The 57,671-nt window shown below is 32.1% G+C and carries 46 protein-coding genes and 3 tRNA genes (1 of these 49 only partly in view); 29 read left to right on the top strand and 20 right to left on the bottom strand.

Annotation, left to right across the window (positions count from 1 at the left end):
• A protein-coding gene (locus tag OA85_RS09990) for an FUSC family membrane protein (protein ID WP_039109617.1) crosses the window boundary here: on the top strand, positions 1-1,048 show its 3' end. It extends 1,163 nt beyond the left edge of the window; 1,048 of the gene's 2,211 nt are visible here — the last part of the coding sequence; its start codon lies beyond the left edge, outside the window; the stop codon is at positions 1,046-1,048.
• A 267-nt stretch (positions 1,049-1,315) separates the two neighbouring features.
• Here the strand turns inward: OA85_RS09990 and OA85_RS09985 are convergent, their stop codons facing one another.
• The 3 genes from OA85_RS09985 to OA85_RS09975 all read right to left on the bottom strand — a co-directional run bounded on the left by OA85_RS09985 (position 1,316) and on the right by OA85_RS09975 (position 4,107).
• Positions 1,316-2,812: a malate:quinone oxidoreductase gene (locus tag OA85_RS09985; RefSeq protein WP_039109616.1), complete on the bottom strand. Its 1,497-nt coding sequence runs from the start codon at positions 2,810-2,812 to the stop codon at positions 1,316-1,318.
• A gap of 120 nt (positions 2,813-2,932) precedes the next feature.
• The gene (ruvX, locus tag OA85_RS09980) at positions 2,933-3,349 is read right to left on the bottom strand and encodes a Holliday junction resolvase RuvX (protein WP_039109615.1); all 417 of its coding nucleotides are present in this window, start codon (positions 3,347-3,349) and stop codon (positions 2,933-2,935) included.
• A gap of 23 nt (positions 3,350-3,372) precedes the next feature.
• Positions 3,373-4,107: a class I SAM-dependent methyltransferase gene (locus OA85_RS09975; RefSeq protein ID WP_039109918.1), complete on the bottom strand. Its 735-nt coding sequence runs from the start codon at positions 4,105-4,107 to the stop codon at positions 3,373-3,375.
• Between the two features lie 146 nt (positions 4,108-4,253).
• Here OA85_RS09975 and OA85_RS09970 point away from each other — a divergent pair, with 146 nt between their 5' ends.
• From OA85_RS09970 to OA85_RS09955, 4 genes are read left to right on the top strand one after another with little or no spacing between them, the layout of a single operon-like run.
• On the top strand, positions 4,254-5,069 hold the full coding sequence (locus tag OA85_RS09970; RefSeq protein ID WP_039109614.1) for a 2,3,4,5-tetrahydropyridine-2,6-dicarboxylate N-succinyltransferase: 816 nt from the start codon (positions 4,254-4,256) through the stop codon (positions 5,067-5,069).
• 35 nt (positions 5,070-5,104) lie between these two features.
• On the top strand, positions 5,105-6,085 hold the full coding sequence (locus OA85_RS09965) for a glycosyltransferase family 2 protein (RefSeq protein ID WP_039109613.1): 981 nt from the start codon (positions 5,105-5,107) through the stop codon (positions 6,083-6,085).
• A 20-nt stretch (positions 6,086-6,105) separates the two neighbouring features.
• Positions 6,106-7,170, top strand: coding sequence for a glycosyltransferase family 9 protein (locus OA85_RS09960; protein WP_039109612.1), 1,065 nt, complete (start codon positions 6,106-6,108; stop codon positions 7,168-7,170).
• A gap of 31 nt (positions 7,171-7,201) precedes the next feature.
• Positions 7,202-7,990: a glycosyltransferase family 2 protein gene (locus tag OA85_RS09955; protein ID WP_039109611.1), complete on the top strand. Its 789-nt coding sequence runs from the start codon at positions 7,202-7,204 to the stop codon at positions 7,988-7,990.
• Here the strand turns inward: OA85_RS09955 and OA85_RS09950 are convergent.
• Positions 7,976-8,683: a lipopolysaccharide kinase InaA family protein gene (locus OA85_RS09950; RefSeq protein ID WP_231557096.1), complete on the bottom strand. Its 708-nt coding sequence runs from the start codon at positions 8,681-8,683 to the stop codon at positions 7,976-7,978. The two genes, OA85_RS09955 and OA85_RS09950, sit on opposite strands and share 15 nt — an antisense overlap.
• A gap of 141 nt (positions 8,684-8,824) precedes the next feature.
• Here OA85_RS09950 and OA85_RS09945 point away from each other — a divergent pair, with 141 nt between their 5' ends.
• From OA85_RS09945 to OA85_RS09920, 6 genes are all read left to right on the top strand, one after another.
• Positions 8,825-9,895 (top strand): glycosyltransferase family 1 protein, encoded by a 1,071-nt coding sequence (locus tag OA85_RS09945; protein ID WP_039109609.1) that lies wholly within the window; start codon positions 8,825-8,827, stop codon positions 9,893-9,895.
• Between the two features lie 160 nt (positions 9,896-10,055).
• A complete protein-coding gene (locus OA85_RS09940; protein ID WP_039109608.1) occupies positions 10,056-10,625 on the top strand; it encodes an L-threonylcarbamoyladenylate synthase in 570 nt (189 codons plus the stop codon).
• 67 nt (positions 10,626-10,692) lie between these two features.
• Entirely contained in the window at positions 10,693-12,126 is a 1,434-nt protein-coding gene (locus OA85_RS09935; RefSeq protein WP_039109606.1) for a CCA tRNA nucleotidyltransferase, read from the top strand.
• A 50-nt stretch (positions 12,127-12,176) separates the two neighbouring features.
• Entirely contained in the window at positions 12,177-13,199 is a 1,023-nt protein-coding gene (locus tag OA85_RS09930; RefSeq protein ID WP_039109605.1) for a COX15/CtaA family protein, read from the top strand.
• Positions 13,200-13,255: 56 nt separating this feature from the next.
• On the top strand, positions 13,256-14,029 hold the full coding sequence (locus OA85_RS09925; RefSeq protein ID WP_039109604.1) for a CDP-alcohol phosphatidyltransferase family protein: 774 nt from the start codon (positions 13,256-13,258) through the stop codon (positions 14,027-14,029).
• Between the two features lie 238 nt (positions 14,030-14,267).
• Positions 14,268-14,450: a CsbD family protein gene (locus tag OA85_RS09920; RefSeq protein ID WP_039109603.1), complete on the top strand. Its 183-nt coding sequence runs from the start codon at positions 14,268-14,270 to the stop codon at positions 14,448-14,450.
• Positions 14,451-14,555: 105 nt separating this feature from the next.
• On the opposite strand, the gene OA85_RS09915 is transcribed toward OA85_RS09920, so the two are convergent.
• The 7 genes from OA85_RS09915 to OA85_RS09885 all read right to left on the bottom strand — a co-directional run bounded on the left by OA85_RS09915 (position 14,556) and on the right by OA85_RS09885 (position 21,939).
• Positions 14,556-15,311 (bottom strand): LytTR family DNA-binding domain-containing protein, encoded by a 756-nt coding sequence (locus OA85_RS09915; RefSeq protein WP_039109602.1) that lies wholly within the window; start codon positions 15,309-15,311, stop codon positions 14,556-14,558.
• 50 nt (positions 15,312-15,361) lie between these two features.
• On the bottom strand, positions 15,362-16,852 hold the full coding sequence (locus OA85_RS09910) for a glycosyltransferase family 39 protein (RefSeq protein WP_039109601.1): 1,491 nt from the start codon (positions 16,850-16,852) through the stop codon (positions 15,362-15,364).
• Between the two features lie 77 nt (positions 16,853-16,929).
• Positions 16,930-17,283, bottom strand: coding sequence for a 2TM domain-containing protein (locus OA85_RS09905; RefSeq protein ID WP_039109600.1), 354 nt, complete (start codon positions 17,281-17,283; stop codon positions 16,930-16,932).
• A gap of 16 nt (positions 17,284-17,299) precedes the next feature.
• On the bottom strand, positions 17,300-17,599 hold the full coding sequence (locus OA85_RS09900; RefSeq protein WP_039109598.1) for a 2TM domain-containing protein: 300 nt from the start codon (positions 17,597-17,599) through the stop codon (positions 17,300-17,302).
• Between the two features lie 47 nt (positions 17,600-17,646).
• Positions 17,647-19,002 (bottom strand): histidine kinase, encoded by a 1,356-nt coding sequence (locus OA85_RS09895; RefSeq protein WP_039109597.1) that lies wholly within the window; start codon positions 19,000-19,002, stop codon positions 17,647-17,649.
• A 28-nt stretch (positions 19,003-19,030) separates the two neighbouring features.
• A complete protein-coding gene (locus OA85_RS09890) occupies positions 19,031-19,651 on the bottom strand; it encodes a hypothetical protein (RefSeq protein ID WP_039109596.1) in 621 nt (206 codons plus the stop codon).
• A gap of 128 nt (positions 19,652-19,779) precedes the next feature.
• Positions 19,780-21,939 (bottom strand): TonB-dependent receptor domain-containing protein, encoded by a 2,160-nt coding sequence (locus tag OA85_RS09885; RefSeq protein WP_039109595.1) that lies wholly within the window; start codon positions 21,937-21,939, stop codon positions 19,780-19,782.
• Positions 21,940-22,077: 138 nt separating this feature from the next.
• Here OA85_RS09885 and OA85_RS09880 point away from each other — a divergent pair, with 138 nt between their 5' ends.
• The 9 genes from OA85_RS09880 to OA85_RS09840 all read left to right on the top strand — a co-directional run bounded on the left by OA85_RS09880 (position 22,078) and on the right by OA85_RS09840 (position 30,425).
• Positions 22,078-22,635: a sugar O-acetyltransferase gene (locus OA85_RS09880; protein ID WP_039109594.1), complete on the top strand. Its 558-nt coding sequence runs from the start codon at positions 22,078-22,080 to the stop codon at positions 22,633-22,635.
• A 9-nt stretch (positions 22,636-22,644) separates the two neighbouring features.
• Positions 22,645-22,905 (top strand): hypothetical protein, encoded by a 261-nt coding sequence (locus OA85_RS09875; protein ID WP_039109593.1) that lies wholly within the window; start codon positions 22,645-22,647, stop codon positions 22,903-22,905.
• A 12-nt stretch (positions 22,906-22,917) separates the two neighbouring features.
• Positions 22,918-23,307, top strand: coding sequence for a VOC family protein (locus OA85_RS09870; RefSeq protein WP_039109592.1), 390 nt, complete (start codon positions 22,918-22,920; stop codon positions 23,305-23,307).
• 184 nt (positions 23,308-23,491) lie between these two features.
• Positions 23,492-24,772, top strand: a complete 1,281-nt coding sequence (locus OA85_RS09865) for a chloride channel protein (RefSeq protein WP_052257204.1) — start codon at positions 23,492-23,494, stop codon at positions 24,770-24,772.
• A 6-nt stretch (positions 24,773-24,778) separates the two neighbouring features.
• Entirely contained in the window at positions 24,779-25,384 is a 606-nt protein-coding gene (locus OA85_RS09860) for an HPP family protein (protein ID WP_039109591.1), read from the top strand.
• Positions 25,385-25,538: 154 nt separating this feature from the next.
• Complete coding sequence (locus OA85_RS09855) at positions 25,539-26,078, top strand: hypothetical protein (protein ID WP_039109589.1); 540 nt, start codon at positions 25,539-25,541, stop codon at positions 26,076-26,078.
• Between the two features lie 93 nt (positions 26,079-26,171).
• Positions 26,172-27,230, top strand: coding sequence for a nucleoid-associated protein (locus tag OA85_RS09850; protein ID WP_039109588.1), 1,059 nt, complete (start codon positions 26,172-26,174; stop codon positions 27,228-27,230).
• A gap of 210 nt (positions 27,231-27,440) precedes the next feature.
• Entirely contained in the window at positions 27,441-27,680 is a 240-nt protein-coding gene (locus tag OA85_RS09845) for a hypothetical protein (protein ID WP_052257203.1), read from the top strand.
• Between the two features lie 375 nt (positions 27,681-28,055).
• Positions 28,056-30,425, top strand: a complete 2,370-nt coding sequence (locus OA85_RS09840) for a GAF domain-containing protein (protein ID WP_039109587.1) — start codon at positions 28,056-28,058, stop codon at positions 30,423-30,425.
• On the opposite strand, the gene OA85_RS09835 is transcribed toward OA85_RS09840, so the two are convergent.
• The gene (locus OA85_RS09835) at positions 30,422-31,606 is read right to left on the bottom strand and encodes a Pycsar system effector family protein (protein WP_039109585.1); all 1,185 of its coding nucleotides are present in this window, start codon (positions 31,604-31,606) and stop codon (positions 30,422-30,424) included. The genes OA85_RS09840 and OA85_RS09835 overlap by 4 nt on opposite strands.
• Positions 31,607-31,630: 24 nt before the next feature.
• Here OA85_RS09835 and OA85_RS09830 point away from each other — a divergent pair, with 24 nt between their 5' ends.
• Complete coding sequence (locus OA85_RS09830; RefSeq protein ID WP_039109584.1) at positions 31,631-35,362, top strand: metallophosphoesterase; 3,732 nt, start codon at positions 31,631-31,633, stop codon at positions 35,360-35,362.
• Here the strand turns inward: OA85_RS09830 and OA85_RS09825 are convergent.
• Both OA85_RS09825 and OA85_RS09820 read right to left on the bottom strand, forming a co-directional pair.
• Positions 35,345-36,226: an SdiA-regulated domain-containing protein gene (locus OA85_RS09825; protein ID WP_039109583.1), complete on the bottom strand. Its 882-nt coding sequence runs from the start codon at positions 36,224-36,226 to the stop codon at positions 35,345-35,347. The two genes, OA85_RS09830 and OA85_RS09825, sit on opposite strands and share 18 nt — an antisense overlap.
• Positions 36,227-36,248: 22 nt before the next feature.
• Positions 36,249-37,313, bottom strand: coding sequence for a hypothetical protein (locus OA85_RS09820; protein ID WP_039109582.1), 1,065 nt, complete (start codon positions 37,311-37,313; stop codon positions 36,249-36,251).
• Between the two features lie 345 nt (positions 37,314-37,658).
• Between OA85_RS09820 and OA85_RS17015 the strand changes: the two genes are divergently transcribed.
• The 6 genes from OA85_RS17015 to OA85_RS09790 all read left to right on the top strand — a co-directional run bounded on the left by OA85_RS17015 (position 37,659) and on the right by OA85_RS09790 (position 51,162).
• A complete protein-coding gene (locus OA85_RS17015) occupies positions 37,659-39,488 on the top strand; it encodes a PAS domain S-box protein (RefSeq protein ID WP_052257202.1) in 1,830 nt (609 codons plus the stop codon).
• A gap of 225 nt (positions 39,489-39,713) precedes the next feature.
• Positions 39,714-40,628, top strand: coding sequence for an ABC transporter ATP-binding protein (locus OA85_RS09810; RefSeq protein ID WP_039109581.1), 915 nt, complete (start codon positions 39,714-39,716; stop codon positions 40,626-40,628).
• A gap of 4 nt (positions 40,629-40,632) precedes the next feature.
• The gene (locus tag OA85_RS09805) at positions 40,633-41,469 is read left to right on the top strand and encodes an ABC transporter permease (RefSeq protein ID WP_039109580.1); all 837 of its coding nucleotides are present in this window, start codon (positions 40,633-40,635) and stop codon (positions 41,467-41,469) included.
• A gap of 15 nt (positions 41,470-41,484) precedes the next feature.
• The gene (locus OA85_RS09800; protein ID WP_039109579.1) at positions 41,485-43,800 is read left to right on the top strand and encodes a T9SS type B sorting domain-containing protein; all 2,316 of its coding nucleotides are present in this window, start codon (positions 41,485-41,487) and stop codon (positions 43,798-43,800) included.
• A 24-nt stretch (positions 43,801-43,824) separates the two neighbouring features.
• The gene (locus tag OA85_RS09795; RefSeq protein WP_039109578.1) at positions 43,825-48,294 is read left to right on the top strand and encodes a T9SS type B sorting domain-containing protein; all 4,470 of its coding nucleotides are present in this window, start codon (positions 43,825-43,827) and stop codon (positions 48,292-48,294) included.
• Between the two features lie 81 nt (positions 48,295-48,375).
• Positions 48,376-51,162, top strand: a complete 2,787-nt coding sequence (locus OA85_RS09790; protein ID WP_039109577.1) for a T9SS C-terminal target domain-containing protein — start codon at positions 48,376-48,378, stop codon at positions 51,160-51,162.
• A 153-nt stretch (positions 51,163-51,315) separates the two neighbouring features.
• On the opposite strand, the gene typA is transcribed toward OA85_RS09790, so the two are convergent.
• A complete protein-coding gene (gene typA / locus OA85_RS09785) occupies positions 51,316-53,112 on the bottom strand; it encodes a translational GTPase TypA (RefSeq protein ID WP_039109576.1) in 1,797 nt (598 codons plus the stop codon).
• Between the two features lie 223 nt (positions 53,113-53,335).
• Here typA and OA85_RS09780 point away from each other — a divergent pair, with 223 nt between their 5' ends.
• A complete protein-coding gene (locus tag OA85_RS09780; RefSeq protein ID WP_231557095.1) occupies positions 53,336-54,997 on the top strand; it encodes a PAS domain-containing sensor histidine kinase in 1,662 nt (553 codons plus the stop codon).
• The gene (locus OA85_RS09775; protein WP_039109574.1) at positions 54,997-55,404 is read left to right on the top strand and encodes a response regulator; all 408 of its coding nucleotides are present in this window, start codon (positions 54,997-54,999) and stop codon (positions 55,402-55,404) included. The genes OA85_RS09780 and OA85_RS09775 overlap by 1 nt, the downstream gene beginning before the upstream one ends.
• Positions 55,405-55,476: 72 nt before the next feature.
• Here the strand turns inward: OA85_RS09775 and rpsT are convergent, their stop codons facing one another.
• The 5 genes from rpsT to proS form a co-directional block, all read right to left on the bottom strand.
• Positions 55,477-55,728 (bottom strand): 30S ribosomal protein S20, encoded by a 252-nt coding sequence (gene rpsT, locus OA85_RS09770; protein WP_039109573.1) that lies wholly within the window; start codon positions 55,726-55,728, stop codon positions 55,477-55,479.
• Between the two features lie 33 nt (positions 55,729-55,761).
• Positions 55,762-55,833 (bottom strand) — tRNA-Glu (locus tag OA85_RS09765).
• A gap of 38 nt (positions 55,834-55,871) precedes the next feature.
• Positions 55,872-55,943, bottom strand: a tRNA-Glu gene (locus OA85_RS09760).
• 47 nt (positions 55,944-55,990) lie between these two features.
• Positions 55,991-56,062 (bottom strand) — tRNA-Glu (locus OA85_RS09755).
• A gap of 78 nt (positions 56,063-56,140) precedes the next feature.
• Positions 56,141-57,619, bottom strand: coding sequence for a proline--tRNA ligase (gene proS / locus OA85_RS09750; protein WP_039109572.1), 1,479 nt, complete (start codon positions 57,617-57,619; stop codon positions 56,141-56,143).
• Positions 57,620-57,671: the final 52 nt, after the last annotated feature.

Raw genomic sequence — 57,671 nt, 5'->3', positions numbered from 1 at the left:
TTTCTCCTCAACGATTTTTAGGCATTCACTGCGATTAACCATAACTATTTTGATTGGTTTTATCATTGGTAATGTACTGCCTTTTCACAACGTATATTGGATTTTGTTGACTATCATCGTAATCATGCGACCTGGATATGGTTTAACCAAACAGCGTTCTTTCCATCGAATTTTCGGTACCATTTTAGGCGGATTAATTGCATTTGGAGTTCTTACATTCATCCATAACAGTATTGTAATCAGTATATTTTCTATTCTTTGCATGCTTTTGGGATTTTCCTTTACACAAACAAATTATAAAGTCAGTGCAACGTTTGTGACGATGTATATTGTTTTTATTTATGGAATACTAACTCCAAATATTAGTGATGTGATTCAATATAGAATTCTGGATACTATTGTTGGGGCAGCATTAGCTTTTTTTGCCAATCACTTTTTATGGCCTTCATGGGAGTTTTTAAATATTCCCATTTATTTGGAAAAATCCATAAAAGCAAATGAAAATTACCTGAAGGAAATCTCTATTTTATATAACAAGAAGGGGACTATTTCCACTTCATACCGATTAGCCAGAAAGAATGCTTTTATCGAAATAGGTAATTTAATGGCTTCTTTTCAAAGAATGATTCAAGAACCAAAATCTAAACAAAAACAACTGCCACAAGTATATAAACTGGCCATACTCAACCATTCCCTACTTTCCTCTTCAGCTTCCTTGGGAACTTATATTCAATCGCACAAAACGACATCAGCTTCTGAGGCATTTAATGTTGTGGTTGATACCGTAATTAAAAACCTGGATAACGCTATTTCTCTTTTGAAAAATGATTCAGATATAAAAGAAAGCCTTCCAAAAGAAGATTTAGCCATGCGTTTTACGGAGTTAAAAAACATTAGAGAAAAAGAATTAAAAGCAGGAATTCCCATTGATGAAGAAGCATTTCAATTGAAAATGCAGGAAGCACAATTGGTTATAGAACAATTAATCTGGTTGACTAATTTATCCGAAAACATAGTAAAGACTACAAAAGAATTAATGCAATCTTAAAACTAAACCACTATGAACTGAAAGTCCATAGATTTGGTAAGCAAACTGAAAGTCTACACAGTTGCAAACCAAATATTAGCCACGAATTTCACCAATTAGCACAAATTAATTAGTGGAAATTCGTGAAATTCGTGGCGAAAAATTTTTAGAAGCTAAAGCGAAATGCACTAAAGTGCATAGTTTTAAACTATAATTTGAGACCAATAAAAAGCGCTGGAATTAGATTAAATATCTAAAAACCAGCGCTTTTATTTTATTGTAAAATATCTAATTATTCAATTTTAGAATTTCAGCAGTATCTTTTCTAATTTCGGTTAATAAAGTTGGATTATCGTTCAAAGCCTGACCATAAGACGGAATCATTTTTTTTAATTTTTCCTGCCATTCCGGTGTTTCAATTTCTTCTTTAAAACATCTTCCTATCAAATCTATCATAATCGAAACTGCAGTCGAAGCTCCAGGAGAAGCCCCCAGTAAAACGGATAATGAACCATCAGCTGTTGTGATTACTTCAGTACCAAATTCTAATATTCCACCTTCTTTTTCGTCTTTTTTAATAACTTGTACGCGTTGTCCTGCTCGTTCTAATTTCCAGTCTTTAGATCTTGCACCCGGAACATATTCTCTTAACGCATTAATTCTATCTTTTGGTGATTGACGCACTTGCTCAATCAAATATTTCGTAAGTGGAATATTTTTAATCCCAGCAGCAATCATAGGAATGATATTATCTGGTTTTATAGATAATGGTAAATCAGAATACGATCCATTTTTTAAAAATCGAGTAGAAAAACCTGCGAAAGGTCCAAAAAGCAATGCTTTTTCTCCATTTATCATTCGGGAATCAATATGTGGCACAGACATAGGTGGCGCACCAACACTGGCTTTACCATATACTTTAGCCTGATGTTTAGCAATCACTTCTGGATTGGTACATTTCAGCCATTGCCCACTTACCGGGAAACCTCCAAAACCTTTTCCTTCAGGAATATCTGCTTTTTCTAACAATGGTAATGAACCACCACCAGCTCCTATAAAAACAAATTTAGTATATGCTTTTCGCTTTTGACCTGTAGCCAAATCTGTAATTTTTATTCTCCACGATTTATCCTCGCGCTGTTTCAATTTTTTAACTTCGTGATGAAAATGCATGGTAACACCATCTAATTGTGTTAAATAGTTGAACATATTTCTGGTTAATTCTCCAAAATTTACATCCGTCCCAATTGCCATTGAAGTTGCAGCAACTTGATCTGTATCCTTTCTTCCTTCCATAACCAAAGGCATCCATTCCTTTAACTGAGAAAAATCAGTACTAAAAAGCATTTCTTTAAAAAGTGGATTGGCATGTAATGCTTCATATCTTTTTTTAAGATACGCTACATTTTTCTCACCCCAAACAAAACTCATGTGTGGAATACTTTTTATAAAATTTTCAGGGGATGAAACTTTTTTCTGTTGGACTAAATAAGCCCAAAATTGACGGGATACTTCGAAAGATTCCGCAATACTGATTGCTTTTTTAGGACTGATACTGCCATCTTCACTTTCAGGAGTATAATTAAGCTCACAAAAAGCAGAATGTCCCGTACCGGCATTATTCCATGCATCGGAACTTTCGGAAGCTGCAATATCTAATCTTTCGTAAATTTCAATTTTTATATCCGGTTGTAATTCTTTTAGGATTAAGCCAAGTGTGGCGCTCATTATTCCAGCTCCTATAAGAACTACATCACTATTTGAACGAATGGTTGTATCAGGCATAACAAAATTTTAAAGCGCAAAGATACTTCATAAAACCATAAAAATTATAACAAATAATTGTTAAAAAGTAGGAAATTACGAAAACATTATAGTCATTTTATTGCCTTAAAAACAACGCTTTTAAAATATTTTTCGGGTCAAATAATCCTGAAGCATTATCGTTGCCGAAATCTCATCAATAAGCGCTTTATTTTGACGTTGTTTTTTATTGAGTCCACTATCAATCATCGTTTGAAATGCCATTTTCGATGTAAACCGTTCATCTACACGGATGACTTTCATATCCGGAAAATGATTTGTAAAATGCGTTACAAAACCTTTAATGATAGAAGCGCTTTCTGAAGGTTCGCCATTCATTTGTTTGGGGTCACCAATAAGTACTGCTTCCACTTTTTCTTTGGCAAAATAATCCTTCAAAAAAGCAATGGCTGTTGCAGATGGAATTGTAGTTAAACCCGAAGCTATGATTTGCATCTCATCAGTAACAGCGATTCCTGTACGTTTTTGACCGTAGTCTATGGATAGTATTCTTGGCATTTGCTTATTTTTTTCAAAGGTAACTATTTTAATTTTCCGATTCTTAGCAACAATGGAAAAGTCACTTTCTTATCACTTTTTTGCCAAGAAATTTTCAACTCATCATAAATCAAGTCCAAAGGATTTTTATTCTTTTTCGAAATATAATGTTGTGTCGCCGACCATGTTTCCAGATACCCGATGAGTTCTTCAAAAGTCCATATAAAATGATTTTCGAAAGGTTTTGCTACAATTTCATCAAATGGAAATGGAATCGTTTTATAATTTTCATCCAAGTATTTTCGCTCCGCATCCCAATACGGACCTACTATATTATAATAAAAATTTTGTATTATTTTATCTGAATCCGCATTGGTAGCAAATAACCCATAACCTAATACGGCAAAGATTCCTTCTGGTTTTAATATTCTGTAGATTTCTTTATAAAACAAATCAAAATCAAACCAATGAATCGCTTGTGCCACGGTTATTAAGTCAAATTCACTATTTTTAAAAAAGGTATTTTCAGCGGCAGCTATTTTATAAATGATATTCTGCGCTGAAATAGCATTATCCAATTGGTTCTGGCTAATGTCAATTCCATAAACCGTTTTAAAAAAGCGAGAAAGTTTGTGAGCCACTTGCCCATTTCCTGTTGCTATATCAAGTGCAATCGATTTATTTTTGACAAATGAAACCAAATAATCAATCATTTCATCCGGATATTGCGGTCTAAATTTTGAATATTCCAAAGCTTGTTTAGAGAAATTATCTTTCATATTCCCATGATTTTCATTTATCATCCAAATTTACAACATTTAAAAAACATTAAACACAGAGCAAGTTAAATCTGTAACATTTTCAAATCAATTTACCTTTTTGCTTTTTCGGTAAAAAACATATCTTTGTCAAAAATCTAATTAAAATGAATCCATTACAAACTATTATAGAACAAGCTTGGGAAAACCGTGCTTTGTTACAAGAAACAACAACAACTGATGCTATCAGAGCTGTTATTGAATTATTAGACACCGGAAAATTACGTGTTGCCGAACCAGTTGGTGAAGGATGGCAAGTAAACGAATGGGTTAAGAAAGCGGTAGTGATGTACTTCCCTATTCAAAAAATGGAAACATGGGAATCTGGAATTTTCGAATACCATGACAAAATGTTATTGAAAAGAGGCTATGCAGAAAAAGGGATTCGTGTAGTTCCTAATGCTGTGGCCCGTTACGGTGCATACATTTCTAGCGGTGTTATCTTGATGCCAAGTTATGTAAACATTGGTGCTTATGTAGACGAAGGAACTATGGTGGACACGTGGGCAACCGTAGGAAGCTGTGCACAAATTGGTAAAAACGTACATTTAAGTGGTGGTGTAGGAATTGGTGGTGTTCTTGAACCATTACAAGCAGCACCGGTAATTATTGAAGACGGTGCTTTTGTTGGCTCTCGTTGTATAGTTGTTGAAGGCGTTCATGTTGGTAAAGAAGCAGTTCTCGGTGCCAATGTTTGTTTGACAGCCTCTACAAAAATTATTGATGTTACAGGAGATACTCCAGTTGAAATGAAAGGATACGTTCCTGCTCGTTCTGTTGTAATTCCTGGAAGTTATACTAAAAAATTCGCTGCTGGTGAGTTCCAAGTGCCTTGCGCTTTAATTATTGGAACCCGTAAACCTTCAACTGATTTAAAAACATCATTGAACAATGCTTTACGCGAATATGACGTAGCGGTATAATCCGTTTTCGTTTAAAAATCTTTATAAAAGACCTATTGGATATTTCAATAATTATTGTCAATTACCGTGGTTGGAAAGCCTTAGACGAATGTTTAGAATCTATTGCTGCAATTAGTTCAAAAACATTCTCATTCGAAGTTATCATTGTTGATAATTTTTCTAATGACGGACAATTTCCCGTTTTTAAACAAAAATATTCCAAGTTTACATTTATAGAAAATTCTGGTAATAATGGTTTCTCAAATGGTTGCAACTTTGGTGCGAGCATTGCTACGGGAAACCATTTCCTTTTTTTAAATCCAGATACAAAACTTACTCTTGAAGCCCTGGAAACCCTATTACAAACAACTGTTTCACATCCTGAAATTGGAATTTTGTCTTGTTTGCAAATAAATGAAAATGATGTTTTTTACAAACAAAATAATTTATTTCCGGCTTTTGGGCGCTTTTTCGGAATCTCAAGATCTCTTTTTAGAAAACGGAACAAAACAAAACTGGAAAAACGTTTCAACAACGCTGCTGATTTGTTTTACCCAGATTGGGTTACTGGAGCAGTCATTTTTATAAGCCGGGAATGGTTTAGCAAAATTAAAGGTTGGAACGAAGATTACTGGTTGTATTTTGAGGATGTTGATCTTTGCAAAAAGATTTTTGATACTGGAGGAAAAATTGCCGTTACGCGAAAAGCTACTATTTTTCATCAACACGGTGGTGCATCCCGATTAAATATCAAGACAAAAGCACTTACAAAAACCGAAGTGATTATTTCTAAGCACATTTATATCAGCAATCAATTTTCAACAGGAATACAACTCTATTTGCATAGTTTATTGATTTTAGGAGTACTTAGTGAGAAAATAATTTTGTCGCTTTTAAGTCTTTTTTTATTTTTTATTCCAAAATTAAAAGTAAATCGATTGATGCTTAAAAATCTATTCGTTTATTATTTTAATGCAATACAAAAACAAACCTGGATTAGTCCTCGTGCGATGAATTACTTGAAAACAAAAGCATAATTTTTTCAAATTTATTCCGAATGAAAATACTTGTAATTCAACAAAAAATGATTGGAGACGTTTTAGTAAGCTCCATATTATGCGACAATTTGCGTAAAGCCTATCCAAAAACGCAAATTGATTATATGGTTTACGAATCTACAATCGCTGTTTTACAAGGAAATACAAGTTTCGATAATCTCATTCTTTTTACCGAAAAACATCAAAAAAGCAAATGGGAATATTTTAAATTATTGAAATCCATTCGAACTGAAAAATATGATATTGTTATAGATGCGTATTCCAAATTAGAAAGCTGGCTTGTCGTATTATTTTCGGGTGCAAAACAAAAAATTTCGTATTGGAAAAAAGGAAGAGACTTTCTTTATACAGATACTGTAAAAAGACAAAAAAAATCTAATACCAATTTAGGTTTAATAATCGAACAACGATTAGCATTACTAAATCCTTTACACCTGGATATTGAATTAGAAACATTTCCCAGAATTTATGTCACAAAAGAAGAGAATGATTTTGCTACATCTCTTTTTGAATCTCACGGAATAGACCAATCCAAAAAAACGATTATGCTCAGCATAATTGGAAGCAGTGATGACAAAACCTATCCGCTGGAATACATGTCGCAATTAGTAGATTTCATCGCAGATAAAGGTGATGTGAATATTCTTTTTAATTATTTTCCAAAGCAAATTGAAGATGCCAAAAAAATCTACAATGGTTGTAAAGAAAGCACCAAACAGAAGATTTATTTCTCCATTTTAGGAAAAAACATCCGAGAGTTTATTGCCATAATGAATCATTGTGATATGATAATTGGCAACGATGGCGGAGCAATAAATATGGCAAAAGCATTAGAAAAACCATCATTCATTATTTTTTCACCTTGGATTGATAAAAAAGGATGGGCTACTTTTGAAGATGGAATTAATCATGTTTCGCTACATTTAAGAGAGTTCAAACCAAATTTATTTGAAGGTAAAACGGCTAAAATAATAAAAAAAGAAACCGTTTTATTCTACAAGGAATTTACTCCTGAGTTGATTTTCCCTGTATTAAATGCTTTTTTAGAAACACATTTGAAATAATGCTATATTTTTGTAAAAGAGCTAAAAATTAATGAAATACAATCACAACACTAAAATTTCAGTTTTAATAATCACATTAAACGAAGAAAATCAAATGAAAGCCCTTTTGGCTGATTTGGATTTTGCTGACGAAATTATTGTTGTAGATTCATTCAGTACCGATAATACTGAGGTTATTTGTAAGTCATTCAGGAACGTAAAATTCATTCAGAATAGATTTGAAAATTATTCTGCTCAAAGAAACTTTGCGATTTCACAGGCCAAAAATGATTGGGTTTTATTTTTAGATGCTGATGAACGATTGACTCCAGCATTAAAAAATGAAATTTTAGTTACCGTAAAAAATAACATAACATACGCTGCTTTTTTATTTCCGAGAACTTTTATGTTTGAGAATAAAGTATTGTATTTTAGTGGAAATCAAAATGATAAAATATTTAGGCTTTTCCATAAAAATCATGCAGAATATACATCTGAAAGACTGATTCATGAAAAATTAAAAGTAGACGGAAAAATTGGCATCCTAAAAAACAAACTCATTCATTATTCCTATGCTAATTATGATTCCTATAAATTAAAAATAATTCGTTACGGAAAGTTTAAGGCTCAAGAGAAGTTTATCAAAAAACAAAAATCGCACTATTTACTTCACCTTCTTCATCCAATCTATAATTTCTTATACAATTATTTTGTCCGTTTGGGTTTTTTGGATGGAAAAAAAGGAGTGATTATTTGTTACCTGAACGCGTATTGCATTCATATTAGGTATGACGAACTAAATCAACTTTGGAACAAAAAACAACAGCTATCTCCAAAATAACAATTTCTTTTTCCGGGCGATTTTTCTATGAAATTTCATCTGAAAATCATTGGTATAAAAACACATTTTACTAAAAACTTCTTCATAATCCTTATTGTAAAGTTTTGCGTACTCTTTACTCATTACTGCTAACATTTCTATTTTTGGAGTAAGCCTATGAAAATTTTTCATGCGAGCATCAAAATCCATGACCTCATGAAAATTCATCCTGTTTAAATCAACCAAGAAAAATTCATACTGATCTTGAGATTTTTTTTTAATCAAAGTATTGCCTGGGGAATGATCCAGAAATTCAATTCCTTTTTCATGCAAATCGAAAGTAAACTGAGTAAACTGTCTCAATATATTCTCATGATCTGGATAATCTTGGTCTAACACCAATTCTCTAAAAGTCAATTCAGCGTCAAGGTGCTCACTGATATAATAACTCTTTTCTAATCCCGATAATTTGAAATTTTCAGCATAAGCAATAGGTTGCGGCGTTCCAATTCCATTTTCAAGTAATCTATTGGCAAATTCATATGAACGTCTGGCTTTAGATTTTCTAAAATATTTATACGCGATTTTATTAATGACATGAGGAATTTTGAACGATTTGATGTTAATCGTTTTTTCTTCTAAATCAAATAGTTTTATTTTATTTCGGTTTCCATCGCCAAAAAGAACTCCATTTGAATTAAAATTTTCAATCATTGCCAATAAATTTGACTTGCTTTTTAGAAAATGAGAGTGAATATTTATTTGCATCAATACATTATAAGTGTAAACAAAAGTAGTTATTGCATTTTATTTATCCAATTTAAGGTTTACATTTACTTCATTACAATGCTATTTATGTCAAAAACTGTATTTTTAGAAACGCATAACCTTAAGAATAAGGCAACTGGATTAGGAACTTTTAATTATGAGCTAATTAAAGGTTTATACCAATTAGATTTTAATGACTTAGAGTTAACTCTAAATGCTAAAAACCCAGAAATTCTTGAGAAAGAATTTGGTAATAAATTTAGCTATCATAAATACACCAATTTGTCACGTCACAGACTTTTTAGAACACGGAAAAAGTATGACTTATGGCATTCTGTCAATCAAAACACAAAAGTGGAGCCATTTCACATCAATAAATATTTACTTACCGTACATGATGTAAATTTTGTGGAGGAAATCTCATCTGACATGAATCATAAAGCAAACAAACTCTTTCTCGCAAAATTAGAAAAAGCTACAGCGATTACTTACATATCCGAATTTGCAAAAAAACAAACACATCAATATTTTAATGTTCCCAATGTTCCTGAATATGTAATTTACAATGGAAATCCTATTACGACCATTTTAGACACTTCTGAGTTTATTTCTGAAATCCCTTTGGACAAGCCTTTTTTATACTCTATTGGTGATTTTTTAGAACGAAAAAATTTCTTGTCTATAGTAAAAATGATGATTCATATTCCTGATTTCAATTTGATTATATCCGGAAACAACCATAAATCATATGGAATCGAAATAGCAAAATTTATCACGGAAAACAACCTACAAAATCGCGTTTTTCTTACTGGAAAAGTGGACGATATTGCAAAACAATATTATTTATCAAAATGTCATGCTTTTCTTTTTCCTTCAATTCGCGAAGGTTTTGGGCTTCCACCAATAGAAGCGATGCATTTTGGCAAACCTATTTTCTTATCCAATAAAACTTCCTTACCGGAAATAGGCGGAGAACATTCTTATTATTGGGATAATTTTGACCCTGAATACATGAAAACCATACTATTTGAAGGTTTAAATCATTTCTACAACAATCAAAATATGATGGAATCATTTATGAAAGAAAGAGCCGCAATTTTTAATTGGAAAGTTGCAGCAGCTGATTATTTAAAAGTCTATGAGAAGTGTCTTTTCTAAAAACTTTATTTCACAAAAAAGCAAAATCTACTTCATTTACATTCAAAAAGTAACGTTGAAAAATATTTGGATTGCAAACCACAAATGAAGTATTTTTGCACCTTGGAAGCGAGAAGAGTATTTTTATATAAATACTTAGTAAGCTCTCAAACATAAAAATATGGAAAACATCAACGAAGAAGTACACAAAGCCTACGAAGTAATAAAAGAAGGTGGAATAATCCTCTATCCTACTGACACGGTTTGGGGAATTGGTTGTGATGCCACAAATCCTGAAGCTGTCGCCAAAATATATATGCTGAAACAAAGAGCCGAAACCCAAAGCATGATTGTTTTGATGAATGGCGAAAAAATGATGTACAATGTTTTTAAAGACATTCCCGAAGTGGCGTGGCAAATCATTGATTTATCTGAAAACCCAACTACATTAATTCTGGACAAACCAAGAAATGTGGCCCCTAATATAATTGCTTCAGATAACACTTTAGGAATTCGAATCGTAAAAGAACCGTTCTGTTTTAAATTATTGGAAAAGATGAAAAAACCATTGGTTTCTACATCCGCAAATATCTCCGGAAAACCCACTCCAATAGCCTTTAAAGATATTAGTCCGGAAATTATAAAAGGTGTTGACTATGTTGTAAATTTGAGCCGTGAAAAAATTGGCGGAAAACCGTCAACAATAATTAAACTTACGAATGATTCACAGGTAAAAGTGATACGTAAATAGTTTGTAGTATTCAGTTTTCAGTATTCAGTTTAGCAACTTTGGACTATAGACTTTAAACATTTTTAAAATGAGCATCAAAACTTCCTATAAAGAAGCCTTAAATAATAAAATTTTCGAAGTCATTTCTCAAGCTTCCCAAGAACTTAACATAGATAGTTATGTAATTGGTGGTTTTGTGAGAGATTTGCTTTTGAATAGAGATTTCAAAAAAGACATTGATATTGTTGCAGTTGGTAGCGGGATAGAATTGGCTTTGAAAGTATCTCAATTACTCCCTAAAAAACCAAAAGTTCAGGTTTTTAAAACATATGGAACAGCGATGTTGCGTTTTGAAGATACCGAAATCGAATTTGTTGGCGCCCGAAAAGAATCCTATAATCTAGACAGTCGCAATCCTGTTGTAGAGAACGGGACGCTTGAAGACGATCAAAACCGTCGTGATTTTACGATAAACGCTTTGGCCTTATCATTAAACACTTCAAACTTTGGCGAATTATCCGACCCATTTAATGGACTTGAAGATTTAAAAAACAAAATAATCAAAACGCCTTTGGATCCAGATATTACTTTTTCTGATGATCCTTTGAGGATGTTGAGAGGAATTCGTTTTGCAAACCAATTGGGTTTTGAAATAGAAGAACATTCTTTGAACTCTATTACAAAAAATGCGGAGCGTATTAAAATTATATCCGGAGAGCGCATTGTTGACGAATTGAATAAAATACTTTCGACAGACAAACCTTCCATTGGATTTTTGCTATTGTTCAAAACAGGACTTTTGGATATTATTCTTCCGGAATTGACTGCCTTGAATCAAGTAGAAGAAATTGAAGGTCATACACACAAAAATAATTTCTATCACACCTTAGAGGTAGTTGACAACATTTGTCCACATACAGATGATGTATGGTTGCGTTGGGCTGCATTATTGCATGATATTGGCAAGGCACCAACTAAACGTTTCAATAAAAAACAAGGGTGGACGTTTCATGGTCATGAGTTTTTAGGCGGAAAAATGGCAAAGAAAATCTTTGAACGTTTGCATATGCCTTTGAACCAAAAAATGAAGTTCGTACAAAAAATGGTAATGATGAGTTCGCGGCCGATTGTTTTATCACAAGATACCGTTACAGATTCTGCTGTACGTCGTTTGGTTTTTGATGCGGGTGAAGATGTAGAGAATCTAATGACATTGTGTGAAGCGGATATCACTACCAAAAACCCTGGCAAATTCAAGAAATACCACAATAATTTTGAAATTGTTCGAAAGAAAATTGTGGAAGTAGAAGAACGCGATCATGTACGTAATTTTCAACCTCCGATATCAGGAGAAGAGATCATGGAAATCTTCAATTTAAAACCATCCAAAGAAATTGGAATGCTCAAAGAAGCTATCAAAGAAGCCATATTAGAAGGAGAAATCCCAAACGAATATCAAGCTGCTTATGGATTTATGTTAAAAAGGGCCGAAAAAATTGGATTAAAGATTAACGCTTGTTGAATTAAGGATTAATTGTTTTTAAAATATCTTTGCAAAAATTAGTTTCAAAAATGAAAAAGGAAAATAAATCAGTTATAATTTGGTTGCTTTCAGGATGCTTTTTAATATTTTTAATGGTTGTTGTAGGCGGAATTACACGTTTGACTAATTCAGGACTTTCCATGACTGACTGGCATTTAGTTACCGATACTTTACCTCCGCTTTCGGAAGTAAAATGGCAGGAAGCTTTTGAAAAATACAAACAATTTCCAGAATATCAAAAAATCAATATCCATAACGATTTTACTCTTTCGGATTATAAGTTTATCTATTTCTGGGAATGGTTTCACCGTTTTATTGGACGAATTCTTGGTTTTGTTTTCATCATCCCTTTTGTTTATTTTTTAATTAAGAAAAAAATTGATCGCGATACCTTAAAAAAATGTTACATTCTTTTAGGAATGGGAGGTTTTCAAGGATTTTTGGGTTGGTTTATGGTAAAAAGCGGTCTGGTAAACAATCCGGACGTAAGTCATTTTAGACTTTCATTGCATTTAACTTTTGCTTTTATCACATTTGCTTATACGCTTTGGGTTGCTTTGGATTTACTATATCCTGAAAAGAAAGAAATTGAAAAATCATTACGAACTATTGCCCGTGTAGCTCTGGCTTTTTTATTATTGCAAATTATATATGGTGGCTTTGTTGCGGGTTTAAATGCCGGTTTAATTCACAATCACTGGCCTTTAATGAGTGATGGACAGTTTATCCATGACAGTGTTTTTCTGGAACAAAAAAACCTATTTTTGAGTTTCACAGAAGGTAAAAGCGGGGTTCAATTTGTACATAGAACATTAGCTTATTTTGTAGTAGGCATGATTGTTTTATTGTACTTCAAAAGTATTAATTTTACTTTAGACAAAGCACAAACCAAAGGAATTAAATTGCTTTTATTATTGGTTTTTGTTCAGTTTGGTTTAGGTGTTCTAACGCTATTATATGGTGTTCCTTTGTGGTTAGGACTCTTACACCAAGTTAGTGCATTTTTCTTATTGACGGCAATGACTTTTACGTTACATCGATTATCAAAATAATTTCTCCACTATTTATACCTGACTATATTGTCGCATTTCTTTGTTCATAAACTTAAATGTCTAAACTTGCTGCTCAAGATAAATTTTTAGATTTATCCGATTACGGAAGACCATTCGGAAAATTTTTAGCCCATCAATTAAAGAATACCCGATTTACGCCCATTCATGTTACGCTGCTTTTTGGACTTTCAGGTCTTATAGCAATTTACTGCATTTTACAAAATCATTACTTTTTAGCCAGTTTTTTCATCATTCTAAAATCAGGAATTGATGCTGCCGATGGAGAACTGGCAAGGATAAAAAACACGCCTTCTTACACTGGAAGATACCTTGATAGTGTTTTTGATATCATCTTAAACTTCTTGCTTTTTATGACCATTTGTTATGTTTCAAAAACTACAATTTGGTTTACTATTTTAGCATTTATCGGCATACAATTACAAGGAACTTTATACAATTATTACTATGTAATTTTAAGAAATAAATCTGTTGGAGGAGACTCAACCAGTAAAATTTTCGAATACAAATCACCCAGAGCTTTACCTGGAGAAAGCCAAAAATCAGTTGATATCCTGTTCCAAATTTACACGATTGTTTACGGCACTTTTGACAAAATAATTCACACACTTGACAAAGAGGCGTACAAGGTAAAAACATTTCCACATTGGTTTATGACGTTACTTTCAATTTACGGATTAGGGTTTCAATTGTTGATTATTGCAGTTATGTTACCCTTAAATTTAATCGAATACATCATTCCCTTTTTTATTGTTTACTCATTGTTTATTTTCGCATTAATCGGAATTAGAAAAACAGTTTTCAAGGCATAAAACCACCATAGATATAATCTATATGTAAATTTTATTTCATTCAACACCATTAACTTAAAGACAATTACTTTACTCTTTAATTTAAATAATTTTATTATTCAAATACTTAAAACAGTATTCAAGCTCCTGAACAATTTACCAAAAATTAAACAACAAACCGTCTTAATTCTGTAATAGTTTTCCCTCTTTCAATCACCAGATTTGTAAAAGAAATAATAGCAATTTAAAACTATACATTATGCCGAATTCAAAAGAGATTAAAGGAAACTGGAATGAACTAAAAGGAAATCTTAAGCAAAAATTTGCAGAATTGACAGACGACGATTTGTTGTTTGAAGAAGGAAAAGAAGATGAGACTTGGGGAAAATTGCAACAAAAATTAGGCAAAACTGAGAAAGAAATCAGATCCTTATTTGAATAATCTTAAGATTTAAAAATCACTAAAACTGTTTCAAAAGCCTCGTTAAATATTTTTCATTTATGGATTTTGTTTGCCGTTTTTGAAACAGTTTTTTTTATGCTTTAATTACCCAATCCAAGTTTTAAATTCGGAAACTTTTTCTCTGCTTACAATTACCTCATCGGCATTATAAGAAGGCAAAATAACCTTCAAACGAGAGTTACTGTACAACACGATTTCTTTAATTGCTTTAAGCGGAATAATGAATTTTCTATTGATTCGAAAGAAATCCAGAGGATCTAATTCTTGTTCTAAAAACTCCAATGTATTTTCAATTAAGTAATTTCTATTGTCGAATGTATGGATGTACGTTCCTTTATTTTCACTAAAAAAACATTCGACTTCATCAATAACGAATACTTTCAAATGTTGTCCAATTTTTACCGTAAAACGTTTTTTGTAATTTTTTTCAAATGGATTGGTTAGCATTTTTTTGATTTGCTCAAAATCCAATTGTACCATTTCTTGTTTTGGTAAGCGAGTTTTAAATTTAGAAACTGCCACTTCCAAATCATCTTCATCGATGGGTTTTAAAAGATAATCAATACTATTTAACTTGAAGGCGCGCAATGCATATTCATCATAAGCCGTTGTGAAAATTATCGCACTTTTGATGGCTACTTTTTCAAAGATTTCAAAAGACAATCCATCCGACAATTGGATGTCCAAAAAGATCAAATCCGGGTGCTCATTTTTAGAAAACCAATCAATAGATTCCTCTACTGAATGCAACATCACTCCTACTTGAATATTTAGTTTTTCGAGTTTTCTTTGCAGTAATCTGGCAGCTGGTTTTTCGTCTTCTATTATTATTGTAGTCATTATTTAAGTTTAAGGTTTCAAAAAAAGGAATCGTTTTATTTTGCTGTTTACTAATCAAACACCTGTTTTTCTAATGATTTCCATTTTTGTTGAATATTTATTTTTGGATTTCGACAAAGATATATTGGGATATTATTTTCTTCTTCGATAGCATATTTATGTTTTATAATTTTCAGCAATTTACAATCTTTAAAAACTCGCTCGACAACATCCTTTTCATTACCAATACTGATACAAACTTGCCCATTTGTAGTTCCGGTTCCCCAAAGCCAAAAACTGCCATTACTACAAATTGGATTAGGCAATCGATACTTTTTCCCAAGGATTTCTATTGCTCCGGCTTCTCCATAATTTTTAGCTAAAATAACACAGTTATGTTTGTCTTTAGCCGGTAATGATTGGTATACGCTATCTACTAATTTCACTTGTTCTTCCCAACCAAACATATCGGCATAATCATCTGTGAGTTTAATGCGTCCGTTTTTTTGTAACTCTAAATCAGAGTAATTAACATAGGTTTCAATTGGAAGAATGGCAATTGCCTGAGGCAAAAAAGGAATTATTGGAAGAAATAGAACAGAAGCAACTACGTAATTCCATTTTGGTTTCTTTTCCAGCAATTTTTCAATTTTAACAGCTCCAGCCGCAAATAATATAGGGTAAATCGCAAAGAAATAATAGGCTTTAGATTGCATGATCCACATGGTGCCAAAGATCACCAAAGCGGCAATTCCAAACGTTTTATACTTTTTTAAATCTTTGTCAAAAAAGTAAGCAAAAAGCCCAATTAAGCTTATCATTAAAGTAAAAGGATGCTTCAACTGTTCTATTGCAAAATCAAAAGGACCATTCTCATCCAACTGGCTTTCTTTCAACTTTTGCAAATGCAATACTACTGGAAAATGATGGTTCAATTGCCAAATCAAATTTGGTAAAACAATTAAAAAAGTTACTAATCCTGAAAGATAGAACCATTTATTCTTGAATATTTTTCCTTTTTCATAAAATAACAAACCCGCTACAACTCCTAATCCCCAAACGAATGCAGTGTACTTATTCATTAAACCAAAACCCGACGAAACACCAAGAAAAACAAGGAATTTTACATTTCCAGTGTTGAAATATTTGACCAAAAAATAAAATCCAAGTGTCCAAAATAACTGATCGAAAGCTACCGGTTGGAATAACATATGATTCCGATAAAAAGGGACGAAAGCCAGTACTGAAACTCCTGCTAACAAAATTGCTTTTATCTTCCCTCCTAATTCTTTAGCAATCAAACAACAAATTATAAGAATCCCAACTCCTGCTAACGTAGAAAAAAAACGAACCCCAGATAGTGAATATCCAAACATGAAATGGGCTATTTTACCAACAAAGGCAATGAAAGGCGGAAATTCGAAATAACCCCAATCTAAATGCTCACTTACTGATAAGTGTAATAATTCATCCCGATGAAATCCATAATTTTGGTTTCCTATCAAATGAATAGTAAGCTTAATAAGCGCTAAAATCGTTATGACTGGTAAATATTTTTTCAAGGTTGAGTTCTTGTTTAAGATTTAAAAATCTAAAAAATTATTACTAAAAACTGCTCCCGAAGCTTCGGGAGCAGTTTTTACTCCCATTTTTCGCTTTTTTCTTTTTCCATTAATTCTTGAATTTTTTTCTCTTCCCAGTTTGCACCAAAAAATATATTTCTTCCAAAAACAGACAATCCATGAGCAATCAATCCAATTCCCCAAAACAATGCCGTTGAAAAAGTCTCCCAACTCCAAAAAAGATGATTACTAGATATACTCTCGTTGTTACTCCCAATAATAAGGAATACATTTACACCTATATAAACCAATAGATGAACATAAAAACCTTTGATTCTTTTTACTCTTTTGTAAGCTAAATTGTAGCGTTCGTCAGGATTATATGCTTCAGTATTATAATCATTTAGCCTTCTATCTCTAAATCTTCCCATCTCTATAAATATTAAATTATTCCCAAGTTTCCTTGTTTTCTTTTTCCATAAACTCCTTAATCTTTTTCTCTTCCCAGTCTTTTGTTATAAAAGGCATGTATTTAAAAACCTTGAGACCATGAAAAACAACGCCAATTCCCCACCACAACAACGGCCAATAAAACCATAAATGATCGGGTGATGTTTTTAAATTCAGAATCACTAATCCTATGTTTACTATAATGTAGGAAATCAAGTTGCCATAAAAACCTTTTATTTCTTCTACTTGCTTTTTTGCTCTGTAGTAACGCTCTTCATTTTCATATTTATTTTCCATACTATTTTTCTAATATTTTTTTTCAAGTTTAAAATTTAAACTCAAAACTATTTCCAAGATTTTCTACTGTCTTCTCTTTGCAAAATCTCCTTGATTTTTCGTTCTTCCCAGTTAGAACTGTAACCAAAAACCTTTAAAGCATGCATAATTAATCCAAAACCCCAACCTGCAGCCGAAAACCAAAACCATTGAAATTGAGGAGAATACGTAAGATTAATAAATATCAAAAGCGGAATGACACAACAATAAGAAATCAGGTTCCCATAAAAGCCTTTGAGTTCTTCAACCCGTTTTTTAGCTCTGTAATACGCGCTATTTTCGCTATAATTAGTACTCGTTTCCATAACTGAAATTTGTTTGGTTAAAATGGGTATTTTGACCGTAAAAGTTTTTTCATTTTGCTCAATCAATACTTTTCTATTAGTAATAATTCCATAGCGATTGATGATATTTTGTAATCCTACACCCTGACGATCCTGCAAAACTTCCTTCTTTTGATAATCATTTTGAATAGCAAGGTAATCGCCTTCAATTGTAATGCGAATGTGCAAAGGTCTTTGTTCACTAACTACATTGTGCTTTACGGTATTCTCCAATAAAAGCTGTAAAGAAAGTGGAACAACTTTGGCTTCCGGATTACTATTTGTTGCTGGTAATTCATAAAACAAACTGTTTTCAAAACGCATTTTGAGCAGGTTCATATAGGTTTTGGCGAAAGCCAATTCTTCTTCAACCGAAACTAACTCTTTGTCTTTTTGTTCCAATACATACCGATAAATTTTTGATAATGAAGTCGTAAACCGTTGGGCATTATCTGGATTTTCTTCAATTAAAGAACTTAAAACATTCAAACTATTAAAAAGAAAATGGGGATCAATTTGATTTTTTAAACTTTCGAACTTTGCCGAAGCGGTACCTGCAATTATTTTTTGTTCCGTTACTTCTTTTCTTGATGCTTGTTTCCAATTCGCCATGAAACTTCGAGCATGCATGAAGGTCGAAACACCTAAAGAAAGTATGATATAAAATAAGTGGACCCAAATCATTCTGTCATTAAAAAACTCAGAAGGGTTCATTTTTTGAAAAACCACGAAAGTGATATAATCAATTATTAAAACAACGGGAACCGTATACAACACTGTAGCTATTATTCCAAAATACACTCTTAAATTAGTGTGTTCCAGCCAATCCCATTTCTTATTCAGAAGGGAGTTGATTACACCATTCCCAAAACCAATTCCAAAAGAATACAATGAACTTACCCAAAACGTGGTCAGTATTGTTTCTAAATCAAAACTACCTTGAATTAAAGAAAATACAAATGTGAAAATCAGAGCAATTTTAAGAGAAACAATTGTTCCTTTTTTAAATTCTGTGTAGGTATGTATCCTTTGATTTTCCATTTTCAGTTTATATTTTTTCTAGTAAATTTTATTTACAGTTTTTCAATGCTTCAGTTGCTCTATCCAATCCCCATTTTGGAGAAAAAGGAGTTTCCGGTTTAAAAGTAGCAAAAAGTCCGATTGATTTTTCAATTTGTGCGCATAAAGGTTTAGTGTCAACTCCGGTCCATTTTGCCCCTCCTATTTGAAACTCTGCTTTGCCAAAAACTACTCTTGGATTTTCTGGTGCAATTGCTTCCGCTTTGGCATACAATTCCATTGTTTTGCCAGATAATTTCATTCCGTTTGTCATTGGGTCAAAAACAATCCAAGCAGTATTAATCATGGCTTGCATCACTAATAATTCTGCATTATTTGGATTTTTACCCATTTCAGTGTCCAATGCATTTTGAGCTTTGGTAAGTAACAAATTCATTTTGTCTTTATCCTGTGTTCCAAAAGCAGTGGTTGTATTTACTAATGCAACATAATAATTAGGTAACCAACTTGTTTTTTCTGCTCCTGCAATTCTTTCGAATAAATCAGAAGCTTCTGTGTTCTTTCCTTCTTTCCAAAGTCCGAATGCTTTTCCCATTCCTTGCTCAAATTGTCCCTGAGCTGATAATAAACTACATACAAATAATGCGATTGCGGTGATAACTTTTGTCATGATATTTAATTTTTAGTTGTTGATTAATTGTTTACCAAATTTACATTGGTTGTACCTTTTTTTAAATTTATACTTACTGAACTGTTGATTTTAATGGATGAATTGTAGAGACGTTGAATGCAACGTTTTTACAAATTCTTCAATTGATTCTCTTTTTTATCATTGCTTATAGTCCAAAAGAATCCCAGAAAGAAAAACCGATCTGCAGTTGGTGTAATTGCTGCCCTATTATAAACTCCGGCTGTATTTGGATTTTTTGCATACTCATAACCATACACATTTTGGCTTCCTAAAATATTAGAAACGGAGAAATATAAAATCTTTTGCGAAGTCAATAAATATGCCCAGTTGAAGCTCAAACTGTTATACGATTTTGTTTTTCCGTTCATGAATTTCGTTTCATTTGGGTTGTTATATGGACGCCCTGAACTGTATGAATTTGTGAATCCAATTTGCGATTTCCAATCGTTTATCCAATATTTAGTAACAACCGATAAACTATGATCGGCAACAAAATTTGGAGTGACTTGAGCACTAAAATTTTTATAATCTCTCTCGGTATCGATGTAGGAATACGAAACCCAATATTCTAAATTTTTAATTGATTTCCCGTCTCTCCAAAACAAATCTAATCCTTTGGCATAACCGGAACCATTGTTATTAAACACCGAATTATATTGTATAGATGGCGTGTCGTATTTTACCAAATTACTGTAGTCTTTGTAATAGGCTTCAGCTCTGAAGGTTTTTCCATTTTTATTGTATTGATAATTCAAAATATAATGTGATGCTTTCTCACTTTCAAACTGATGAAACTTAGAATATTTGATGTAGTCCACATTTGGCGTTTGTGAAAAATCTCCATAAGCTAATGAAAGCTGACTGTTTTTAGCCATTTTGTAAGCCAATGAAACTCTGGGAGAAATTGCAGTTTCATTGAGTAAATCATTATATGAAGCTCTCAATCCTACTTTTGCAGCAAACTTTTTGGAGAAAAAAACATCTGCTTCGGTGTAAACGGCTCCGATATTTGAATTATACCCATTCGTATTTGTAGTTCCTAAATTCTCCTTGAAATCCTCATTGAATTTGGTAATAAAATAATCCGCTCCAAAAGATAATTTCACTCTTTCAGAAAAACGTTGTGTTAATTTTAATTTCAAATGGGCTGCATTTTCATCATTTGCAACAGCATCTGAATCCAATTTTATTTTGTTTTTACTATAACCATAACTCAAACCTGAAGTAATTTGCCAATTGTTTCCAAAACCGCCTTTATAAGAAGAATTAAAATAAAAATTAGTATTATTTAAATCAACTCTGACCTTCTGTTCCGAATTGATATTTTCCTGATTGATGTCGAATTTAGAAGAATCAAAAGCAGCGTATAATTTCAAAATCCCGTTATTGAAATTATAGCGATATACAGTTTCTCCAGACAAAGATTGATAAGGACTATTCCAATCTACATTTTGCTTGATTGCAGCTTGGTATGGCGCCAAATTGATATACGCGGTATTCACACTCAAAGAACTTTTTTTCCATTTTTGAGTATTCCCAACTCCTAAACCAACAGTCATTAACGAAATTTCGGTTTTGTTTTGGTCGGGTTCATCCTGCGTATTCAATAACAAAACACTGGATAAAGCTTCCCCATATTCCGCCGAATAACCGCCTGTAGAGAAAGATATTCCATTAAAAAGAAAGGGCGAAAATCGACCGCGCGTAGGTAAATTTTGAGCAGAAGCTCCATAAGGTTGTGCTACGCGAATACCGTCTACAAAAGTTTGTGTTTCATTGGCCTCGCCACCACGAACAAATAATCGTCCGTCCTCACCTACATTTTGCGTTCCGGGTAACGTTTGTAAAGCCGCAATAATATTCCCTGCCGAACCTGCAGTTGTAACAATATCTAGCGGTTTCAACACCGAAACTCTTGCTTTATCACCTGCTTCTAAATTTCCTGCGGTAATTATAACAGCATCTAATGCATTGACATTATCTCTTAGTTTTATAGTTTTATTTTTAAAATTTGAAACATCGATCACCATTTTTGTAGTTTCATACACTAAGAAACTCACCACCAAAGTCTGATTACCTGTTGTAGTAGTCGTAAAAGTGAAATCACCCGTTTCATTACTGGAAGTACCGTCATAAGTTCCTTCGATAAAAATGTTGGCTCCAGCTATTGGATTTCCTTTTTCATCAACTACTTTCCCGGAAAGAGTAGCTTGTGAAAATAGCGTTAGAGAGAACAGTAAAATGGTAAGAGTATAAATAAACTTCATAATATTTAATTTTGATGAAGCAAATATATTTCGGTAATTAAAATCATAAAATAATAATTAACCGAACTGTTGAAATTATAGGATGAGTTGTAATCATCCACAATTTCTTTTATATTTACCTAAACTATATTCCATTTTATGAAAACAGAAAAAGAAAAAATGATAGATGGAGCGTATTATTTGGCTGGTGATACTATTTTAGTAAAAGACAGGCGAAAATCAAAAAATCTTCTTCACAGATTAAATGTTACCGAGTATAGAGTAACAAAAAAAGCACGAGAAATAATAAAAGAGCTAATCCCTAATGCAGGAGCCAATCTTTATATTGAACCTCCATTTTTTTGTGATTATGGATACAATATCAGTTGTGGCGAAAATGTTTATTTCAATGTGAATTGTGTTGTTTTAGATTGTGCCAAAGTGACCATTGGTTCTAATGTGCTATTTGCTCCAGGCGTTCAACTATATACCGCATCACATCCACTTGATGCTGAACTGAGAAAGACCCATGAAAATGCATTACCGATAACGATTGGAAACGATTGTTGGATTGGCGGAAATTCTGTTATTTGCCCAGGTATAACTATAGGAAATGGTTGTGTGATAGGTGCTGGTTCTGTAGTTACAAAAGACATTCCTGATAATTCATTGGCAGTTGGAAATCCAGCAAAAGTGATTCGGAAACTTAACGAATAAATTAAAATTATGCCACACGTTCTAGCAAAACTCAAAAATGTTCCTCTAGAAACCATCAAAGCTATTTTAGAAAAAGACAAAGCATTTCATGCATCCCAAGGAATGTATTTAGAATACCTTTGGCAAAATGCAGATGATGAAAATGAAGTCCAATTCCTTTTTAAGATTGATAACCTAGACAAAACAAAAGCCTTAATTCACAAACTCCATACAGATGCTTTAGTGCAAGATCTAAATGCAAATCTTCCTGAAATGACTTATTTAAAATAAACGCAAACAACTATGATTTCCATCAACAAAGTACACCATATTGCTATTATTTGCTCTGATTATCAAAAATCTAAAACGTTCTATACCGATGTTTTGGGCTTAACAATTATTCGGGAAATTTACCGTGAGGAAAGAGAATCCTACAAACTTGATTTGGCTTTAAATGGTGTTTACATCATTGAACTTTTCTCCTTTATAAATCCACCACAGCGTACTTCAGGACCTGAAGCAACTGGACTACGCCATTTAGCATTTGAAGTAAATGACATGGATCAAACAATTGATTTTTTATCTTCAAAAAATATTGCATCTGAAGCGATACGATTGGACCCAACAACAAATAAACGGTTTACTTTTATTGCTGATCCCGATAATCTTCCGATTGAATTTTATGAAAAATAAGACCGTTTTAACCTACCAAAAAAGCACAATTCATAAAGAAATCATAAAAAATAGCAATTATATTGATTTTCAAACCCCAGTCTAAGATTCTTTCTTTAATTTTGTAATACTCTCAAAAACTTTATTTTTTCAAATAAATTATTTTTATTTTATCTGGAATCAAGGTTTGTAAAACAATTTTTAGATGAATAATACTGCCCGAATTAAAAAAAATTATCAATTAATCAAATTTCAAAAATTAGTTATTGTTTCTGTTCTAATAGGTTTTCTTTCGGCATTTTTAGGAATTTCATTAAAAAAAATAACCGAATATTATGAAGAAATCTTTTTCCATCAAACTTCATTAAACCCTATATTCATTATTCTTTTTCCAGTTTTTGGTCTATCTATCATTTATTTCCTTCGAGAATATCTTTTTAGAAAAAAAGAAAATAAAGGGATTAAAGAAATTTTTGAAAGCACCAATTCCAAATCTAAGAACTTACCTAATTATAAAATTCCATCCCATTTCATCAACGGATTATTGACTGTTATTTTTGGAGGATCTACAGGAATTGAAGTTTCTACCGTTGTTGCCTCTGCTACTATTGGTTCTGTAGCTCAAAGAAAACAAAACGTATTCAGACAATACAAAACTGAATTGATATGCGCTGGAGTTGCTGCCGGAGTAACCGCTTTATTTAGTAGTCCTATTGCCGGAATCCTTTTTGCGATTGAAGTCATTTCCAGAAAAGTAACCCGAGCATTTTTAATAAGTAATTTGATTGCGGTTGCCATAGCTTTTGGCCTTGTTTTTTTATTGGATGAAAAACCTTTGTTTGCCGTAACTATTACGACTTGGCATCTAAGAGCAATCCCATATTTTATACTTTTAGGGATTTTAGCTGGTATCAATTCCGTTTATCTCACCCGTTGTGTTTTATTGTTTAAATCTCAATTTTCAAAAATAAAAATTCATTATTATAAAATTCTGATAGGTTCGCTAATCCTGAGTATTTCTTTATTCTTTTTTCCCCAACTTTATGGTGAAGGATATCATGCCATCAAAGGAATTTTTGTTCATTCAAATGAGGTGACACTATCATTTTCATTGGTATTGACATTTATTGGAATCATTCTTTTAAAACCAATAGTAACTTCGGCAACGCTTGCTTCAGGAGGTGACGGAGGCGTTTTTGCGCCAAGCCTTTTCATTGGTGCCTTTTTAGGATTACTTGTTGCTTTGCTTTTAAATACCTATTTAAATGCTAATGTAATCCCTGTAAACTTTATGGTTATTGGAATGGCTGCGGTTTTAAGCGCCAGTATTCACGCCCCTTTTACAGCGATTTTCTTAGTTTGTGGATTAACGAATGATTATACTTTATTTCTTCCCATTTTAGTTGTTTGTCTGATTTCAAAATACACAGCAAAAATGATTTATCCGTTTACGGTATACTCCTATTCTGCCAGTTTATCAAAATAATAGTTTATGCCAATTGAAAAAATAAAAAGGAATTATCGCAAAACTAAATACATTCTTTACAAAGAAACTTTAGTTGATTTCAAAGAACATTTTTGGGCTTTTTTAGGATCGTTTATTGGTATAGGTCTAATGGCTTATATGCAATCCAAAACACTACTGCATTCAGATGTAGTTTTTTTGATTGGCTCTTTTGGTGCTTCAAGTGTTTTGGTTTATGGCGCAATCCAAAGTCCATTATCCCAACCCAGGAATCTTATTGGAGGTCATCTTGTATCAGCGATTGTAGGAGTTACAGTAGCTAAATTTGCGCCCGATATTTTATGGATAAGCGCTCCTCTAGCCGTATCGTTTTCAATTGTTTTGATGCAAGCAACTAAAACACTGCATCCTCCTGGAGGCGCAACTGCATTGATTGCAATAATTGGTTCTCCTAAAATTACAAGTCTTGGCTATTGGTATGTATTGTATCCGGTTCTAAGTGGCGTGCTTATTCTTTTGGTTGTAGCATTAATTTTCAATAACATGACCGCAAACAGAAGCTATCCAAATCATAAAAAGTATCACATCATTAGAAAACGAATTACCACTAAATTTAGAAACAGCTTATCCTAATTTCTAAAAGACTTCACTATTTTAGAAATTAGGACTATCATCTGCTTACACTCCTATAGAATCATACGCAAAAATCTTATCAACAAATCTGAAATCTGAAATCTAAAATCTAAAATTAAATTTTACCTTTGACCTTTCAACAAAAACAAAGATTATGGTTTATAAATTTAGAGTAATTCTAGACGCAGAAGATGATGTTTTTAGAGACATTGCAATACTTGAAGACGATACTTTAGAAGATTTACACAATGCTATCTTTAATTCCTTTGGTTTTGACGGAATGGAAGTGGCTTCTTTTTATACTTGTGATGAAACATGGAATCAGGAAGACGAAATTTCGCTTTTTGATACCGGAGATATTCCAGGGGAACAAAAAGTAATGAGCGATTATCAGTTATCGGATATTTTAGATAAACAAAATACCAAGATTATCTATGTGTACGATTTCATTAACATGTGGACTTTCCTTGTAGAATTAGCTGCTATTGAAGAGCAAGTTCTTGGAAATTTATATCCTGAAACGATATTTTCTCACGGTGAAATGCCTGATGAAGCTATGGAAAAAAACTTTGAATCCGATAATGCCGATGACTATAATGATGAATTTGAAGATGGACTGGACGAAGATGATTTAGACATGTTTGAAGGAGATGATAGTTTTGAAGACTATGGTTTTGAGGAGAATTGGAATTAAATAACTAAGCGATTAAGCATCAAGAGCCAAGATGAAAGACTTAAAAATTGTCATTTATCTTGGCTCTCTCATCTAAAATATAAAACACAAAATATGATCAACTTATATAACACCCACATCGAGAACTTATCAATTCATAGAGTTGGTAATAAAAGTAGAAACGAAGCTATTTTTTTATCAGAGCAGCCGTTTAATTTAAATGATGAAATTGTACCCTTGATGAAAGAATTTTTCTTTAAACCTTTTAGAGAAAAAGAAGAAAACTATTTTCAATTCGCCCATGAAATCGATTTGGATTATAATGATATGTTCAAATTTGCTACGGAAATTTTTGAAAATCCAAGTGCTATTCATGAAACTTCAAAAAAAATTACGAAACACTTATTTGAGCAATCCAATCATCCGCACATCAAGAATGGAGAGGTTTATGTTACGTATTTAACAAACGTTAGTATAGACAATAATGTAGTAGATGCCATAGGGATATTTAAAAGTGAGATACAAGCTGACTTTTTACAATTTGAGGAAAAAGAAACGCACTTAGAAATGATTTTGCAACAAGGTGTAAGTTTAAATAAATTAGACAAAGGCTGCTTAATCTTTAATTATAAAAAAGAAGAAGGTTATAAAATCCTAACGGTGGACAGCAACCGTTACGATGCAAGATATTGGCTGGAACATTTTCTTTCAGTAGATGCTTTTGAGGATGAAAATTTCATTACTAAAAAATATTTGAAATTCTGTCAGAACTTTGCCAAAGACGTTGTTTTCCCTGCCGAAGACAAAAAAGAAGAGGTGATGTTCATGAATCGTTCCGTGAATTATTTTGCCAAAAACGATCAGTTCGAAGAGACTAATTTCTTAAATGAAGTTTTAGACAACCCGGATTTGATTCCAGAATTCAAGAATTATAAAATCGACAAAGGAGAAAAATACAGCATTGAAGATGTAACTTCTTTCCCTATTGCTAATGCCGCAGTTTCTGACGCTAGAAAATCAATCAAAAACGTAATCAATTTAGATACGCATATCCAAATAAAAATGGATTTCATCAATCCTGAAAGTGCAGAGAAATTTGTAGAAAAAGGTTGGGATGAAGAAAAACAAATGTACTATTACTTAGTTTATTTCAATAAAGAAGAAAAATCATAGATTTCAGAAAAATACAATTAATACTCAATCCTCAATTACTAAAGTAGTTGGGGATTTTTTTTGACTTTACAAGACAAAAAAGAGTTGTTATTTATCTTACTTGTAAGAAATTTTATGTTTTTATTAACATATTATGCATTTAATCGATTTTATTTGATATTTAAACGATTATTAATTAAGTTTAAATCCCCAAATCTTAATACCCAAATTATGAACACAATTGAAATCAAAGAAAAATTTCTGAAGAAAAACATTTTGTGTTCATTGTTTGGGCATAAAATTATTACAACCCGGAATGTCACAAATCATTTCAAAGAATTTAAATGTACTGTTTGCCATCTTGAATTAACTAACGATGAAAATGGTCAGAAAACATTTCTTACCCCAGAACTAAAAGAAATAAACGAAACATTGATTGGGTTTTATAAAAAAAGGGTTCATGCCCTTTAGTATCCGTTTCCGTTTTACACATTTTTTTTTATAAAGCTGCAAATTAGTAGCTTTTTATTAAAGTCAATTTCATTAAATAAAAGTTTTCAAGAATTAAATTACAATATATTACTAACCTACTAAAACCTTGAAAAGATGCTAATCCTTCTATTAATAAAGTCTATAATGATATTGAGACAAAAAAATAACCAAAAAAAATTATTAAAGTACAATAGCATTGCTATTACACAATTGTCGTAAATCTATTTAAGGATACAAAATTAGTGTCCAAAAAATCACTACATTAAATTCAATCAAACTACTAAAAAAAAGAACCTAAAATTAGTCTATCCAATTTCGTTTATCTGTAATTTTGTATTCTAAATAAACTATCCGATGGATTATCATTTTTTCAAAGAAAGCCCATTCAAAACCTTGATTTCGTTTCATAAACTCATTGAAACATTAGAGGAAATTGCATCAACCAATGTGGATTATCGCTCTAATTATGCCAAAGCTTTATTGGAAGAAATAGAACCTTTCCCAGAATTCAGAACTGGAATTGAGGATTTTAATTTAATTCATAATAATGAAACACTGATAAAATATTTGCTTGCTGACCTATTTCCTACAGCTTTGACAAATAATGAAATTAAAGCGGTTACCATTCCTTTCCAAAATTTTACTTTTAATTATACCGAAAGATTCAAAAAAATACTTCATAATGCCGGAGCAACTTTTGACATGGCAATCCGGGATTTTGATGGCAATCAATTCTACATCATGAATTGTATTTTGATTTTGAACACATATTATAATCAGCATTTCGATTTCAACAAACCTTTGTTTTACGATATACCAGATGCAAATGGCATTATGAAACATTACAGAATTCTATATAATGCCGATTTTATGGAAATCATCCCTACTGATAAAGCGATAACATTAACTCCAGATGACATTGATTTATTGATGGATAATTATGATAATATTGATTTATGGAAAGAAAAATTTCCCAATGAAAGTTGGATTTTAAAAGGTTTTGGTATAGTATCATTATTTGATGCTTCTATTGAAAGTGCTATTTCTAACTTAAAAAGTAACCTTTTAAAATCAGAAACAGAGCAAGCCGATAACAACCAAAATTTTGAAACCATTTTCCGTTCTATTTTCAAAATATCAGATTTAAAAATTGGTTTAATCATTTATAATGAAGAAGATGAAAAATTTATAAAACCTCCTTATGATGACAAAAAAATAGGCAGTTTTATTCTTAACGATATGCCAGAAGCCGATTGTAAAAATGCCCTTTTTGGTTGCTCTTTGGAAAACATTTTAGAACAAAATAAACCTTTTGTAATTTCAAACGTTAAAAAATTTGCTACAACACCAGGGAATGAAAAACTAGGCGAACATTTTTTAAGACTAAATATTCAAAGCTGTATTCTAGCTCCTGTAATAAAAAATGATAAACTTTTAGGTATTATAGAATTGGTTTCTGCAAAACCTAGAGAACTTAACAGCGTAAATGCAAACAATCTAGATTTGATTTTACCTTATTTAGTAGATACATTGGAGCGTTACAAAAATGATATGCAACACCAAATAGAAGCTATCATTCAAAGGGAATATACTACAATTCACCCAAGCATTTATTGGAAATTTAGAAGAGAAGCCCAGAAATATTTTCAAACTAACAATCCTAATAAAGATTATATTTTCAAAGAAATTGCATTTAAGGAAGTATATCCTTTGTATGGTCAAATCGACATTAAAGGTTCTTCTGAACATAGAAATGAGACTGTAAAAGAAGATTTGAGAAAACAACTGAAAACACTCCTTGAAATTTTTGAAAGCCTAAAATCAAATACGAATCTTGTATTATTGGAGCAACGAAAATTTGAATTACAATCGTTTTTTACGGAATTAAATTCTCCTCTTAAAGCAGATACAGAACAACAAATTCAACGTTATATTGAAACTGAAATCCATCCCATTTTAAATAATTCAAAAATGGATAATGAGTGCCAAATTTTGGCTGAGAATTATTTTAAAAAACTAGATGAAAAAACAGGAATGTTTTATCATTCCAGAAAGAAATTCGATAATGCAATGTCAATTATTAATAAAAAATTAGCTTCCATTTTAGATAAAAAGCAAGTTGAAGCTCAAAATATTTTCCCACATTATTATGAAAGATTCAAAACTGACGGTGTAGAACACAATCTTTATATAGGTGCTTCAATCGCTCCAACTAAAGTTTTTGACAGTATGTATCTTCATAATTTAAGATTATGGCAATTGCAAACTTTATGTGAAATGGAATTAGAACACCATCTACTCAAATCTTCGTTGCCTTATGAACTCGATGTAACCTCCTTAATTTTAGTATTCAGTTCTCCTATCACTATTCGATTTAGAATGGACGAAAAACGTTTTGATGTTGATGGAACCTACAATGCCCGCTATGAAGTTGTAAAAAAACGTATTGACAAAGCTAACATTAAGGGAACCAAAGAAAGAATTACCCAAAAAGAAAAAATAACGATAGTATATTCCCATAATCAGGAAGAAACGGAATATTTGAATTACATTAAATTTTTACAATTCAAAAAAATATTGGAACCAACGATCGAGCAATTTGAAGTAGAGGAATTGCAGGGAGTTTCAGGTCTTAGAGCCATTAGAGTAAAAGTAATAAATGACAATAAGGAACAAGTTACTGAAAATTATTCCTATCAGGATTTACTGGATGAGCTAAATTAGGCCCCAACCATTTTGAATGCTATAACAAAAGCAAGAACCGAAATAACAATTCCAATCATAAAAAGATTATAGGCTATTCTCAATAGCCTGTATTTTTTTTCTAAAACGATTCCTAAGAAATACAAATCTTTAATCATCGAATTATAAATATACTCTCTGTCTTTCATCATTTCATTCATGGCCCATTCATAGTCTTGCAAGGGCATTTTATAGAAATTACCAAAGAAAAGTAAATTCACTTTTTTATTTTCAATGTCTTGCTTAGTAAAAACGCCTCTTGTTACTTTTGGCCGTGTAGAAAGTATGGCAAAAATGATCGTAATTACACTAGAAATCACCATAATAAAGGTTGGAATCACCAAATGGGCATTTTTGGGACTATCAAGTTTTGGAATAATTGTAGAAAGTGCAATTGAAATAATAATTGCATTTACAGAAAGTAGAATATTGGCCTTACTATCAGCAATACCACTCAATCGGGTATGATTACCAAGTGTAACTCTGAAAACAGTATCAATACCGCGTTCCGGTTTTTCCTCTTTTTCTTTCTTTTTATCTTCTTTTTTCAATTTTTCTTTCTTTTTATTTTCAGGTGAATTAATTTTTTTAAAGATTTTTTTTATATTTTTTTCTTTTAATGGTTGCCAATGTTCTAAAGCAAAATCAGTATAAAATTGATGTTTATTTACTAAAAAATCCCAATTTTCAGTAGCCCAATCTTTATCTGAATACGTTTTATCTTCTGTATTTTCCCATTCTTTTCTCAAAACTTCACAACTGGACAAATAATCATCACTAAAAAGATGGTAATAATCGGCATCCTTAATTATTTTTTCAAGAAGAGTCTGTGGCACATATTCCTTTGCAGTAGCTTTTATTAAATTGACAATTTTTGTAATATACTCATCAGACTTCCCTTTCTCTTTCAAAAATTGGGTAGCAATAGTACTGCTGGAATCTTCGTGATTTGCACAACCATTAATATACCCAACGTCGTGAAACCATGCTGCAATAAGCAAAATCTCTTTATCAGAAGGATTTACACTCATACCGTCAGCAAGTTTTAAAACTGCTGCAACCATCTCACGAGTGTGATGAATATTATGGTAAGTATATGAATTAGAAAGTTTATCTTTGAGTTGTTTTGCAACAAAATCTTCGGCTTGTTCTATAAGATTCATAAGAAATAATTATACTACTAAATTATGGAATTGTTTTTGGATAATCGTTTTATAAATAGGAATAAAATAAATTTCGGTTTTATTCTTATATTCTTGGTATTACAATCTTGTGCTACACATCATGCGCAATTTGGTAAAAACATAAAAAATCCTGTAACTGAAAACGCTTCTGATACTTCAAAAATTGTGCATACTTTTTTTTTAGTAGGCGATGCGGGTAATGCAAATGAAGAGAAAGCACAGCAAACACTTGATTTACTGTCTAATCAATTGAAAAAAGCAACTGATAATTCTACTCTTTTATTTCTTGGAGATAATATTTATCCCAAAGGATTACCCAATACTGACCATCCAAATGAACGAATTATTGCTGAAAACAAGCTAACAAATCAACTAAAACTCTCTAAAAATTTCAAAGGCAAAACCATTTTCATACCAGGGAATCATGATTGGTACAGCGGTATAAAAGGATTAGACCGACAAGCTAAATTTGTAACGGATTATCTCAACGATAAAAAATCATTTTTACCCATAAAAGGATGTGGAATTGATGATTTAGAAATAAATAAAAACCTGACACTAATCACTATAGACAGCCAATGGTTTTTGGAAGATTGGGATAAAAGCCCAACTATAAATGATGATTGTAACATCAAAACAAGGGAAGCTTTTTTTGACGAATTAGAAAATATCTTAAATAAAAATCAGGACAAAACAGTGGTACTGGCACTTCATCATCCGTTGATGAGTAATGGAACTCATGGCGGACAATTTTCATTAGAAAAACAACTTTTCCCATTAGAAGAAAAAATTCCGTTGCCAGTTGTTGGTTCTTTAATAAATTTGATACGAAAAACGTCGGGAATAAGCCCACAAGACATTCAAAACAAACAATATACCCTTTTTGTAAAAAGAGTAAAAACATTAATTCAAAGTCAGGATAATGTTATTGTAGTTTCTGGACACGATCATAATTTACAATATATTGACAAGGACAATATCAAGCAGATTATTAGCGGTGCCGGATCAAAATCAGAAGCAGCAAAGGCTGTTTTTCCTACTGATTTCTCTTATGGCGGAAATGGCTTCGCTGCATTAAATATTTATGAAAATGGTTCTGCAAAAGTCTTATTTTATGGGAATGAAAAAAACACCGAAAAATTACTTTTTGAACATTCAGTTTTAAATTCGAAAGAGAATTACAACCAGATATTCCCTTCTTCATTTCCCAAAATGACCACTGCTGCAATTTACTCTGAAAAACAAACCCATAAAAATGGATTTTATAAGTTTCTCTTTGGACAACATTATAGAAAACAATACAGTACTCCAATAACGGTTCAAACCACTACAATTGATACCATTTTTGGTGGATTAAAACCCAAAAGAGCCGGAGGCGGGCACCAATCTAAATCATTACAATTAGTTGATAAAAATGGAAAAGAGTATGTGATGCGAGCCCTAAAGAAAAGTGTATCCCGTTTTCTGCAAGCTGTAGCGTTCAAGGACCAATTTGTTGTAAACGAATTTGAAGATACCTATGCCGAGAATTTTTTGTTTGACTTCTACACCACTTCACATCCTTATACTCCATTTGCAGTGGGGAATTTAGCAGAAAAAATTGGTCTAGCCCATACCAATCCATTATTATATTACATCCCAAAACACAAGGCTTTAAAAGGTTTTAATACTGATTTTGGTGATGAATTGTATATGGTGGAGGAGCGTCCTACTGATAATCAGAAAGACTTGACAACCTTTGGTAAACCAAATGCAATTATTGGAACGGATGATTTATTAAAAAATCTGCGCAAAGACGAGAAATATACTGTGGATGAAACTGCTTATATCAAAGCAAGATTATTTGATATGCTCATTGGTGATTGGGATAGACATAGTGACCAATGGCGTTGGGGAGAATATAAAGACGGTGAAAAAATAGTCTATAAACCCATTCCTAGAGATAGAGATCAAGCTTTTTCTAAATACGACGGAGCGCTGCTTTCGCTCTTAATGAATATGCCCGCATTGCGCCACATGCAAACTTTTAAAGAGGCAATCCGAAACGTGAAATGGTTCAATCGCGAACCGTATCCACAAGATATTGCTTTATTAAAAACAGCCAATGAAAACGATTGGATTAACCAAGCTAAATTCATTCAGGAAAATCTATCTGACGCCGACATTGATAACGCTTTTAATAATTTGCCTGCAACAATCCAAGATGAAACTATCGAAAGTATTAAACAAAAATTGAAAGTTAGGAAAACGCAATTGCAACGCTATGCTTCTGAATATTATAAAGTGCTGCAGAAAACAGTTTTGATTGTTGGTACTGATAAAAAAGACAAATTTATAATTACCCATAAAGCAAAAAACAATCTTGAGATTGCCGTTTATCGCATCAAAAAAAATGAAGAAGAATTGGTTTACACCAAAAATTTTACAGCTGGTACAACTAAAAACATTTGGATCTATGGCTTGGATGATGATGATTTTTTTGAAGTAAAAGGCAACGCAAAAGCGAACATAAATATTCGATTGATTGGCGGACAAAACATTGATTCTTATACAATAGAAAACGGAAGAAAAATAAAAATATATGATTTTAAATCAAAAGAGAACACTTATGCTTTAGACTCTAAAACTAAAACTGTTTTGACGGACGATTATGAAACCAATCTTTACGATTATGAAAAACCTAAATACAACGCATTTTCAGGATTGCCTTTTGGTGGTTATAATCCTGATGACGGAGTAAAATTAGGCTTCATTGCAAATTATACCGTAAATAAATTTAATCAGAATCCATACACTCAAAAACACGTTCTTAAAGCCAATTATTTTTTTGCAACCAATGGATATGAACTCATTTACAACGGCTCTTTCCCTAAAGCTGTAGGCAAATGGGATTTGGATTTAGAATCAAAATTCACAAGTCCTAATTTTACCATTAATTATTTTGGTTCTGGAAATGAGACCATAAACAATGATGAAACGTTTGGCATGAATTACAATCGAGTTCGTCTTCGAACACTAAAAGTAACACCATCTATTAAGAAAATAGGAAAATATGGAAGTGAAATTAGTTTTTCGACCACTTTTGAAAAAATCAGTGTCGAAGAAACCAATAATCGTTTTATAAATATTCCAGGAGTTGTAAATCCTGATGTTTTTGGTAGCCAACAATTTGCAGGAGCTACCGTTAAATACAGTTTTGAAAATTATGACACTCCTTCATTTCCAACTATGGGGTTTGGATTTTCGGTAGCTGGAAGTTGGAAAATGAATACAAATGATGCACAAAGAAATTTCCCTACATTAGAAAGTAAAATTAATTTTAATCATAAAATTGACGCTAATGGAAAAGTCATTTTGGCAACAATTCTAAAATCAAAAATACTATTAAACAACAATTTCGAATTTTATCAAGGTGCCACATTAGGAGGTGATTATGATTTAAGAGGATATAGAAACGAGCGCTTCCTAGGAAAACAGTCTTTTTATCAAAGTAGTGATATTCGATGGAATTTAGGAAAAATAAGACGAAGTGTAATTCCCATGTCCTACGGGATTTTAGGCGGTTTTGATTATGGTCGTGTTTGGGTCAATGGCGAAAATTCAGATAAATGGCATCAATCTTTCGGTGGTGGATTATGGCTCAATGGATTGAATGTGATTACGGCTAGAATCACTTATTTTAAAAGCGCCGATGAAGAAGCTCGTATTGCTTTTGGATTAGGATTTGGATTTTAGTTTTTTGAGAGAAACCTCATAGACCTTTCCTCCTATTTTCTTTGTTCTTTCATCTGCAATAATCAAAGTTTCATTATCCTTAAAGCAAATGGCTTCTTTTTGAGAAAAGTGGTTTAAATACAATTCTGTTTTAATTCCTTTGAGGAAATTATCTCCTGTAAAATTCTCGAAAACCCAAATTTTGTCATGGCTTAAAACAACCACTTTCGATTCATCCGGACTTATGCTTGCACTCGTTATTGCACAATGATTATAATCTCCGCATGTCTTGAATACTCCCATAAATTCTGCTTGATGAAAACCTGCTGCATTTGGTACTTTATACAAATAGGAAGTTCCATCAAAACCTTTGCTTCGATTTTTGGTAAACAGATAGAAATTATTTTTAAACTCAAAAAAACCTTCAACATCATAGAACATTGCAGTTTTTTTGGGTGGAAAATCTTTTTGTTCCGGATAAGCAAATGAAATTTTGTAAACTGGGGCTGTACTTTCGTTACCTAATGAATTTTTATCAATTTTATAAATACACAAATCCTGACGCAAATTGTCATTGTTACCAAAATCACCAATGTATAAATTCCCTTCTTTATCTTTTGAAATATCTTCCCAATCAATATTTTCAGTGTTTTCAATGGTTATATTTTTAACTATTTCTCCATTGGAATTTAATCCATAAATTGAATTTGCATTCCCACTGTCTTCTAATGTCCAAAGCAAATTGTTCCTTGGAAAATAGGTAATCCCCGAAACTTCTTTTAACTTTTTAGGCAAAGAATAAAGCGTAGTTAATGAATTTAAATCCTGTTGGCAGGATAAAAAAATAAAAGCAACTACAACCGAAATATAGTTTTTTAAACCCATTGTATATAAATTTATAAAAAGACTAAAATCCAGTATTGAATAAATTAGTGTTTTTAAAGTTTCTGGTAATAAATTCAAAAGCCGCACTCATTACATTCCCCATAGATTTTGCTTTTTTAAAATTCAAATCATTGGTATAACTATACAGCTCTAATTTCAACTGATTTAAATGTTCATCGGTAGAAATAACATCAGAACCCATGATTTGCAACAACCTTTTGATTCGATTTTCGGCAGAGTGAATCCTTTTAGCTAAAACGGCTCGCTCTTCATCTTTATACTGCTCAATGGAGCTATGTTGCAGTTTATCTTTAACCAACTTTACCATTGGATAATTTTCTTTAAAAAACTGCGGACGATACACTTTAAAATTTCCTTCAAAGCATTGTTGGTCAAAATCAATAGCACGAATTTTATAAACAACATGGTCAAAATCATGCGTTGGCACAATTACATAATTATAAGAACGCATATCACCAAGCAATCGAATCATACAGCGCTCATTGAACTTCACAAATTCTTTTGCTATTTGTGATTTCTCGATTTCGGTACAATCATTCAGAAGTGTTTTCATAAACACATCTCCAGGAATTCCCATAATGTGTTCTTCGATTAAAGTGTCTTTGTACACTAAAAAATTTATTTTATCCGGAGACAAAATATGTTCTAATTCCAGTCCATATACTCGAGAAGCATCGGCTTTCTTTACATAAAAATGAGTGTAATTATCATTGAGAATGTTTCTGACTTTGATTCGAAAAGGCTTTGAATTTCCAAAAGTGCAATAATCGATTGAATCCACATTCAGAAATTTAATAATTCCCAAATTACCATCAGAATGTAAAAGGGAATAGATTTTCATCAAAGTCAAATCAATCTCTTTTCGTTCAAATTCATTATAATACACCCTAATCCACAAAGTATCCTGATCGTTTTTATCATACACATTTATAGAACCGGAAAAACGCAACAAATCATCATAAAAAATAGGCACTTTTGAGATTCGGTCAAACCGTTCCAAATAATCCAAAAGCGAATTATTTATGGGATAAGATGGTTTTTTAAAAAGCATTATTGGCTCGCTCATTCGAAAAATATTTAATGCAAAATTACGATAAATTAGAGTTTAAAATATCCTAATTACGAACTTCTTCAACTCCCTAATTATGATAGTTTTTATTGTTAGGAAGGAATTTCTAAAACTATTTTATAAATACCATTGCATCAAGAAAAAAGCGTTATCAGTTTAGCTGTTTTATGATTTGAAAAAGACTTTTCTTAAAATCAATATTTTTTATATTCCCTTTAAATATTATTTAAAAAACACTCCAAAAAGGGAATCAAACTTCCATTTTTATGTTAAAAAGAATTCTAACCCAACATATTTACTATATATTTGACTCCCCCTCAACTGATTAAATTAATACCTACTATGACAAATATGCCTGAGCTATATTTAAAAGCTGCACAATCGGCAAAGATTGGTGTATGGAAGATGAACTTACTAACAGATAATGTCTTTTGGGATGCTGTCACAAAAGATATTCTAGAAGTTCCTGAAGATTTCAAGCCAATAAATGGAAATGGAATTAATTTCTATACGGAGGGTGAAAATAGAGATAAAATTAGATTATTAATTGATAAGGCAATCAACGAAGGAATATCTTTTGAAGATAAATTTCAAATCATCACTGCTAAAAATAATATTAAATATATAGAATGTATCTGTCAAGTTGAATTGCTTGACGGAAAAACAACTAAATTGTTAGGTACTTTTCAAGACATCACAAAAGAGCAAAATTTAATCAACGAACTTCAATTAAACGTTGAAAAATTTTCTTCTATTTTCTCAAGTGCCAATGATTCAATTATTATCATTGACACTTCTAATGGAATTATAACAGATTGTAACCCCCGAACTACTTCACTTACCGGTTACGAATGTTCTGAATTAATAGGCTTACATAATTCGGAATTATTCCCTTTAGAATATAAAAAACAAGTCCGCGTTTTTCTAACTTATAATTTAACTAAGGATGATTATATAGTAAATGAAACTTATTTAAAAACTAAATCCGGCGAATCTATACCCGTAGAAATCGCAACTGGTAAAAAATTTCAGGTCAATCAAATCACCTATTTAGTTTGTTTCATCAGAGATATTAGCGAAAGAAAAAATACGGAACAAAAACTAAAACTGTTATCCCTAGCTGCTTCAGAAACTACTGATACAATAGTAATTGCGAATACAAAGGGAGAGGCAATATGGGCAAACCAAGCCTATTTAGATCTAACTGGATTAGATATGAATGAAATATTAGGTCAAAGACCCGGATATTTATCCAAAGGCCCGGAAACAGATATACAAACTACAGCAATAATGCGAAAAGCAATTCGGGATAAGGAAAGTATAAAAATCATTATTCTGAATTACAATAAGAAAAAAGAAAAGTACTGGTTTGAATTGAATATTACTACCGTTTTTGATAGTCAAAATAATTTTATAAATTTTGTTGGTGTTGGCAGAGATGTTACACTCAGAATTGAAAAAGAAATTGAACTTAAGCATTTACTAGATGTCACCAGCCAACAAAACAATAAGCTATATAATTTTACCCATATTGTTTCACACAATATTCGTTCCCATACAAGTAATTTATCTATGGTTGTCGATGTAATTGAAAATACTGACGATATTACTGAGAAACTTTCTTATTTTGATTTATTTAAAGAAGGAACCGAAAAGCTATCAGAAACGATAGAATATTTAAATGAAATTATAACGATTCAGCAAAAAACTAATATTGAAAAAACAAAGATTCATTTAAAGGATGAAATCGAAAAAACAAAAAAATCATTGAGTTTAGTTATCAAAGAAAGTCAGATAACAATAACACATTCAATCCCTGAAGACTTAACAGTCAATGTAATCCCTGCTTATTTAGATAGTATTTTACTTAATCTATTTACCAATGCAATAAAATATAAATCTCCTCAACGCAACGCTATTTTAGAAATTGGCTATGAAATAAATAAAAATTTTGTTGTCATAACTTTCAAAGACAATGGATTAGGATTAGACTTAAAGAAAAATGGCCACAAAATTTTCGGGATGTATAAAACTTTTCATGGCAATGAAGATGCCAAAGGAATTGGATTATTTATAACAAAAAGTCAACTTGAGGCAATGGACGGTAAAATTGAAGTAGAAAGCGAAGTTGGTTCTGGTTCTATTTTTAAAATATATCTGAATGAGAAATAAGATGACCTAAGTTATGGATAGTCATAAAAGCATTGATAAATCAATGAATATGCTTGTGTCTAAAAATTAGTTTTGTATAACAATCCATTCACAATAGATAAATTTAAAAAAACTGCGAAAAATTGAATTCAGTCTGAATATTAATTGATAAGACAAACTAATTCCGGTTTAATAGTAACAAATACTAACCTTGTTCGTCCTATATAAAACTTAAAAAAAGACACTTTGGAAATTATACTCTCTATTAAAAATCTTAACAAGCGTTATGGCAGTTTACAAGCCTTAAAAGACGTTTCATTTGACATATATAAAGGTAATGTTTACGGAATTCTTGGTCCAAACGGTAGCGGAAAATCAACAACATTAGGGATTGTTTTGAATGTTGTTAATAAAACTTCCGGAGAATATAGCTGGTTTGGCGGCACTATGCAAACCCACGAAGCGTTAAAAAAAGTGGGAGCCATAATAGAAAGACCTAATTTCTATCCGTACATGACGGCAAAAGAAAACTTAGAATTGGTTTGCAAAATAAAAGGCATCAATTATACTAAAGTAAATGAAAAACTGGAATTAGTAGGTTTAATAGACCGACAGGACAGTAAATTCAGTACTTTTTCTCTTGGGATGAAACAACGCTTAGCAATAGCTTCTGCCCTACTGAATGATCCAGAGATTTTAATTCTTGATGAACCGACGAATGGTTTAGATCCACAAGGAATTCATCAAATTCGAGATATAATCAAACATATTGCGGCAAAAGGAACTACCATTTTACTGGCATCCCATTTATTGGACGAAGTAGAAAAAGTATGTACACATGCACTCGTTTTAAGAAAAGGTGAAATTTTATATTCTGGGTTAGTTGGCGGTATGTCTACCAATGAAGGATTCTTTGAGTTACAAGCTGATGATAATGAAAATTTGGCATTCGTTTTAAAGACGCATCCTGCTGTAAAAAATATTGCAAATGAGAGTGGAAAAATTTTAGTTTATTTAAAACATGATTGGGAAGCAAGTGAATTGAATCAATTTCTTTTCGAAAAAAACATTGTATTAAGTCATTTGGTTAAACGAAAAAACAGCTTGGAAGAGCAATTTTTAGAATTAACAAATAACGCTAAACCAACTATCAAAAACTAAACTAATGAAACGACTTCTCTCAATAGAACTACAAAAAATATGGAAAAATAAAGCTAGCCGAGTATTAACTTTGACTTATTTTATTTTACTAACTTTTATTGCATTAATTGCTTCTATCAAATTTGATCTTGGAATTTTCAAACTTCATCTTGCCGAAATGGGCATTTTTAATTTTCCTTTTATTTGGCATTTTAATACCTATATTGCTGCTATTCTAAAATTATTTTTGGCGATTGTTATTGTATCAATGATGGCAAATGAATACAGTTACGGTACATTAAAACAAAACCTGATTGACGGAATGAGTAAAAAAGAATTTATTATGTCAAAATTTTTGACAATAATTTTATTTGCTGCAGTATCAACGGTTTTTGTGTTTATAATGTCATTAATTTTAGGATTTAGCTTTTCCTCATATACTGAAATCGGAATTGTTTTCTCTGATCTAGAATATATTTTGGCCTATTTTATAAAGTTAATTGGATTTTTCTCTTTCTGCTTATTTTTAGGAATTTTAGTAAAACGTTCTGCATTTGCTCTTGGTTTTCTTTTAGTTTGGAATATTATTGAAGGTATTGCCAAGGGAATCTTAACTTTTAAAATATTCCCTGATAGCGATAAGGCATCGTATATAACCCAATTTTTTCCACTGGAATCCATGTCTAATTTAATTGTGGAACCATTCTCCAGATTATCAATTATTAAGTCTATTGGAAACCAAATTGGAATAGAAAACGGTAAAGATTACGGTGTTCATTTCTCCTCTATAATAATCGTTTTATGTTGGACTGGAATTTTTACATTCTTATCCTATCGCTTATTAAAAAATAGAGATTTGTAGTATCTTTACAGTGCTATGAAATGTATAAAAATAATCTTATTTTATATCTTCATTCGTTGCTCTATATTTAGTGCAACGGCGCAATCTATATCAGTAAATGACTCTTATACAGCACAACAACTTGTTGAAAATGTTTTAGTAAATAGTTCTTGTGCTAACATTTCAAACCCAATTGCAACTGGAGATACATTTACTGCTGGGCAAAATAGTTATGGCTATTTTAATAATCAAGGGGGTAGTTTTCCTTTTATTGAAGGCGTGCTTTTAAGTACTTGGAGCAGCCAAAATTCCATAGGACCATTTGTAAGAAATAAAGGAGGGGGAGATCCTTCTTGGCCAGGTGATACTGACTTAGATAAAGAATTAGGTATCAAAACGGTAAACGCAACAATCTTAGAATTCGATTTTACGCCTTTAACTAATTTCATAAGTTTCGATTACATATTTGCTTCTAATGAATATCAAGATGATTTTCCTTGTCGTTATTCTGATGGATTTGCATTTTTAATAAAAGAAAAAGGCAGTGCCAGTAGTTATCAAAATTTAGCGGTGCTTCCCAGTACTTCTACTCCTGTTTCATCACAAAATGTTCACCCAACAATTCTACCTTTTGGTGTAGGTGGAGGCTGTCCTGCAAAAAATGAAAACTATTTTGGTGGATACAGCTCAGCCACAAGTCCTACGAATTATAGTGCACAAACAATAGTAATGAATGCTCAAACAAATGTATTAGCAGGAACAACTTATCACATAAAATTAGTAATTGCTGATGATAGTAATGAATATTATGACTCCGCTGTTTTTCTAAAGGCCGGTAGTTTTTCTCCAAAAATAGATTTAGGACCTGATCGACTCTTAGCAACGAATAACCCAATTTGTTTTGGCGGAAGCTATACTATTAATACTAATCTACCAGCCAGTTACAGCTACAAATGGTTTAAAGATTCTAATGAAATAATAGGCGAAACTAGTCCATCCCTAACCGTTACTGATACTGGCAACTACAAAGTTGAAGTTACCTTGTCCCCAACAACTTGCATTGCAATGGATGACATAAGAATAGAATATACTCCCGAAATTATTTTGAATGACACTATACTTTCACAGTGCGACGACAATAATGATGGGATTTCCGTTTTTGATTTGACTAGAGTTGATGCTTTGGTAAAAAACAATACCCCTAACTTAAGCACTATTGTTTATTATGAATCTTTAGTTGATGCGCAAACGCAACTTAATCCAATTGTGAATCCAACAAATTATCAAAATAAAACAATAAACCAAATAGTCTTTGCCAGAACTACAAATTCTTTTGGTTGTGCGAATTATGCGAAAGTTACCCTTCAAATTTCAAACAATAGTATTGCTCCCCAAAATCCAATTTCGACTTGTGATGGAGATACCGTTCAAGATGGTTTGTATCATTTTGATTTAAATGCACAAGTAACTCCACACGTTTTAAATGGACTGCCAGCAGGATTAATTGTTGAATATTATTTGAATACAACTGACGCAATTACACAAAAGAATTCTTTACCAAATACTTTTAATAATACTGTTGCAAACCAACAAATCATTTATGCCCGAATTGTAAATGGTTCTGATTGTTATGCTATTACTCCGGAAACGCTTATAGTTAATACTTTTAATCCATCAAATTTTCAAGATCAGAAAGCTGTTTTATGCAACGGTAGTTCTATTAACTTATCTGTTGCCAATGGATTTTCCAGTTATTTATGGAATACGGGAGAAACTACAAATACAATTAATGTTACTTCTTCAGGCAACTATTCCGTAAAAGTTACTAATATAAATGGTTGTATTGCGACAAAGACTTTTGATGTATCTGCATCAGGAATTGCGGTTATTACCGGTGCTACAATAAATGATTTTGATGGAAACGAAAATTCAGTTTTAATTGAATATACAGGAGTAGGCAATTATGAATTTTCTCTTGACGGATCATTTTTTCAAGATAATCCGTTATTCAACGCAGTTGCTGCAGGAGATTATTTAGTTTATGCCCGAGATAAAAATGGTTGTGGTTTATCCAATCCATTTAAAATTTATGTTTTAGATTATCCTCGTTTTTTCACTCCAAACGGAGATGGATTTAATGATATTTGGGAAATTAAAAATCTAAATCTGTTACCAAAATCTAAAATAACGATTTTCGACCGTTATGGTAAATTACTAAAAGAACTTAGTTCTACAAGTTCCGGTTGGAATGGAACTTTCAATGGATATACCTTACCCTCAGATGATTACTGGTTTAACTTAACCTTTGAAGATGGAAGAATTATAAAAGGACATTTTTCATTAAAAAGATAAAACTTAATTTCCTATTTTTATAAAATGAAAAGAATAATACTCCTTTTTTTTACTTTTTTATCTATTACTTGCTTTGCCCAATTTAGTAAAACACATTACATTCCGCCCTTAACCTGTGGAACAAATTTAGCAGGTGATCATTATATCTATATTTCAACTCCAAGCAGTACAAATGTCAATTTTAAAATTATGCCAAACGGAGGCAGTATAATAACAGGCGTTGTCAATAACAATAATCCTTATATTTATACCATTGGACAAGGAGATAATACGCAACTATTCACTCCAAAAACAACCATCGGAATTTTAATAAACAAAGGCTATATAATTGAAGCTGAAGATTTAATTTATGCAAGTGTAAGAGTCAATTCAGGCCCAAACCCAAATGCATACGTTCATGCAGGAGGATTAGTATCTAAAGGAAATAGCGCTCTAGGAAAAACGTTTCGATTAGGTGCCATGTTAAATCCACTTTATGATAGTACTGTATTAAATTTCGCATCCATTCTTTCGACAGAAAACAATACAAAAATCACTGTTTCAAATATTCCTATTGGTACAGTTCTGTCAAATGGTACCACTATTACCGGACCAATAATAGTTACTTTAAACAAAAATGAAAGCTATGTTTTAGCATTAGAAAATTACAACAATAGTATTTCTAATAGTTCCAAAATGATTGGCGCCTTAGTAGAATCAGATAAACCTATAGTTGTCAATTCTGGTTCATTTGCAGGTAGCAACAGTACAAGTCTAAACGCTCAAGGAAATCCCGCCGGAAGAGATGTAGGTTTTGACCAAATTGTCCCTTTCGAAAAGACTGGAAAGGAATACATCTTTGTCAAAGGAATTGGAACTGATGAATTAGAACGTATTTTATTAATTGCGAATGTAGATAATACCAAAGTTTTCATTGACGGCACCACCCTTTTTAAAACTATTAACAAAGGAGAATATGCCGATATTGATGGAAGTAAATTTACTAATGGAAATTTATACGTATCTACTTCTGAAAATGTTTTTGCTTATCAAAGCATTGGAGGATCCGAATCTCCAGCTAATCAAAATCTTTTTTTTGTACCACCTTTAAACTGTGCAACACCTAGCATTGTTGACAATATTCCATCTATTGAATCTATAGGAAATACATTTTATAATGGCGGCTTAAATATCGTTACTGAGACGGGAGCAACAGTAACCATAAATAATAACCCAATAACTAGCCTACCAGTTGCTGTTATTGGAAATCCTAACTATGTAAGATATACTGAAAACAATCTGGTGGGAAACATTGCAGTAAAATCCAACAGGCAACTCTATGTTTCTTATTTTGGAACTAATGGAGCTGCAACCTATGGTGGTTATTATTCCGGTTTTGATACTAAACCAGAAATTGTTACTGATAAAATTTTAGCGTCCAATTCCGCATGCATTCCAAATGTAAAGTTAAAAATTAGCACTTTATCGTCTTATGATACCTTTCAATGGTATTTCAATGATAATCCAATTAATGGTGCAAATTCAAATTCATACACTCCTACTCAACCTGGCTATTACCAAGTAAAAGGAAGTATTTTGGGCTGTCCAAGCATAATTCCTATTTTTTCAGATAAAATTCCAGTAAGTGATTGTCCATTAGATTCAGATAATGACGGAACTAATAATAACATTGATATTGATTTGGATAATGATGGCATAACAAATGCTCTTGAAGCAAACATCTCCCTATTAAATCAGTCAAATACGATTACAAGTTCAGACTATAATGCCACAATAACCGGAAGTGGAACTATTACAGGAAAACCATTATATGGATTTGTATCACAGGTTCCAGCTGGAATAACCAATTCAGTTTCATACACTTTAAACCTAACTAAACCTGAAAGTATTAGCATTAATTATATAGCTCAGGATAATTCAAACCAAATTACAGCTGTTTCCGAATACTTAAATGCTGAGGGAGATTTTATTTTACAAGTTCCAGCAAATAAAACCATTACGTTGACAGACCTGCAAAATCAATTACTAATAGATACTAATTATGATGGGATTTATGAAAGTGGAGTGACTGAATTTTCTTCTTTCGAAATCCGTTTTCGATTAAAAAATACAACACCATTAACTCCAGGTTTAGGTAGCTTCCAGTTTTCATCTTATCTTACTAATTCGGTTACATTAACCCATACGAATCTATCCGATACAAGCGTCAATAAAGCAATTTTCATGATTAGTCATACCGAAACCTTTGATTCAGATTCTGATACAATCCCTGATTTATTTGACTTAGATAGTGATAATGATGGAATTCCTGATACTATTGAAGCTCAAGGAAAAGGGTTTAAAGTTTTTTCAGGAATTGATTCTAATAAAAATGGATTGGACAATGCTTTCGAACCAGGACTAATTCGAATTAATACCGATAATGATATCTTCAATACATTTCCTGTTGTATATGATTTACTTGATTTAGACAGTGACAATGATGCCATTTATGACTTGGTTGAATCGGGAAGTAATGCTATTGATGCCAATAAAGATGGAATTATAGATGGTTTGCCTGTTTCTTTTGGTACCAACGGTTTATTTGATGGACTTGAAACGAGTCCGGACAGTGGTAAATTAAATTATACGATAGCTGATACCGATTCAGATGGGAATTTTAACTACATCGATTTGGACAGTGATAATGACATTTGTTTTGATGTTTTTGAGGCTGGTTTTAACGATCCTAATAATGATGGAATATTAGGAAGTAATCCCGTTACAGTCAATACAAATGGTAAAGTTACAAGCGGTGTAGGATATAGCACTCCAAATAACAATTACATTATTGCTGCACCAATTGAAATCACTACACAACCGCAAGCAAAGCCGGCATGTGAATTACAAAACACAACAATTACAGTACTTGATAATGGTGGAAATACATACCAATGGCAACTTTCAACTGATGGAACTACTTGGAATACTATTTCAAATAATGCAATTTACAGCGGTGCTACCACGAATATACTTTTCTTAAAAAGTGTAAAAAATGCAATGAACGGATATAAATACAGAGTAAAACTGGAAAAAAATGGTAATTCTTGTGGCTTAATTTCTGCCGAGACTACTTTAACCGTTTATGCCTTACCAATAATTAATACCGCCACAATTGTTCAATGTGACGATGATACTGACGGCTTTTCTAATTTTAATTTAACGGTGAAAAACAATGTTATCTCATCTAATTTTGCCTCCGAAACTTTCACCTATTACACCACACTTTCAGGAGCTCAAACAGCTGATAGAGCTAATTTAATTTCAAACCCTTTCGCTTTTAAAAATACAACAGTTGGTAGTATGAATGCTTGGACTAGAGTAGAAAATGGCAATGGATGCTATAATACAGTCCAAATTACCTTAGTAGTTTCTACTACTCAAATTCCAGCCACATTCAGTCGCACTTTTTCAAATTGTGATGACTTAGGCATTACTAATAACGATACTGATGGAATTTCTACTTTTGATTTTAGTAGTGTAACAACTGATATACTCTCAATTCTTCCTATGCCAGATTCTTCCTATTCTGTAAAATATTACAAAAATGAAGCAGATGCTTTGTCTGAAAGCGATGAAATTACAAATACTACAAACTATAGAAATGATGGTTATCCAACTGAACAAAAAATTTGGGTTCGTGTGGAAAGTACCGCTGATAACGCCTGTTATGGTTTAAGTCCCCGAATTACATTAAAAGTAAATCCAAAACCTAATATCGATACTAACGAAGATTTTGAAGAAAATGAATTGGTATGTTCCAACCTTCCCACTTTTTTTGTAAAACTAGGTTCCGGAATTCAAGATGGCTCACCAACAAGTGATTATACTTATGTTTGGAAGAAAGATGGAATTATTTTACCAAACGAAACAGCACCTACTTTGAATGTAAATCAAGAAGGTGATTATACCGTAGAAGTTAGCTCGCTTGCCGGTTGTAGCAGAATACGAACGATAAAAGTTACTGCTTCGGATGTTGCTAAAATTGCTAACATTGATATAGTTGATTTATCCGATTCAAATTCTATAACCATAAATGTAACAGGACAAGGGCAATACGAATATAGTATGGATGCTTCATTTGGACCTTTTCAAGAATCCAATTTCTTCAATAATGTTTCAGCCGGAATTCATGAAATATACATTAATGATAAAAATGGCTGCGGAATCGTTAGTCAATCAGTAGCTGTAATTGGAGTTCCTAAATTTTTTACACCTAATGGCGATGGCCAAAATGATTATTGGAATATAAAAGGAGTAAATGCCAGTTTCAATAAAAATTCTATCATTTATATTTTTGATCGTTATGGAAAACTTCTTCAACAAATAAACACTTCAAATCAAGGATGGGATGGAACTTTTAATGGTTTTCTTTTACCCGCAGACGATTACTGGTATACCCTAAAATTAGAAGACGGTAGAGAAGCAAAAGGCCATTTTAGTTTAAAAAGATAAAATATTAAACAATATTCACGTTTTATGTTAAAATTTATTTTTCATATACATATTAACTATATTTGTTAGTTTAAAACAAACATGAAATACAGTACACTAATTATCTTTTTTCTTCTGTTTTTTTCAATTACTACTTTTGCACAAAAAGAAGCTGCAAACTGGTACTTTGGTGCTGGAGCTGGTTTAGATTTTAATTCCGGAAGCCCTGTTGCCTTAATAAACGGTCAATTGAATACTGCCGAAGGGTGTGCAACTATTTCTGATAAAAATGGGAATTTACTTTTTTATACAGATGGTTCAATTGTATATGATAAATCACATCAGATAATGCCAAATGGTTATGGTTTACTGGGACATAACTCAAGCACACAATCAGCGATTATAGTTCCAAAACCAAACAATCCCAATTTATATTATATTTTCACCGTCGATCAACCACTTCCTGCAAATGTAGACAGTAATCCCCTAAATGATGAAGATCCGCCCAATAATGGACTAAACTACTCCTTAGTTGATTTAAGATTAAATAATGGTTTAGGAGATATTTCCATTAAAGAAAAAAACATACACCTCATAACCTATGATACAAATAATGATGAAGATGTAAAATTTAAATGCTCCGAAAAAATCACAGCAGTACAACATGGAGATGGTGTTTCTTTTTGGGTAATTACTCATTTCAAAAATACTTTTTATTCCTTCAAAATAACCAATCAAGGCGTTGATAAAAAACCTATCCAAACTAATACACCATTAAATGTACCTATTGGTGGTTATCTTTCAAATGCTATTGGTTATTTAAAAACATCCCCAAATGGAAAAAAAATAGCTATAGCGAATACCTCCGTAAAACAGAATGATGATTTAGGTCCAAAAAATAATATAATTAGAAACACCGGTAACGTATGGCTATTCGATTTCGATTCCGTTACAGGAAAAGTAAGCAATGGATTTTCAATTCTTAACGGCGTAAATCCATATGGATTAGAATTTTCAGCAAAATCTAAAAAGTTATATGTAACTACAAATCTATTCAGTAACGATGATGTTTCTTTAGGAAGCTTATTAATTCAATTTAACTTAAAAAGCTCAAATATTATTGGGTCAAAAACCACAATCAACTCATCCACAAATGTTGCAGGTGCATTACAATTAGCGCTTGATGAAAAAATATATCGCTCTGGATATCCTTTCGGAGCAAATGTTAGCAATAAATTATCGGTTATTAACAATCCTGAATTAGATGGTATCAGTTGTAATTTTTTACAAAATGAAATAGACTTAGGCATAGGAAAAGCAAAATTAGGCTTACCTCCATTTATTACTTCCCTCTTTTTATATGCATTTAGTTATGAGTTTAATTGTTTCGGCCAATCAACACATTTTTATATCAATTCTGTCGAAAAGATAGATGCTGTCCTTTGGGATTTTGGAGATGGTTCTACATCTACAAATAGAGATGCATATCATACCTACACTAAAACCGGTGATTATAAAGTAACGTTAATAAAAACTGTAAATGGAGAAGACAGGGAACCGCTTGAAAAGATAATTACCATTTATGATGTTCCTAAAATACTTTCGACACCCTATAAATTAGTTCAATGCGACACACAAGATAATATATCTACAGATGGATTAGCAACATTCAATTTGGCTTTAGCTAATGAACCTATTAGTTTAGGAAAAAAAGATTTTGAAGTATATTATTATCAAAGCGTTAGTGATGCCGATAATGATAATACGAACACCCTCTCAATTCCAGTAAATTACCGCAACAGTATTCCTGATGAAATTATATTTGCAAAAGTTACTCAACCCAACTCTACTTGTTATAGCATAGGATCCGTTATTTTACATGCCAATAAAAGCATTTTAATATTACCTGAAACAATGCACGAATGTGATCTTGGCCAAGGAAAAGGTCTGTTCAATTTGAAAGAGAAAAAAAGCTTAATAAAAACTGAATTGAATTTACCTTCAGATGTACGCTTATTTTTTTATGCCAATGAAGATGATGCCTCATTAGGAATCAATGAACTGGAAGAGAATTACACTTCAGCTTCAAAAACAATATTTCTTCGAGCTGAGAACAATGAAGGTTGTTATGGAACTGGACATTTTGAAATTATCGTAGAACCAACTCCAAAAATTAATGTTTTAGAAAATAGAATTCTATGTGAGGGAATTACAAATCCTTCGATACAATTAGATGCTGGAATATTAGCACCCTCAATTACCAGTGATTTTACCTATTCTTGGTCAACCGGTGAAACATCTCCTACAATATCAGTAAACAAACAAGGCGAATATAGTGTTATTGTAAAAAACAAATCAGGATGCTCAACAACACGAAAATGCATTGTAACGATATCCTATTTAGCAAAAATAAACAACATAATAATTCAAGATTTACAGCCCTTAAGCCAAGTTATAATTGAGGTGGTCAATCCAAATGATTACAGCTACATGATTCATTTTCAAAATGGCACTGAAACACCTTTTCAAAGTTCAACTATTTTTGAAAATGTACCAGGTGGTTTTCATGAATTGATAATAGAAAACAATGATGGATGTGGTCAAAAAATAAAAAGTTTTACTGTATTAGATGCGCCAAAATTCTTTACTCCAAATGATGATGGATACAACGACTACTGGAATTTAAAAGGAATAAATACACCTTTTTACAAAAATGCAGTTATATACATTTTTGATCGATACGGAAAATTACTTCGTCAATTATCTCCTTCAAGCCCTGGTTGGGATGGTACATTTCACAAAGAACCATTACCAGCTGACGATTATTGGTTCACAATAAAATTAGAAGACGGTAGAGAAGCAAAAGGCCATTTTAGTTTAAAAAGATAAGAACTATTATACAATCCAGATATTTGCAATCTATAAGTTTAAGAATTTATTAGTACATTTTTATGAGTACAAAAAAGTCACTGTGGCAAAAACAAAACCATAAAAAAAGCCATTCGAATAAACGAATGGCTTTTATATTTAAAAAAATAAAAATTAGAATTTAAATCTTTTTCTATCTGTTTCTGTCAAATATATTTTTCTTAAACGGATATTTTTTGGAGTTACCTCAACATATTCATCTTTCTGAATGTACTCTAAAGCTTCTTCTAATGAGAAAATAACTGGAGGAATAATTCTAGCTTTATCATCATTTCCAGATGAACGAACGTTTGATTGTTTTTTCTCTTTAGTAACGTTTACACACATATCATCGCTACGAGAGTTTTCTCCAATTACTTGACCTTCGTAAATTTCATCATTAGGATTAACGAAGAATCTACCACGATCTTGCAATTTATCGATAGAATAAGGAATCGCTTTTCCTTTTTCCATTGAAATCAATGAACCTTTGTTACGACCAGAAATTTCTCCTTTGTAAGGCTCATATCCTATAAAACGGTGTGCCATAATAGCCTCACCAGCAGTAGCAGTAAGCAATTGGTTACGCAATCCAATAATTCCACGTGATGGAATATTAAATTTTACAATCATACGTTCCCCTTTAGCGTCCATACTCAACATTTCTCCTTTACGTAAAGTAACAAACTCTACCGCTCTTCCAGAAAGAGTTTCTGGTAAGTCGATTGTCAATTCTTCAATAGGCTCACATTTTTTACCATCAATTTCTTTAATGATAACTTGTGGTTGACCGATTTGCAACTCATACCCTTCTCTTCTCATTGTTTCAATAAGAACAGATAAGTGAAGTACTCCACGACCAAAAACCATGAACTTATCAGCTGAATCAGTTTCACCCAATTTCATTGCTAAGTTTTTCTCTAGTTCTTTTGTCAAACGTTCTCTAATATGACGAGAAGTTACCAATTTACCCTCTTTACCAAAGAAAGGAGAGTCATTAATTGTAAACAACATACTCATAGTAGGCTCGTCAATGTCAATTGTTTTTAAAGCTTCCGGGTTTTCAAAATCAGCGATAGTATCTCCAATTTCAAATCCTTCAACACCAATAATTGCACAAATATCTCCAGCAATTACTTCTTGAACTTTCTTACGACCAAGTCCTTCAAAAGTGTGTAATTCTTTGATACGTGATTTAAAAATAGTACCATCTCTTTTTACTAAAGATATTGGCATACCTTCTTTCAATACACCTCTTTCAAGACGACCAATGGCGATACGACCTGTAAATGCAGAAAAGTCTAATGAAGTAATCAACATTTGTGGAGTTCCTTCAGAAACTTTAGGAGCTGGTACATTTTCAATAACCATATCCAACAATGCTTCCACATTATCAGTTACGTTTTCCCAATGGTCAGACATCCAGTTATTTTTAGCAGAACCATAAACAGTTGGAAAATCCAATTGCCATTCTTCAGCACCTAATTCGAACATTAAGTCGAAAACTTTTTCATGAACTTCTTCTGGAGTACAATTTTCTTTATCTACTTTATTGATTACAACACAAGGTTTTAATCCTAAGTCAATAGCTTTTTGTAATACAAAACGTGTTTGTGGCATTGGCCCTTCAAAAGCATCTACTAGTAAACAAACTCCATCCGCCATATTCAATACACGCTCAACTTCACCACCGAAATCGGCGTGACCAGGAGTATCAATAATGTTGATTTTTGTTCCTTTGTAAACTACAGAAACATTCTTTGAAGTAATGGTAATACCTCTTTCACGCTCTAAGTCGTTGTTATCAAGGATTAAGTCACCTGTGTTTTCGTTGTCACGAAATAACTGACAGTGATACATAATTTTATCAACCAAAGTTGTTTTACCGTGATCGACGTGGGCAATAATTGCAATGTTTCTAATAGATTCCATCTGTGATTTTTAATGGGTGCAAAGGTACACTTTATTTTGATATAAAAAATATTTATGCAATAGTTTACATATTGTTAACCTTTTAGAGCTAGAAAAACAACAATTTAAACTCGTAAAATAAGTTTTGAATGAACTTAGTAATTTAGCATTATTTAATTATATTTGAGTAATGAAAAACAAAACCAATCAAATAACTCTAACCTATATACTTATATCCATATTTATGGCAATCATCTGTCATAAATTATTGCAAAAATACACTCACGACACTAACTATCAGTATTATAATTTCATAAAAGATTTATTATTTATTTCTTTGACAGGCATAGCTTACAAATATATTTTATCAAAAAATGACAATAGAAATATTGCAATTTTTGAAAAATTAAAGAATACAAATGATGAAATTAAAGAATCGAATGAAAAATACGACATTGTAGCAAAAGCAACAAGTGATACAATTTGGGATTGGAAAATACAAGAAGATAATTTATCTTGGAATAAAGGCATTGAAAGTGTTTTTGGCTACACAGAAGATCAAGTAGGCGATAGCTCAACATGGTGGTTTGACAAAATTCACCCTGAAGACAGTATAAAAATGTCAATAAAACTATACTCGTTTATTGAACAAAAAACAGAAAAATGGCAAGATCAGTATCGATTTAGATGTGCTGACAATTCTTATAAATATGTGCTTGACAGAGGATTTCTTCTTAAAGACGAAGATGGGAAAGCCATAAGAATGATTGGTGCCATACAAGATATTACAAAACAAAAAGAAGAAGAACAAAGACTTAAATTACTAGAAACTGTAATTACCCAATCCAAAGATTCGATAATTATTACCGAAGCTAATTCTAATGACAACGCACTACCCAAAATAATTTATGTTAATCCTGCTTTCTCCATAATGTCCGGATATAAACCCGATGAAATTATTGGAAAAACCCTAAATCTCTTTAAAGGTCCAAACTCAGACAAACAAGAATACAAAAAGCTCATTACCGCTTTAAAGAACAAAGAAGAATGCTTAATTGAAACCATAAGTTACAAAAAAAACAAAGAGGAGTATTGGGTTCGCTTTTCAATGATTCCTATATATAACTCCGAAAACGAACTATCACATTGGATCTCGATACAAAGAGATGTTACTACAGAAAAAAAGCAAGAAAAAGAAAAAGAACAACTTATTCGAGAATTAACACAAAACAATAAAGACTTAAAGCAATTCTCATACATCACTTCTCATAATCTTAGAGCCCCCTTATCTAACCTAACCGGTCTCTTAAATTTAATTGAAGACATCCCAATTGAAAATCAAGAATTAAAAGAGATTTTAAACGGCTTTAATAAGTCTACCCATTTATTAAATGACACCATAAACGACTTAGTAAAAGTAATCATTATTAAAGACAATCCTTCTATTCAAAAAGAAGCGGTACTGCTAAAAGAAATTTTTGAAAATGTCTTTAATCAATTAAGTTTCCAAATTGAATTGTACAAGCCCATAATTAAACTTAATTTTGAAAAAGTTTCTGTATTAAATACAAACAAAGCCTATATAGAAAGCATTATGTTAAACCTATTAACAAATGCTATAAAATACAAATCTGAAAATAGAAAACTAAAAATAACAATTAATGCTAATGAAGTTGACGACACCGTTTATTTAATATTCAAAGACAATGGAATAGGAATTGATTTAGAAAGAAATCGTGATAAAGTTTTTGGACTATATCAAAGATTCCATAATTACCCTGACAGCAAAGGACTGGGATTATATCTGGTAAAATCCCAAGTCGAAACAATGGGAGGAACTATTAGCATTGAAAGCGAAGTAAACAAAGGAACTACATTCACATTAACATTCAAAAACAAACAATAATGCTGGACCAAATTCTATGCGTTGACGACGACCCCATAACACTTATGTTATGCAAAAAAGTAATCATAAAAGCATCCTTTTCTAATGAAATAATCACTGCTCAAAATGGAGAAGAAGCCCTTCTCTACTTTAATAAAATAAAATACACAAATACTGAAAGCAAATTAAAAAAACATCCAGAATTAATTTTTTTAGATTTAAATATGCCAGTGATGGGAGGATGGGAATTTTTAGACATTTTCAACACCATCGATTACTCTGAGTTCAGCTCTATAAAAGTAGTTGTTCTTTCTTCTACAATAGACCCTGAAGACTTAGAAAAAGCAAAATCATACCCTATGGTCATCGATTTTTTATCAAAGCCTATAACCCTATCAATGCTTGAATACTTAAAAAACAAAATATAACAAAAATTATAAGCATAAAAAAAGCTCTCAATAAATTGAGAGCTTTTTTGTATATATTTAAAATTGCACTAATTACAATTTAGCAACATGTTTTGTTAATTTAGACTTTAAATTAGAAGCTTTATTATCATGGATAATGTTTTTCTTAGCTAATTTATCAATCATAGAAATTACACTTGATAATTTAGATGTAGCATCTACTTTATCAGTAGCTATTCTTAATGCTTTAATTGCATTACGAGTAGTTTTGTGTTGGTATCTGTTTAATACTCTTCTCTTTTCGTTACTTCTAATTCTTTTTAGAGCTGATTTATGATTTGCCATTTTATTGCTTTTTTATCTTTTACTATTTTTTTGTAGTCCGTAAGGGAATCGAACCCCTGTTACCAAGACGAAATCTTGGCGTCCTAACCCCTAGACGAACGGACCTTATCCTCCTAAGTTTTTATCAATCTAAATTGAAATTGTAGCCCGTAGCGGAATCGAACCGCTCTTACATGGATGAAAACCATGCGTCCTAACCGATAGACGAACGGGCCATTTTTCCTTCTAAGTTCAGGAAAACTTTAACATGCAAAAAAAATAGTAGCCCGTAGCGGAATCGAACCGCTCTTACATGGATGAAAACCATGCGTCCTAACCGATAGACGAACGGGCCCTGCTTCTCTAATGCGGATGCAAAAATACAACTATTTTTGAAACGTACAATAGTAGATGCAAAAAAAATTATTTTTTTTTAATATGCCTTCGCAAACAACACTCTTCCTACAGACTCACCCCCAGTAAAAACACAGCTTCCCGACTCTTCTACTCTATCCAAAGGGATACATCTAATAGTCGCTTTAGTTAAGTCTTTAATCTTCTCTTCAGTTGCTGCAGTTCCATCCCAATGAGCTGATACAAAGCCTCCTTTAGTATCTAAAACGTGCTTAAATTCATCAAAACTATTTACTTCAGTAATGTGAGTATTTCGATAATTTAAGGCTTTATCAAACAAATCAATTTGAATTTGGGTCAATAAATCGGTGATATAAGTTACAATTCCATCTTTTGAAACAACTTCTTTCGACAACGTATCTCTTCGCGCCACTTCAAAAGTTCCATTTTCTAAATCCTTAGGACCTACAGCAATTCTAACAGGAACTCCTTTTAATTCCCATTCAGCAAATTTAAACCCTGGTTTTTGAGTTGTTCTATTGTCGTATTTCACAGAAATATTCAATTTCTTAAATGCCTTTACCAAAACATCCACTTCGTCCGTAATTGCTGCTAGTTGCTCGTCTGTCTTGTATATAGGAACAATAACCACTTGAATTGGCGCCAAATTAGGAGGCAGAACCAATCCTTGATCATCAGAATGCGTCATAACTAAAGCACCCATTAATCGTGTAGAAACCCCCCATGAAGTTCCCCAAACGTATTCTTGCTTCCCTTCGGCATTAGCAAACTTAACATCGAATGCTTTAGCAAAATTTTGTCCTAAAAAGTGAGAGGTTCCTGCCTGCAGTGCTTTTCCATCTTGCATTAAAGCCTCAATACAATAGGTTTCCTCTGCTCCGGCAAAACGCTCTGTTTCAGTTTTAACCCCTTTTACTACAGGAATTGCCATAAAATTCTCGGCAAACTCAGCATAAACATGCATCATTTTTTCTGATTCCTCAACTGCTTCTGCTTTTGTAGCATGAGCCGTATGTCCTTCTTGCCATAAAAATTCAGCAGTACGTAAAAACAATCTTGTTCTCATTTCCCATCGCACCACATTTGCCCATTGGTTAATCAACAACGGCAAATCTCGATAAGACTGTACCCATCCTTTGTAGGTAGACCAAATAATCGCTTCACTTGTTGGACGAACGATTAATTCTTCTTCCAGTTTCGCATTAGGATCTACCATAAGCTTACCTGGTTTATCCGGATCGTTTTTCAATCTATAATGCGTTACAATAGCGCACTCTTTTGCAAATCCTTCTGCATTTTTTTCTTCTGCTTCAAACATGCTTTTTGGAACAAATAAAGGAAAATAGGCATTTTGATGACCCGTTTCTTTAAACATTCGATCCAACTCAGCTTGCATTTTTTCCCATATTGCATAACCGTAAGGTTTAATCACCATACAGCCTCTAACTCCTGAATTTTCGGCTAAATCGGCTTTTACAACCAACTCGTTATACCATTTTGAATAATCTTCTGATCTTGTAGTTAAGTTCTTACTCATATTGAATAGTTTGGCACAAATTTTGTTTTAATAATTTTAACTAAATAGTTCC

This window comes from Flavobacterium sp. AED (genome assembly GCF_000812945.1).
Lineage (GTDB): Bacteria > Bacteroidota > Bacteroidia > Flavobacteriales > Flavobacteriaceae > Flavobacterium.
This window is presented reverse-complemented; position numbering and strand designations above follow the sequence as displayed.

Bases quoted from the DNA above. Each gene is read 5' to 3' on its own strand.
- OA85_RS09985 (WP_039109616.1), bottom strand. From the start codon at position 2,812: ATGCCTGATACAACCATTCGTTCAAATAGTGATGTAGTTCTTATAGGA.
- ruvX (WP_039109615.1), bottom strand. From the start codon at position 3,349: ATGCCAAGAATACTATCCATAGACTACGGTCAAAAACGTACAGGAATC.
- OA85_RS09975 (WP_039109918.1), bottom strand. From the start codon at position 4,107: ATGAAAGATAATTTCTCTAAACAAGCTTTGGAATATTCAAAATTTAGA.
- OA85_RS09970 (WP_039109614.1), top strand. From the start codon at position 4,254: ATGAATCCATTACAAACTATTATAGAACAAGCTTGGGAAAACCGTGCT.
- OA85_RS09960 (WP_039109612.1), top strand. From the start codon at position 6,106: ATGAAAATACTTGTAATTCAACAAAAAATGATTGGAGACGTTTTAGTA.
- OA85_RS09955 (WP_039109611.1), top strand. From the start codon at position 7,202: ATGAAATACAATCACAACACTAAAATTTCAGTTTTAATAATCACATTA.
- OA85_RS09950 (WP_231557096.1), bottom strand. From the start codon at position 8,683: ATGATTGAAAATTTTAATTCAAATGGAGTTCTTTTTGGCGATGGAAAC.
- OA85_RS09945 (WP_039109609.1), top strand. From the start codon at position 8,825: ATGTCAAAAACTGTATTTTTAGAAACGCATAACCTTAAGAATAAGGCA.
- OA85_RS09940 (WP_039109608.1), top strand. From the start codon at position 10,056: ATGGAAAACATCAACGAAGAAGTACACAAAGCCTACGAAGTAATAAAA.
- OA85_RS09935 (WP_039109606.1), top strand. From the start codon at position 10,693: ATGAGCATCAAAACTTCCTATAAAGAAGCCTTAAATAATAAAATTTTC.
- OA85_RS09930 (WP_039109605.1), top strand. From the start codon at position 12,177: ATGAAAAAGGAAAATAAATCAGTTATAATTTGGTTGCTTTCAGGATGC.
- OA85_RS09925 (WP_039109604.1), top strand. From the start codon at position 13,256: ATGTCTAAACTTGCTGCTCAAGATAAATTTTTAGATTTATCCGATTAC.
- OA85_RS09920 (WP_039109603.1), top strand. From the start codon at position 14,268: ATGCCGAATTCAAAAGAGATTAAAGGAAACTGGAATGAACTAAAAGGA.
- OA85_RS09915 (WP_039109602.1), bottom strand. From the start codon at position 15,311: ATGACTACAATAATAATAGAAGACGAAAAACCAGCTGCCAGATTACTG.
- OA85_RS09905 (WP_039109600.1), bottom strand. From the start codon at position 17,283: ATGGGAAGATTTAGAGATAGAAGGCTAAATGATTATAATACTGAAGCA.
- OA85_RS09900 (WP_039109598.1), bottom strand. From the start codon at position 17,599: ATGGAAAATAAATATGAAAATGAAGAGCGTTACTACAGAGCAAAAAAG.
- OA85_RS09895 (WP_039109597.1), bottom strand. From the start codon at position 19,002: ATGGAAAATCAAAGGATACATACCTACACAGAATTTAAAAAAGGAACA.
- OA85_RS09890 (WP_039109596.1), bottom strand. From the start codon at position 19,651: ATGACAAAAGTTATCACCGCAATCGCATTATTTGTATGTAGTTTATTA.
- OA85_RS09885 (WP_039109595.1), bottom strand. From the start codon at position 21,939: ATGAAGTTTATTTATACTCTTACCATTTTACTGTTCTCTCTAACGCTA.
- OA85_RS09880 (WP_039109594.1), top strand. From the start codon at position 22,078: ATGAAAACAGAAAAAGAAAAAATGATAGATGGAGCGTATTATTTGGCT.
- OA85_RS09875 (WP_039109593.1), top strand. From the start codon at position 22,645: ATGCCACACGTTCTAGCAAAACTCAAAAATGTTCCTCTAGAAACCATC.
- OA85_RS09870 (WP_039109592.1), top strand. From the start codon at position 22,918: ATGATTTCCATCAACAAAGTACACCATATTGCTATTATTTGCTCTGAT.
- OA85_RS09865 (WP_052257204.1), top strand. From the start codon at position 23,492: ATGAATAATACTGCCCGAATTAAAAAAAATTATCAATTAATCAAATTT.
- OA85_RS09860 (WP_039109591.1), top strand. From the start codon at position 24,779: ATGCCAATTGAAAAAATAAAAAGGAATTATCGCAAAACTAAATACATT.
- OA85_RS09855 (WP_039109589.1), top strand. From the start codon at position 25,539: ATGGTTTATAAATTTAGAGTAATTCTAGACGCAGAAGATGATGTTTTT.
- OA85_RS09850 (WP_039109588.1), top strand. From the start codon at position 26,172: ATGATCAACTTATATAACACCCACATCGAGAACTTATCAATTCATAGA.
- OA85_RS09845 (WP_052257203.1), top strand. From the start codon at position 27,441: ATGAACACAATTGAAATCAAAGAAAAATTTCTGAAGAAAAACATTTTG.
- OA85_RS09840 (WP_039109587.1), top strand. From the start codon at position 28,056: ATGGATTATCATTTTTTCAAAGAAAGCCCATTCAAAACCTTGATTTCG.
- OA85_RS09835 (WP_039109585.1), bottom strand. From the start codon at position 31,606: ATGAATCTTATAGAACAAGCCGAAGATTTTGTTGCAAAACAACTCAAA.
- OA85_RS09830 (WP_039109584.1), top strand. From the start codon at position 31,631: ATGGAATTGTTTTTGGATAATCGTTTTATAAATAGGAATAAAATAAAT.
- OA85_RS09825 (WP_039109583.1), bottom strand. From the start codon at position 36,226: ATGGGTTTAAAAAACTATATTTCGGTTGTAGTTGCTTTTATTTTTTTA.
- OA85_RS09820 (WP_039109582.1), bottom strand. From the start codon at position 37,313: ATGAGCGAGCCAATAATGCTTTTTAAAAAACCATCTTATCCCATAAAT.
- OA85_RS17015 (WP_052257202.1), top strand. From the start codon at position 37,659: ATGACAAATATGCCTGAGCTATATTTAAAAGCTGCACAATCGGCAAAG.
- OA85_RS09805 (WP_039109580.1), top strand. From the start codon at position 40,633: ATGAAACGACTTCTCTCAATAGAACTACAAAAAATATGGAAAAATAAA.
- OA85_RS09800 (WP_039109579.1), top strand. From the start codon at position 41,485: ATGAAATGTATAAAAATAATCTTATTTTATATCTTCATTCGTTGCTCT.
- OA85_RS09795 (WP_039109578.1), top strand. From the start codon at position 43,825: ATGAAAAGAATAATACTCCTTTTTTTTACTTTTTTATCTATTACTTGC.
- OA85_RS09790 (WP_039109577.1), top strand. From the start codon at position 48,376: ATGAAATACAGTACACTAATTATCTTTTTTCTTCTGTTTTTTTCAATT.
- typA (WP_039109576.1), bottom strand. From the start codon at position 53,112: ATGGAATCTATTAGAAACATTGCAATTATTGCCCACGTCGATCACGGT.
- OA85_RS09780 (WP_231557095.1), top strand. From the start codon at position 53,336: ATGGCAATCATCTGTCATAAATTATTGCAAAAATACACTCACGACACT.
- OA85_RS09775 (WP_039109574.1), top strand. From the start codon at position 54,997: ATGCTGGACCAAATTCTATGCGTTGACGACGACCCCATAACACTTATG.
- rpsT (WP_039109573.1), bottom strand. From the start codon at position 55,728: ATGGCAAATCATAAATCAGCTCTAAAAAGAATTAGAAGTAACGAAAAG.
- proS (WP_039109572.1), bottom strand. From the start codon at position 57,619: ATGAGTAAGAACTTAACTACAAGATCAGAAGATTATTCAAAATGGTAT.